The organism is Pseudoalteromonas sp. SCSIO 43101 (assembly GCF_023650775.1).
In the GTDB taxonomy this organism is placed as follows: Bacteria; Pseudomonadota; Gammaproteobacteria; order Enterobacterales; family Alteromonadaceae; genus Pseudoalteromonas; species Pseudoalteromonas apostichopi.
The window spans coordinates 2,213,579-2,271,249 of sequence record NZ_CP072673.1; the positions used below are offsets into that span (position 1 = coordinate 2,213,579).

A 57,671-nucleotide genomic window follows, 5' to 3' on the forward strand; every position below is an offset into this window, starting at 1 on the left:
AAGTCTCGTTTGAAGAACTCATGACCAGGGCACGTTGCAAAGGCTGGATGGCGAATATGATCAACCAAAGGGTGTGTTTCAAGCCATTTAGCCACTTCTATGGCTGCTTGTTCATGTTGTTTTAAACGCACAGCCATAGTACGCAGACCACGTAGCGCTAAATAGGCATCATCTGCAGAGGTACATTGACCAAGTAGGTATGAATTTTCTCGAAGTGTTGGCCAATACTTTTTGTTGGCAACAGCAACACCCATCATCACATCTGAGTGACCAACAATGTATTTTGTAGCCGCTTGAATACTAATATCAACGCCATGCTCGAGCGGTCTAAAATGCAGACCATTACCCCAAGTGTTATCTAGCATGGTCATAACACCGCACTCATTTGCTTTAGCAACCATTGCTGGGACATCTTGCACTTCCATGGTGATTGAGCCAGGTGATTCTAAAAACAATACACGGGTGTTATCTTTAATAAGCTCACTAATCCCTGCGCCGATCCCCGGCGGGTAATAGGTTGTTTCAATCCCTAAGCCAGCAAGTATTTTGTCACAAAAATCACGGGTAGGTTCATAAGCTGTATCCACCATTAAAATATGATCACCCGTTTTCACAAACGATAGCAAGGCATTACTGATTGCAGCCGCACCTGATGGGTAAAGCGCACAACCCTCACCACCTTCAAGCTCTGCAATTGCTTCTTGCAGAGCAAAATGCGTCGTCGTACCGCGACGGCCATAAAATAAAGTTTTATCGCCACGTTTCTTCGCCGCTGCTTTTAAATCAGCCACTGAATCGAATACTACCGTTGATGCACGTTGCACCACAGGGTTCACAACCCCTTGTGTATACGCTTTTTTACGCCCTGCAGAGACGATTTGGGTATTTTTATTTGTCTTTGTCATAATTTGTCCAAGCTGTGCTTTACAGGTTGCGCCAGTGCTCAACCAAAAATCGAGAAATAGAATCTTGCCGGGTTAGTTTAAGATGGCTGCCCTGCTCATGCCATTGGCCGAATTCATTAAGTTCAGCACGGCTAAACCATCTTGCATCGTCTAACTCGTCTTTATCTACCTGAATATCTTCTGAAACTGCTGTGGCCATAAAGCCAAACATAATTGATGATGGAAATGGCCAGGGCTGTGAAGCTATATATTGAATATCTGTAACAGCAACACCCGCTTCTTCCATTACTTCACGGGCAACGGCTTGCTCTAGTGTTTCACCTGGGTCAACAAAACCTGCAAGTGTTGAAAAAACACACTCAGGCCAGCTTGCTTGACGGCCCAGCAAGCAACGCTCTATTCCGTCTGAAAAAGTTTTCGTAACGATCATAATAACGGCAGGATCGGTTCGCGGAAAAGTTTGATGCTGACAAGTTTGGTTTTCACATAAACGCGAATGCCCAGCTTCAACCATATTATTTTCATGACCACAACGACCACAAAAACGGTGCGTTGCGTGCCAAAAACACAAGCCTCTTGCCAGTGCTGCAATTGAGCCTTGTTTAAGCTCAACTTGTGGGCCCAACTTGCGAATATCAACAAACTCAGCGCCGTTGAGCATTGGCTCAATAAGTGAGTCTGGTTCATGGCTGACATCTAATGCAAAATGAGCCACATCATCGTCGTCTAACCCCAATAAAATGCCTTTTGATAAATCGAGATGATCCACTTGAGATAAGCGTAAATAACACACTTCAGGACTGTCTTTAACAAATAAACTTTGATTGTTATTGACTAATAACCAGCGACTCTGAGAATTCATTTGAGCCTTTAGCCACTTAGGATCTTTGCGGCGGTTTGATGCACGATCCAATGGCATTTGAGAGTAATTCAGCATGGCGTTCCTTGAAAATAGTTTACTTAGTAAAACTACCATAAGCGGATGATAAACCCAATTTATTACAGGCATAAAAAAAGCCCAAACAGGGCTTTTTTATTCTCTCTCACAATTTTACAAGGTCGCTAGATGCGCTTGTAGTTTTTGGTTCTCAGCTTCAATATGCCGATAGAACTCTAAATCTTCTAATTTACTCGCTGCAGCTTTATCAATGATGATTACGGCATCTTTATGGAGTTGCAGTGCTGAGGCTGGGCATTTAGCCATTAACGGACCTTCAACCATGGCGTGAACGGCATCTGCTTTACTTGCACCGGTTGCTAAAAGTACCACTTTTTTAGCTTCTAAAATGGTGCCAATACCCATAGTGATTGATAAATGTGGTTGATATTCGCCTTCGGCAAAAAATCGTGCATTGTCTTCAATTGTCGCTTTCGTAAGTGTTTTAACACGCGTGCGTGATGTCAAACCTGAAGATGGTTCGTTAAAACCAATATGACCATTACGGCCAATACCAAGTAGCTGTATATCAATACCACCAACTGCTGCGATTTTTTGTTCGTATTCAGTACAAGCAACAAGCGGGTTTACTGCATCACCCGGCGGTACATGTGTGTTCTGTTTGTCGATATCAACATGGTTAAACAGCTGCTCATTCATAAAGTAGCGGTAACTTTGTGGATGTTCGCCAGTTAAGCCTAAGTATTCGTCTAAGTTAAATGTTGTCGCTTGGCTAAACGAAATATCGCCTGCTTTATTTTTTTCGATCAGTTGTTGATACAAGGCAACGGGTGTTGAACCTGTAGCAAGGCCAAGCACTGATGCTGGTTTTTTTAGTAATTGTTTAGCAAAGATGTTGGCACCATAAGCTGCAACTTGGGCTGCATCATCAAGAATCACTATTTGCATATCGATTAGCTCTAATTATAAGTTGGAAAAAAATGGGACCTAAAACCCAACCCCACGTGCAATCGAGCTGGGTTTTAGATCAAACCACTGCCAGGATACGATGCAGTAGCTATAACCATTATGACAACGCTGTCATTATCACTTCTAGTTTTACCTTTGTAAAGTAAAAGTGAATAAAAAATTACTCTTTTTGTTAGTGTTTAATAATTATCAAACACTAACAAAGATCTTACGGCGATACATCCAATGCAATACCAGCATTTGTACTGCTAATAACGCAATCACCGCCATCAGGGGTTGCCATACCTCTGGCACAGCTCGAACCACACCACCAAAAACGCTTTGGCTTACATAACCCCAATTCACAAGACTTGAGGCTAAGTAAATAATAATTGAGTTTGCACCTATGATCACAAAAGGATACGCGGCGCGCTGGCCCGGCAGAATATCAACCAGTGCATAAAATACGGCTAGCAACATGGCACTCCAACCAACCGTTACAAGCACAAATGAACTGCTCCAAAGCTCTTTATTTACTGGGAACTGTAAGTCCCATAACCAACCTAAACAGACACTTACAATCCCTGCAGCAAACAATAATGCGGTCATTTTCCACTCGCCAATTTGCTGAGCACGGGCGACTAATTGACCTGCAAACACGCCCATTAAAGCATTGACAATCGCTGGGATATTCGACAATACACCTTCTGGGTCTACCACACGGTTTTGATAACTAATACCTGGCAGTAAGTGTGCATCAAACCATGCATTCCAACTCCCTGCTGCTGAAAGGTCACCAGCACTGCCGCCTGGCACAGGCACAAAACAAAGCAGTAACCAATAGCCCACTAAAATAGTCGCTGCGGTTATAATTTGCGTTCGTAAACTGGTGTGCCAAACCAACATAGCACAGAAGAACCATGCAATGGCGATTCGCCCAAGTACACTGGCATAGCGAATTTCATCCAAAGCCATTGGCATACCAGTGCCCCAGCCGTGGTTATACAAAATACCTAATAAACACAATAGTAAAAGGCGTTTTCCCGCCTTACGGTAATAAACTTTGCGTTCCTCAAAAGGCAAATGGTCAATGCGTTTCGGGGCTAGCCCCATCGCCACACCCGATAAGAAGATAAATAATGGGAAAATCAGATCGTAAAATGTGAAGCCATGCCAGACGCTATGTACTGTATGTGCTTCAAAAACTTTCCAGCCAGTCCAGCCTGTTAAAACGAATAGCGCTGCGAATAGTGACTGTCCGCCTAATATCCAAAACATATCCATGCCACGCAATGCATCCAGCGATGCCAAACGTTTTCTTGTTGGTTGTGTTGTTGTCATTGTTTACCTTTAATACAAAAAGCCCCGCGATACTTCGGCGGGGATTTTTCCAGGGAAGTTCTTACAAAGCTTTACCAGCTATATATGTCGCTTTTACATATTGATTATCATCTAGCACAACAAAATCAGCATCAAACCCGCTCAGCAAGCGACCTTTTTTATGTAAACCTAAATATTGTGCAGGATAAAGTGATGCCATACGTAAGCTCTCAGCAAGGCTAACATCCAATGTATTCACTGTGTTGCGCACCGCACTTGCCATATTAAGTACGCTGCCTGCTAATTCACCGGTAGTTGAATTTAATCGATCGCCAGTACGAATGACTTTACGACCATCAAAGAAATCAAACTCCATATCGTCAGTGCCCACAGGTGGCATTGCATCTGTGACTAACATAATTTTTCCGCGCTGCTTGGTGCGAATTGCTAATTTTGCTGATGATGGGTGTACATGATGACCATCAACAATTAAGCCGCACCAGCTGTTATCATCCCAAAGTGCTGCACCAACAACACCCGGTTCTCGTGATGTAAATGCTGACATAGCATTAAATAAGTGGGTGAATCCATCAGCACCAGCAGCAAGTGCTGCATTGGTAGTCGCAAAGTCCGCATTAGTGTGGCCAATAGATACTTTTACGCCACACTCAACTAAGCGAGCGATATCATCAGCACTAACATTCTCAGGAGCCAAGGTAACGATTTTAATGCCTAGATCTTGGCGTGCATAAATTGCAAATTCTTGCTCTGTGATTGGACGAATGAATTGCTCGCTGTGGGTACCTTTTTTAGGGAAGGAAAGGTGTGGCCCTTCAAAGTGCACGCCCATAACGCCCGGAACCCCTTCAGCAATTGCTTGTGCGGTTGCATCAGCGGCCTTTGCCATTACTTCTACTTTGTCGGTAATAAGCGTTGGCATAATCGCTGTTGAACCAAACTGACCATGCGCTTTGGCTATTCTATCTAAGCAATCTGGCGTTTGTTCTGCATTAAAAAATGCCCCGCCACCGCCATTAACTTGAACATCAATAAAACCAGGGGTGACTAAACCTGTTAATTCAACAGCATCAGCATGTGCTGCAACACGTTTAAAGACACCATTGTCGACGCTAAAATACACATCTGATAAAAATTCTTCACCGGTAAACAATTTACTCGCATGATAAATCGTCATTACAAACCTACCTCTTGACTTTGTTCTAGTACAGATTGCTGAGCAAAATAAACAGCGCCCATTTCAGGTGGTTGAATAGGTGTCTCAACTCGTTTAGCAATATCTTCTGCAAGCCACTTATTCAGAGGCTCAGCTAAACCGCCAATCATAGATAAACGTGGAGGCTTATTCTCAAGTAAGCGCTGCGCTAATTTGCTCACGTAATCTGCGCCTTCTTTGACTATCGCAACGGCAACTTTGTCATTGTTATTGGCTGCTTCAAATACATAACGGGCTAATTTAGCAAAACTGCTCGAAGGCTGACCAGACATTTGCTCAACAATTGCCATCGCATTATCAGCAGCAAAATGCTCAGTGATCACTTTAGTTAAATTTGTTGATTCGCCTAGACCGTCAAGGTCTAGCAAGGTCGCTTTTATTGCTTCAAGACCCATCCATGCGCCACTGCCTTTATCTCCTAGGGCAAAACCATGACCACCAAAGTTAGTTGTACGACCATTTACACATGAAAAACCACAAGAGCCCGTGCCAGTGATAATTACCGCACCATCACTGCCTTCATGTGCACCAATGCAAGCAGTATGTAAATCAGTAGTGAGGAACATTTGTTTGAATGGATGTTCCCATTCCATAATCTTGTCATACAAGCTAGGTAGGTTAACACCCGCCAGACCTAAGCCGGCATAAAGCTGATGAACTGTATCAAGTGGTAAACCAGCATCACGAAGCGCTAATTGTGTTGAGACCATAATTGATTCGAGAGTACGTTCCAAACCATGTAATGGATTTGCAGGACCACCTAGGCCAGTTCCTAATACACCTTGTTTAACAGAGTAGATAGTTGCTCGACATTTCGTTCCGCCACCATCAATACCAATAAACAATTGGTCCTCATTCACACTCTTCGCCATCATTTAACGACCCCTAGCCTTCGTTTAGTTTTTATCTAAATCGCATTATTTTTATTATCTGAATGCGAAATCATCTCAACCTTTGTTGATTTAATGTTACACAACAAATGACAGCGTTGTCATTATATTTTTTATAAAATTTCGTATAACTTTTATATTTATTTTTAATTTGTTGAATTAAATAGCTTTATTTAATAGAAAAGAAAATTAGAAACCACATCAACGATGTCTTATAACACCTTAAATTATACTTTTTTGCATAATTTAGCGCATTGTGAGTGACTATTCTTTTATTCATCATCAAGTTTAACTAATGCAAGCTTAGCCGAAATAATACTTTAGTTAAACATTTTATTTAAAATGGAATATTTTTTTCTACCTTGATAACAACAGTGAATCGTCAATACAGTGAAATTCAGCAGCGGCTTGCTTTAAAATATCGGCAGTGAGGTGCTCTGCCCCATAGACATCACACGGTAGCTGATACTTATTCGCTAAATGGCCAAGCAATAACGCAAAATCTCCATCACCCGAAAGTAATACCATTTTATCGAGCTGCTTGGCATGCTCTAGCATATCAATGGTAATGCCAACATCCCAATCCCCTTTCGCACTACCATCTCTGCGCTGAATAAAAGGTTTCAGTTTTACCTCAAAGCCAATTGCGCGCAGAATATTTTGAAACTGCGATTGCTTTTCATCACCACGATAAATTGCATACGCAATGGCGCAATCAATTTCATAGCGTTCGCCCATCTGTGCCCAAAAGGCATTGTAATCAAAGTTTTTCTTGTAGCTTTCTTTACAGGTGTAATAAATATTTTGTACATCTACAAAGATACCGACTCTTAGCTTATCAACTGCTGACATAATTTTTCTGTTTTTAGTGATTTGTGTTCACTGTAGCATATCTAGGTTGATATTTACGAAAAAGTAACCTAAATTGGTTACATAAAACAAAGTAACCAAATTTGGTTACTTAGCGCGATGTAACTAAATTAAGTTACTTAACCTAAGGGATCATAATGATTGCGGTGATCAGCGGTGATTTAATTAAATCACAAAAAATTCCACAACAAGAATACGATGCCATGCTGTATCAGCTTGATCAAAGCTTACGCTTTGTTGCCAAGCGCTTTAATGCAAGTTTTAGCATATATCGTGGCGATGCATTGCAAATACAGTTAACAGAGCCAGAGCAGGTCTGTCATGCTGCAATTTTGTTGTATTTGCAAATGAAAGCAGCCAATTACGAACTGCGACAAAGTTTGGCTATTGGCTCACTCGATAACTCCCGTGCCGATATAAAAACAGCCACAGGCAGCGCCTATACTCTATCTGGCCGGGGGTTAGATAATATGGGCCATCAACGGCTCACTTTACAAATAGACAATCAACCCCTTGAAGAGGGTTTTTTACTCAATATTGAACTAATAGAAGTATTACTTGAAAAAATGAGTCAAAAACAAGCAAATGCATTGTTTTATTATTTAACAACAGAACACAACAACCATGCCGAACTTGCTAAAGAACTCGCAACAAGCCGAGCCAATGTCACAAAGCTATTAAATTTGGCTCACTACCAATTAATTGAACGTTTTATACAGTACAGCCAAACCACACTCAAAGGAATGACAACATGAGTTTTTCATTACTTATCGTAAGCTTAATTTTAGCGCATTTAATTGCCGACTTTTACTGGCAACCTATGAGCTGGGTACATGACAGAAATACGCGCCACTTTCGTGCCAGTAAACTTTACTTGCACGTGCTCATCCACGGTGCTAGCTCATTTTTGGTACTATTATTTTGGGAGTTTAATTATGGCTGGCAAGCGCTTTCAAACGTCGTTATCGCCACGGCAGTGATTATGGTTACACACTATCTAATCGACCTTGCTAAATCTTACTCAAGTAAAGGTGTGGTTCCTTTTATTGTCGACCAACTTGCACATTTAGTTATCTTGTTCTTACTGGCTATATGGTTAAGCGAAAACGATAAGTTTTTTACACATAGCTGGCAATGGCTGATGCAACCGGCAACATTATGGGTGCTGTGTGGCTATTTATTAATTTTAAATCCAACAGCGGTGTTTATTCGAATGATGTTAGAGCGGATCACATCTGGCTTTAGCACCACGGGCAGTTTACCAGCTGCGGGGCAAAGTATCGGCATGCTTGAGCGGGTATTAATGCTAACATTTATCTTACTGGACCAATTTTCAGGCGTTGGCTTTTTACTTGCGGCAAAATCCGTATTCCGCTTTGGTGATTTAAGTGCCAGTAGAGATAAAAAACTGACTGAATACGTTATGCTCGGTACCTTACTCAGTGTCAGCGTGACTTTATTTATTGGTTTAGCCGTTAATTACCTTAAAGCCGTGTGACTTTGCAGACCCATAAAAAAACGCGCCAACACAGGCGCGCTTTATATTAATTAACCAATAAATTAGCTGTTATTTGAGCCATCATTCTTAGGGCGACGTCTGCGCTGAGAATTCCCCCCTACAGACTGACGCTTAGCCCATGGGCTTTGTGTTTGCTCGTCACTTGCTTTCTTGGCATTAGATTTTTTTCCAGAACCACCACGGCGTGGACCTATGCCACTGCCATTGCTATTTGGTTTTTTACTATCCGACTTAGGCTTAGAAAACGGCTGTTTGGCTTTTTTCGGCTTTTTGGGTTTAATTGGGCGTGCATCAAGCTCTCGTTCAGGCACGGGATTGCTTGGTTCAAAACCTGCTTCAGTCGCGCGTGGGATCAATTCACCAATAAAACGTTCGATACCGTAAAGATCAACTGCATCTTCAGCTGTCACAAACGAAATAGCATGACCCGATGCACCTGCTCGGCCTGTACGGCCGATACGGTGTACGTAATCTTCATAAATATTCGGTAAATCGTAGTTAACAACGTGAGGTAGCTCAACAATATCAAGACCTCGGGCAACGATATCGGTTGCCACTAGTACGCGCACTTCACCTGATTTAAAGCCTTCGAGTGCTTTAACACGAGCGCCTTGCGATTTATTTCCGTGAATGGCAGCACCCACAATATCATCGCGTTCAAGCTGCTTAACTAAACGGTTAGCACCATGTTTGGTACGACAAAATACCAATACTTGTTGCCAATCGTTAGTACGGATCAAGTGGCTAAGTAATGCTGTTTTGCGCGATTTATCTAGTGCATAAACTGATTGAGTAACCGATTTAGCGGTCGTGTTTTTTGCTGCAACTGAAATTTCAACCGGATCGTTAATTAGCCCTTTTGCAAGTTCACGAATTTCATCAGAGAAAGTCGCTGAGAACATCAGGTTTTGACGTTTAGTTGGCAGTTTAGCAATGATACGTTTGATATCATGGATAAAGCCCATATCAAGCATACGATCGGCTTCATCAAGGATCAGTACTTCTAAATCATCAAACTTAAGAGCATTTTGATTGTGTAGGTCTAATAAACGACCTGGTGTTGCCACTAAAATATCAACACCTTTGCGAAGGCGCATCATTTGCGGGTTAATTTTAACACCACCATACACTACAAATGAGCTGACATTTGAATGCTTAGCATATTGCTCAACATTTTCGCTTACTTGCAAAGCAAGCTCACGAGTTGGTGCCAATACTAATGCACGTACTTTATTGCCACCTGCTTTAGGGCCTTTTGACAAGCGCTCAATTAGCGGCAGCGTAAAACCCGCGGTTTTGCCTGTGCCAGTTTGCGCTGCGGCCATAACATCGCGACCTTCAATGATCGCAGGGATAGCTTGTGATTGAATAGGCGTTGGTGCTTCATAGCCCTTTTCTAAAACTGCATTTACTAAAGCTGGTGATAAACCTAACCCATCAAAACTCATACTATCTCTCTTTAAAAAATTCAGCCGATACGGCGAAGTGGGCGCATTATACCTAGGATAGTCAATAATGCATGGAATTATTTACAAACTAGTACTTAATGGTGGATTTAGCAGAATAATTTTAGGTATAAAAAAAGCGGCTCTGATGCCGCTTTATCTTATATACCCAAACCACCTTGAGGTGGTTTGGGTATAGCTAATCTTTACTTAACACCAAGTTCGCGTAAACGCTCTTGTAAATAGCTGTCTGCAGTGTAGCGCTCAGAAAGCACAACATCAGGACGCGGGTGTAAGAATAGTGGTAACGAAATACGTGATTTCGTTGACGCTTTACCCGTTGGGTTGATCACGCGGTGAATAGTTGATGGGAAGTAACCACCTGACGCTTCTTGTAGCATGTCACCAATATTGATGATCAGGTTACCAAAATCACATGGTACGTCTAACCAACCACCATCTGTTTTTTGTACTTGTAAACCGGGTTCATTCGCCGCTGGTAATACAGTTAATAAATTGATGTCACCGTGTGCTGCCGCACGGATTGCACCAGGCTCTTCATCACCAGTCATTGGTGGATAGTGAAGAATACGCAGGAGTGTTTGCTCAGAGTCAGCAATCATATCTTTAAGGTCGATAGAGAACTTAGCACGCACCTCTTCTGGTGCTTCTGCCTGAACCCAACTTAATAATGTTGCCGCAAACTCATTGGCTAAGCGATAGTACTCACGGATTTCTTCTTCTAGCTGTGCTGGAACACGGCCTTTTGGATAAACGTGGTAGTACTCTTTAATATCTTTAACGGTAAAGCCTTTTGCAACTTCTGACACTGATGGTGGGAAGTAACCATCTTGTGTTTCTTTTGAAAATAAAAACTCATGCTTTTGCTCAGAATTAAAGAATTCTTGCCAATTTTTGTAAATAGACTCAACTAATGACTGAGGTATTGGGTGGTTTTTTAATACACCGAAACCTGTGTTTCTTAGTGACTCAACAAATTGAGCGGCCGCATCGCTCGCTTTATAATCAACGGTAGGTAAATGTTGCATTGTCTTTTCCAGTGAATAAGGTTCTAGAAGTCTGTGCTAAGCATAGCATTTCTTCATTATAGCGCTTCGCGAGAATAGAGAAACACAAGCAAAAACATAAGGACTTATGTCCGCCCCTACCTAGCTTAGCTCCTTAAGTTTGATACAGATCAACTAAGCCTTTAAGTAGTATAATGCGTACTATTACCTAAACTTTGATATGGTTAATAAGACACGTTTCAACACGAAAGGATCGCTTATGTTCACAAGGCTGCAAATTTTACTTTTTAGTGCGCTCATACTCGTTACCAATCCGGTCATCTCAGCTGTGCAAGCAAACTATAAAGTCGAAAATATTAAAGATAATGTATATCGCTTTACTGTCGGCCATTATCATAGTGCTTTTATGATTGTTGATAACCTTGCCTTGGTAACGGATCCTATTAATAGCGATGCCGCAAAATACTTAAAACGCTATATAAAGAAAACCTTTAACGCAGATATCAAATACATGCTATACAGCCATAGCCATGTTGACCATGCGATGGGCGGTAATGAGCTAATCGATACCAACACAACTGTCGTCGCTCATCAGTTTGCAGCTGAGGACCTTAAATTGAATAAAGTGCCTACTGCCCTGCCTGATCTTACTTTTACCGATACACTCAAAGTCGATTTAGGTGATAGCTACGTGCAGCTTAATTACTATGGGCCAAATAATGGCCGTGGTAATGTCAGTATGCGCTTTATGCCTGCCAATGTACTTTATGTTGTTGATTGGATTGTACTTGGCCGCATGCCATATAAAAATCTGATTGGTTACGATATTAACGGCATGCTGCATTCAACCAAAGCCGTGTTAAATGAACCTGCGTTTGCTGCATTTATAGGTGGCCATGCTGATACAGGCAACCGCGATGATGTTGTCTCTTACTTACACTACATTGAAGACTTACACACTGCCGTTCGCAATGGCATGTTAAAAGGTAAAAACCTTGCTACCTTACAAAAAGAAATAAGCTTGCCCCAATACAGCCATTTAAAAATGTACCAGCAATGGCTACCACTGAATATTGAGGGTGTGTATAACAACCTTGTCGAGATGGGCTATTTTAATTTTCGCAGCGATATTGATGCTCAGTTTTAACTGAGCATCAAAAACGTGCCAAAAACGTATTAAGTTCTTTACTCATACGTGCGACAAGCGCTTCTGGGCCACCATCATACATATCGTTATGGCGCGAATCTTTAAGCTTAATTTGCGTCACTGGGTATACAGCGAGTTCTTGCTGCGTAAGCAATACGTTGTCATCTGCTGGGTAATCGCTACCACGTAGTGTCAGTACAGCAATATTTTTGTTCCTTGGGGTCAGCATACGACGATGATCGAGGGTGATCAATTTAGAAACCTTAGCGGGATAAATAGCGGCATATAATGCTGCAATATCACCCCCATTTGAATGACCAAATAAAGTGAGCTGATTAAAGTCATACTCAGCATAACGCTTTGCAAGTTCTACGGCTAAAAACTCAAGGGTTTGTACACCACGGTGCCAGTTTTCCATGCGTGTGGTCATGTATGGTGGCTCAGGGTTTAAACTCGGATCGCCTTTTAACTCATGAGCAACTTCAACCGTTAAATAACCATGCTGATGGAAGGCCTGCTGGGCAAATTGATAGTCTGTATGCGCCATACCATAGCCTGCCCCAATAAACGCCACTGGGCATTTTTTCTTTATCGTGCATTTGCTATCGGCTACTGTAATGGTCACCGGAATATGGCGAGCTCGCTGTGTATCAAACAGTATCTCTGTTTGATTAGCAAAGGCTGTCTGTCCGCTAAGGGTTAACGCGAGCATTAGCGCCGCCTTTTTAATATTTAACATGCTATGACTTCTCTAATTTGAATTCTAAGCTGCGTTTAACCATCGGCCACTCACCATCAATAATTGAAAACACCACGGTGTCGCGTACACATCCATCGGCCATTATTTGGTGATTACGAAGAACCCCATCTTGTTTTGCTCCTAAGCGAGCAATGGCATTGCGCGAAGCCTGATTATGCCAATGGGTACGAAACTCAACAGCAATCACATTAAGCGTTTCAAATGCATAACTCAGCAGCAGTTTTTTACATTCAGTATTAACCCCAGTACGCTGAAAACGCTTGGCATACCAGGTATAGCCAATTTCTAAACGGCGATTTTTACTGTCAATATTACAAAAGCGAGTTGAGCCTATCACCTCATCAGTGTGTTTATCGATGACAGCAAATGGTAATGCGCGACCAAGTGACTGTTGCTCAAACGCCATAGTTAGATAATCGTCCACACGCTCTTCATTGGGCACCGAGGTAAACCACAGGTCCCAAAGCTTTCCATCTGAAGCGGCGCTTACTAAAGCATCACGGTGCTCAAGCGTTAACGGTACTAATTTAACAAATTGACCTTGCAAGGTGATGGGGCTTAAATCCATAACTTTCCTTAACTTTAATCCACCAGCTCGATGTCGAGCCCTGCTAATAAATCCAAAGCGGCATAACGTTCAAATTTGGCCTTACTGATATTGTTAGCTGTTATATCAATAGCAAAGTGACTAGCACCTATAAAATTAGCTTTACTGAGATTGGTTTGTTGAAACAAGCTGTCACGAAAATCAGTATCAGTAAAATCAGCAGAAGATAAATCTGCATGTCTAAAATCAACATCTTTGGCAAAACAGCTACGCATTTTTAAAGCTTTTAAGCTAAGCTCAAAAAAGCTGCTGTGGCTAAGCTCACAGCCAATAAAACTCACTGGAGCACGGCTAGCGAGTAGCGGCCAATCAACATCAGTAAAGCGTACACTGGTTAATTTACACTGTTTAAAGTTCACTTCTTCGAGTGAGGTGTATCTAAGCCCAAGCGCAGCTAAATTACAGTTTTTAAACTCACACTCTATAAACCGGCAGTTTTCAAACTGACTATTGCTAAAGTCACAGTCGATAAATTCACATTGCTCAAATTCGCAATGCGAAAATGTTTGGTCTTCTAGGTTTACTTCAAAGGTGTGTTCAAAATAAAGCGAGTGGCTTACGATCACGCGGTGGTCTCAATATCTTGTTTAAGCGCAAGAACTGCAATAAAAATAAGACCAAACAAGGGAATAAGCGCTAATAATCCACCAATAACGGCCACCACGATTGGTGTTGAGGTTTTACGCTTGCCTAAGTAATAGCTGATAGCGGCAAACACAGGGATTAAAATAACAATTATTTGGCCGATTAAAGTTGCATTGATATTCATTTTCTCTCCTTGAAGAACATACTAAATATTCATTTAAGCACAAAAAAACCCTAAGGCATATACCTTAGGGTTATTATTCATTAAGTCTTATAATTCAGTTTATTATGAATTATTCAGCGTCTTTCGCTACAACATTAATTGCTAGCTCAGTTAATGCATCTGCATTTGCTTTGCTTGGTGCATCTGTTAATAAACATGATGCTTGCGTTGTTTTAGGGAAAGCAATCACGTCACGAATGTTGTCAGTACCACATAACAGCATAACTAAACGGTCAAGACCAAACGCAAGACCCGCATGCGGAGGTGTACCGTACTTAAGTGCATCAAGTAAGAAACCAAACTTGTCTTGTTGCTCTTGTGCATCAATACCTAAGATTCTGAATGCTGTTTCTTGCATATCGGCATTGTGAATACGTACCGAACCACCACCAACTTCGTAGCCATTTAATACCATGTCGTATGCATCTGATAATGCTGCAGCTGGGTTTGCTTCAAGCTCTTGGGCAGAAATACCTTTCGGTGCAGTGAATGGGTGGTGAACCGCATGCAATGTACCTTCGTCGTCTTCTTCGAACATTGGGAAGTCAACAACCCATAAAGGTTTCCAGCTATCAAGATCAGTAATGCCTAAATCAACACCAATCTTAAGACGTAGTGCACCCATTGCTTCGTTTACAACGTTGCGCTTATCAGCACCGAATAAAATGATATCACCAGATTGCGCATTAGTACGCTCAAGTAATTGGTTGATCACCTCTTCGTTTAAGAATTTAGCGATTGGTGATTGCACACCTTCAACGCCCGCAGCACGGTCGTTCACTTTCATCCAAGCTAGACCTTTCGCACCATAGATACCGATGAATTTAGTGTAATCGTCGATTTGTTTACGAGAAAGCTCAGCACCGCCTGGTACAGTTAATACTGCAACACGGCCTTTTTCGTCATTAGCAGGACCTGAGAATACTTTAAACTCAACGTCTTTTACTAAATCAGCAACGTCAACAAGCTGCATTGGGTTACGTAGGTCTGGTTTATCAGAACCATATAAACGCATTACTTCGCTGTATGGCATCACTGGGAAGTCGCCTAAGTCAACGTCTAATAATGATTGCCACATTTCTGTAATCATTTTCTCTGTCATTGCACGCACTTCATCAGAGCTCATGAATGACGTCTCTAAATCGATTTGTGTGAATTCTGGCTGACGGTCTGCACGTAAGTCTTCGTCACGGAAACATTTAACAATTTGATAGTAACGGTCAAAGCCCGACATCATTAATAATTGCTTAAATAACTGTGGCGACTGAGGTAAAGCGTAGAAGCTACCTTTATGAACACGGCTAGGTACTAAGTAGTCACGCGCACCCTCTGGTGTTGCTTTTGTTAGTACCGGTGTTTCGATATCTAAGAAACCGTTGTCATCCAAGAAACGACGCACAAAGCTGCTCGCTTTTGCACGAAGTTTGATACGGTCGCTCATTTCAAGACGACGTAAATCTAGGTAACGGTATTTTAAGCGGCGCTCTTCAGAGTTTTGCTGATTAAAATCAAGTGGTAATGGCTCTGAACGGTTGATGATAGTTAAGCTTGTGCCTAAAATTTCAACTTCACCTGTTGCCATGTCTTTATTTACTTGGCTTTCAGGGCGTGCGCGAACAACACCTTTTAACTGCACACAAAACTCTTGACGTAGTTTATTCGCAGTATCCATTAATCCTTCTACTTCAGGATCAAAAACAACTTGTACTAAACCTTCTCTGTCACGTAAATCGACGAAGATAAGGCCACCAAGGTCACGGCGTTTGTTGATCCAACCACATAGTTCAACTTCTTGATCTACGTGAGATTTATTTAGCTGTCCGCAATATATAGAGCGCATAGTATTCCTGTCAGTTAAAGACTTATAGCCGCCTGCTCTTAAGAGTTCGCTATTTTGAGAGCAAAAGCCACTATACAAAGTAATCATTTAAGGCAGAGCATTATACCCAAACCATCTCAAAATGCGAGTGCCAGCAGTGCCTGTCGGGGGCTAAATATACACCCCGACTTCTGAGCAAACATTTCTTTTGTTACACTAGGCATAACTTAAATTTATTGGTTGATTTAATGCTGTACTTAGGTTGTCCGCAGTGGTCTAGCACCGCATGGAAAGGAAATTTGCTCTCTAGCCACTGTAAAAGTGCCGACATGCTCAGTGAGTATGCGCAATGCTTTAACTCAGTTGAGGGCAACACCAGTTTTTATGCTGACCCAAGTCATGAGTCATTAGTGCGCTGGCATGATGCGGTACCCGAAGATTTTAAATTTACTTTTAAGTTTCATCGTCGTTTTAGTCACGAATTACAACTGACAAATATAAATAATGAACTTAATGCATGGCTAAACTTATTTGAGCCAATCTTTGCTAAAACGGGGCAAGTCATGTTGCAGCTACCCCGCGCCTTTGGACCAGAAGCACTGCCACTGCTTGCTAATTTTATTGCACAACTCCCCAAGCAACTTAGTTACGGTGTAGAAGTACGTCACCCAGGCTTTTTTAATAAAGATGATGCTGAAATTCGTTTAAATCAGCTATTAATTGAAAACAATATAGACCGCATCAGCATGGATACCCGCGCTTTATTTGCTGTTCCCGCCGATACCGATGCACTCATTGATGCGCAAAAGAAAAAGCCTTATTTACCTGTGCATGCCATTGCAACAGGAAATCAGCCAATGCTGCGCTTTTGTGATTGCCAGTCTTGAACATGAATACAAGTCGTATTACCAGCCATGGCTGAAAAAAGTAAAGCAATGGCTTGATGAAGGAAAATCACCCTATTTGTTTTTCCATACCGCAGATAATCGCCAGTCACCACTTTTAGCAAGACAGTTTTGCCAAGATTTAGGTTACAATCACCCCGCGCTTGCGCCGTTTATAGGTGAACGCGAAGCAAGCCAAAGCAGTTTATTTTAGCGCCCAGTATAAAGCCCGATTTGTCAGAGAACATATGAAAGATTACAGCCGTTATTTTCAAGGTTACCCGCCCCACATCATTGAGCAAGTGTTACAGTTATTTAAGGGTGACAGAGCCGCAAAATACCTTAAAGGCAAATACCCTAATGCGCATAGCATTACCAGCGATAAAGCTTTATACAATTACGCCACTGAATTGAAAAAGCGTTACCTTAAAAATGCCCTGCCATTTGGCCGTGCCGCGTTCAAAAAACAAGGCGATATGGTCACAAATGCCTTAGGCACCCATACTTTCCGTATGCAAGGTAAAACCCGAAAACACGACCTTGCCATTAATAGCGATCTACTTCGCGCACCTGAACCACTTCTCAAAGCACTCGTCGTACACGAGCTGGCTCATTTTAAAGAAAAAGACCACAACAAAGCCTTCTATCAACTTTGCTGCCACATGGAACCGCAATACCATCAACTAGAACTGGATTTGAGAATATTCAGTGTGTTGGTAGGTGAAGGGAAAAATCCGTACTAAAGCTATAAGCTAGACTTTAGTTACCTCAAACCTTTTCTGTCCTATCAGCTGACCTGACTCGGTAACCACTTTAACGACCCATTTTCCTGCAGCATTTGCAGGGAAATTCGTTTTATGACTCCAGGCACGATAGCCCTCTTTGCGACCACCAGAAATATCCAAGGCTATGCGGTCAACTTCTTTACGATTATGTACCCATACATGGAAGATTTTTTCATCTAAACCTCGAGGGGCTTTTACCGCACTAAAACTATATAAACCTTTTCCATGCAAGCTCTGCTCAGTGAGTTCTGTTATTGGCGAAAGCGGTTTACGGGCTTGTTCATCAAGCTGATACGACATGCTCATATCAGTTAAACGCAGTGCCGCAGGGGGTACAAAACTGCGTAATTGCCAAAGCCCAGCACTTAAAGCGCAAAGCAATAACACCAACAGTGGGAAACGCCACCATTTCGCATTTGGCATCAAATTGCCAAGACTTGGAATCGTTAAAATAACAGCCGTGATCAGCGCAATTTCAAAACTCTGGCTGGTCGTTAACTTTAATAAAATAGGTAAGGTAACCGACAGCACGACAAATAAAGAGAAGCTATGAAACACACTAAACCAGACACTGTGCCTTGCAAGCTTTTTGTAATAGAGGGGATCAACAACAGAAACGAACGCACAAAGTATAATTAAAGCGGTAAACGCGGCCTGACCATGGTCCCAAGTTGTCACCGCCAAGAAAAATGGTAAGGCAAAAAACAAACTTTCTTGCTGCACAACTTGCAGCGCAAAGCGCATCACGTTGGGCGACACCGCCACACCAAAACGCTCCTCTACTTTATCTCTTAGCCAGTTATCTATTAACAACCACAACCAAGTAACTAATAACAAAATAGAGATAAGCTGCGAAAACGACTCTTTTCGCTCAACAAAGACAAAACTTGCCACACCACTGCAAAAAGCCAACACAGCCATCAACCCCGGCCGCTTCTGCATCATGAAAACAAATTTAGTTATAAAGTTTTTTAAGTAATTCATGCAATCATCAAATCCATTTAAGGCTTAATGAGTAAAGCATAAATTGGATGAATGTAGGCTTTAAAAGGAGCTTTAAGTTCAGCTTTAAGCCAAGACTAGTTACTCAACTGCATCGATTATGAGGGGTCGTAAATAACAATTTCACTCAACCACCAGTTAAGTTCATCGTCAATTTGCCATACCTCACATGAATTCAGCTGTTTTAAAATTACCTGCTTACCAGACTGACAACTAATTGCTTTTAATACAAGATTACCATTTTCCCAAAGTGTTGCTCTTGCTATAAGGCCATTGCCTTTAATTTCAATGTATTGAGCTTTAATTGGCTCACCCAATTGAGCAGAAATAACAATCTTGAATTTTTCAGTTGTCAAAATTTTAGATTTTGAACTTCTCCAATGTTCTAATTCTTGCAGCACGATTTCCCTCAAAAAAGAATGTAAGTAATTGCTAACATGGATATATATTTTGTTCATACCAATATAGCTTAAAAGACCTTTAAGCTAATGAGTCAAAACAAATTTCCGTATAACTCTCATGTGAAATACCTAGGGTAAATTTGCCATACTCAGCTTGATTAGATTCGGTATATTCGAGCCAAAGTTGTTTTGCTTCTAACAAATCGGAAATATTATCAGTCTCTCGGACTCCATTAAGTACAACATATAAAGTCTCTGATTGAGCTTGGAATGTCACAAACACTTGAAACTCATTCCCAGTGCGTTTTAACTTCACTTCATCGACAATAACATCTTGGTATATGTGATTAAATTTCAATTCAACTGCCTATTGAGTTATTTCAGTTATTTAATTTATGTATAACGCACCAAAGCATTAACTTAATAAAAGCTGCAAAACCATATTTCAAACTCCGAGTTTAGTGCCCTCAATTGAATTTTACAGTTGCAATAAGCTTATTATAAAGCACTGAGTGTTTAGCATTTTAAACACAAAAAAGCGCGGTCTAAACCGCGCCTCTGTTTATTTTATCTGACGGCTGAAAGCTGATGGCTGACAGCTCAAGTCGTTGGGTTACAAACCAAGTTCTGCCATAAAATCATCATCTGCATCGTCTGCTTGTGATGATGCTTTTTGCTTTTCAGCTTTTTGTTTAGCTTCGTTCTCAATGATGTAATCTGGGTCAACGGCTTCTGAAATATCAAAGTCATGTAGCTTGATGAATTCAGTTTTATCCATTGCCAGCTCAAGATAGAAGATATTTTGCTTAGCTGTGGTGAATGTCACACGGCGTGCTTGCGGTCTATCCATGGTAGTATCAACAGAGATTTGCACCTGCTTGTTAATTGCCATCATCTTAGGTTGGTTTTGCGTGATAGAAGTATGCAGCTGGTCACGTACTTTTGACGTAAAGTCACCAACGATTTGGTTCATCAGCTCTCCGAGTACGTTCGCCACATCATCTGATAAATGGCTTTGTGCAATTTCGTCTTCTGGCATACCCATGTTACGCATGTAATCATGGTAAATTTCCATGGCTGCTTGCGCTGTGAAGTTTGTTACCACAAGACCGGTAAAGCCACCATCGAACAATACAAAACAGCCAATATCTGGGCGCATACAGGTGCGGGTGATTTTTTGAACCATAGCAGAATAACTAATACCGTTACCACTTGCTGAAGACAGAACTCCAGTCACTGAATGACACAGAGTTGATAAGATATCTTCTGTACTGATCACTTTGCTTTTTGTCATTAAACTTCTCTTTTTTGTACTTGTTATTGATAATTCTAGCCAAGCTACTGAATTTATCACTGACTATCCAGTTAAAAATGCTAAAATAGCGGTATTATTTTTTAAAGAGACTGTTCACGTGACGCAAAAAGACAGTATTTATGCCACTGAGCAAGCGGTTAAAGACTTTAGCTTTGACCAACATGTAGTAGAAGTTTTCCCTGATATGATCCAGCGTTCGGTGCCGGGTTACGCAACCATTGTTAGCACCATAGGTAAACTGGCTGGCGAATACGCGCAAAGTAATTCAAACCTATACGACCTAGGCTGTTCACTTGGTGCTGTAACGTTAAGTATGCGCCGTAATATTCGCACCGATAACTGTAATATTATTGCCGTCGATAACTCAGAAGCGATGGTTGAACGCTGTAAATTACATTTACAAGGTTTTCGCTCTGACGTGCCGGTCACTGTCACGCTGGGTGATATAAACGATTTAGCAATCGAAAATGCTTCTGTGGTAGCGATGAACTTTACACTACAGTTTATTCCACCTGAAAAGCGCCAAGCAGTGCTTGAAAAGATTTATGCAAATTTAAAACCTGGCGGCGTTTTGCTGCTTAGCGAAAAAATTAGAGGTGAAAATGAGCAATGCGATAATTTGCTCATTGATTTGCACCATGATTTTAAACGTCACAACGGCTATTCAGAGCTGGAGATCAGCCAAAAGCGCACGGCTATCGAAAATGTCATGCGCCCTGATCATTTATCTACCCACTTAAACCGATTAAGTGAAATTGGTTTTAGCCAAACGCAAGTGTGGTATCAATGTTTTAACTTCTGCTCGATGATTGCAATCAAGTAATCATCACAACGATATAAAGAGTATTTCATGTCTCAATGGTTTAACCAATTTTACGCTGCGATTGCACAAAGCCCGCTTAGCCACTGGCTCGAAACTTTGCCTGGCCAATTAAAGCACTGGGAACTAGAAGCTAGCCACGGTGATTTACCAAAATGGCAAAAAGTGCTGAAAAACTTACCTGAGGTAAGCACAAACCATGTGAACCTTCAGGATAAAGTACAAATTGGCACCGGTGATGAGCTATCTGAAGGCCAGCAAAAACAGTTAACGCATTTATTAAAGCGCATGATGCCATGGCGTAAAGGACCATTCAGCTTACACGGTATCGAGATTGATACTGAGTGGCGCAGTGATTGGAAATGGGATCGTTTACTGCCTCATATCGAACCGTTAAAAGGCCGCACTGTGCTTGATATTGGCTGTGGCTCAGGTTATCACTTGTGGCGCATGCGCGGTGAAGGCGCTAATTTTGTAGTGGGCATTGATCCATCCGATTTGTTCTTATGCCAATTCCAAGCGATAAAGCATTATCATCAAGATGACAACGTGCACTTATTGCCGCTAGGTGTAGAAGCCCTGCCAGAGCTAAAAGCATTCGATACAGTATTTTCGATGGGTGTTTTATATCACCGTCGTTCACCTATCGACTTTTTAGCACAATTAAAAGCGCAGCTTCGCCCAGGGGGTGAGTTAGTTCTTGAAACTTTGGTTGTTGAAGGTGACGAACACACAGTTTTAGTGCCAACCGACCGTTATGCGAAAATGCGTAATGTATGGTTTATCCCAAGCACCGCCGCATTAAAACTATGGATGGAGCGCGTTGGTTTTAAAGATGTGCAAGTAAAAGACTGCGCAATCACAACGCTTGAAGAACAACGTAAAACCCAGTGGATGGAAAACGAATCACTGGTCGACTTTTTAGACCCAAATGACACCAGCAAAACCATCGAAGGTTACCCAGCCCCTCTTCGCGCTATTTTAACCGCGAAAGCTTAACAAATATCAGTTACAAGGCTGAAGGGTCATTTGCTTGATACTTTAGCCTTGTAACTTGAAAGCAAAAAAAACCGGACAACTGTCCTTGTCAAGTCGGTTAAAGTGATTTTTCAACTAGCCGCGCCATTGCAATTGTTGTAAAATACGCGCGTTTCTAAGCAACCCACATGCAACTTTTTTGAGGAAAACCTGTGAGCGAACAAAAACAGTCTCTTAGCTATAAAGACGCGGGCGTAGATATCGATGCCGGTAATGCACTTGTTGAGCGTATTAAAGGCGTAGTTAAAAAAACCAGACGTCCTGAAGTAATGGGCGGTATCGGTGGTTTTGGCGCACTTTGCGAACTACCAACTGGCTATAAAGAGCCTGTACTGGTTGCTGGCACAGACGGTGTTGGTACAAAACTACGTTTAGCAATCGATCTTAAAAAGCACGACACAGTGGGTATCGACCTTGTTGCTATGTGTGTAAACGACCTTATTGTACAAGGTGCAGAGCCACTATTTTTCCTTGATTACTATGCAACTGGTAAATTAGACGTAGATACTGCGGCTGATGTTGTAACAGGTATTGGTAAAGGCTGTGAGCTTTCTGGCTGTGCATTAATCGGTGGTGAAACTGCTGAAATGCCAGGTATGTACGACGGCGAAGACTATGACATGGCTGGTTTCTGTACTGGTGTGGTAGAAAAATCAAAAATTATCGACGGTACTAAAGTTGCTGCAGGCGACCAATTAATCGCACTTGCATCAAGTGGTCCTCATTCAAACGGTTTCTCATTAATTCGTAAAGTCCTTGAAGTATCTGGCGCAGACACAAGCGCTGAACTTGAAGGCAAAGCACTTGGCGATCACCTTTTAGAGCCAACTCGCATCTACGTTAAACAATTACTTGAGCTATTCAAGCAAGTTGATGTACACGCGTTATCTCACATCACAGGTGGTGGCTTCTGGGAAAACATCCCGCGCGTACTTCCTGAGTCTGCAAAAGCAGTAATCAAAGGCGACAGCTGGGAATGGCCTGTAGTTTTCAACTGGTTACAAGAAAACGGCAACATCACAACACACGAAATGTACCGAACATTCAACTGTGGTGTAGGCATGGTATTAGTTGTTCCAGCTGACAAACTTGAGCAAAGCTTAACAATTCTTAAAGATCTTGGCGAAAATGCATGGCATATCGGTGAGATCCAAGATGCGAAAGCAGGCGAAGAGCAAGTAGAAATTTTAGGTGGTCGTGACTAATGACCCCTTGTCGTCTTGTTGTATTAATTTCTGGTAGCGGTTCTAACCTTCAAGCCATCATTGACGCGTGTGCGCGTGGTGAAATTAAGGCCGAAATCGCCGCTGTAATTAGTAATAAAGCCGACGCCTATGGCCTTGAGCGAGCAAAAAATGCAGGTATACAAACTCGTGTACTTAGCCATAAAGATTTTGACTCGCGCGAGGCCTATGATGCTGAGTTAATGGACATTATTGACAATTTTGAACCAAATCTAGTTGTATTAGCTGGTTTTATGCGTATTCTTACTCCTAGCTTAGTGCAAAAATTTAAGGGAAAAATGTTGAACATTCACCCTTCTTTGTTGCCTAAGTACCAAGGGCTGAATACCCACCAACGAGCGATAGATGCAAAAGATGACGTTCATGGTGTTAGTGTTCACTTTGTCACAGAAGAGCTAGACGGCGGTCCCGTTGTTCTTCAAGCCAAAGTTCCGGTACTCGAAAGCGATACCGCAGAGACACTCGCACAACGTGTTCATCAGCAAGAACATATAATCTATCCATTGGTGGTCAAGTGGTTCAGTGAACAACGACTCAAGATGGAAGCAGATTATGCAGTTTTTGACGAAAAGAAACTTCCTGCACACGGCGCGCACTACCCAGAATAAAAATCTAAGTGCCCTACTTGCTTGTGTGGGCACTTTATTACTTCCTACCAGTGTTTTAGCTGGCGACCTCACTCAATACCAAGCAGAATACGATGTACTTCGTAAAGGCGAAACCCATGGTAAAGCAGTCCGCGAGCTTAAAAGAGCCGCAGACGGTAATTACGTGATCACTTATCACAGTGAAATCGAATGGATGATTTTTTCGGACTCACGAAAAGAAACATCAATGTTTACTTATCATGATCACAAAATCTCTCCAGTAAGTTACACTATGGAGCGCTCTGGAACAGGGCCTGATAAAGAATACAGCTTAAAATTTGATTCAACTCAAAAGCAAGTGCAAAGCAATCAAAGTAAATACCCACTTAAAATTGATTGGTCTGATGATTTTCAAGATTCACTGTCTTATCAAGTACAAGTTCGAGAAGAACTAAAACAAGGCAAAACGCAATTATCGTATCCATTGATTGATAAAAAAGGTAATCTGCGAAATTACGACTTTGAAGTTGTGGGCACAGAAATGATTTCGCTGCCAATTGGTAATGTAGAAGCCATTAAAGTAAAACGTTTATACGATAACGATAAGCGTCAAGCGCTAGCTTGGTTTGCTCCTGAAATGGACTACATGTTAGTTCGTATGTGGAAAGGTGAAAAAGGGGTAGAACAATTTGAAGTGCAACTTAATTCATTCACTGTGACCACGCCAGTCTCGTTAACAAATGAAGAAAGTAAAGAAGCGCCCTAATAGCGCTTCATTCTTTTTTAGATTTTTTCGCCCATTTTAAACAGTGCAAACTCACCCGGTTCCATTTTTTGCCAACGCTCGTCATTGGTGAGTGGTCTTGTCGCAATGACAGTAACCACATCATTCGGTGTGGTTTCTTTTTGAAAATCGACCACCATATCAGCATCAATTAATGTTGCTTTACCAAACGGTGCTCGACGAGTGATCCAATGTAAGTTATTGGTACAATAAGCTAAAACATAAACACCATCGGTAAGTAGCATGTTAAATACGCCTTTTTCACGCAGTGTGTGAGCAAGCTTAGCAGCATAACGAAATACAGATGCCATATTTGATGGGCGCTTAGGGTATTTTTCGCGAATTTTATCGAGCAACCAACAAAACGCTAGCTCACTGTCGGTATTACCCACTGGCCGATAATAATCTGGCTTTAAATCATGATAATTCGATAATTGCCCGTTGTGAGCATAGGTAATTTCGCGTCCCCACAACTCTCGGGTAAATGGATGAGTGTTTTCAAGACATACACGGCCACGATTACCTTGGCGAATATGACTTATCACCGAAATACTTTTTATTGGATACGCTTTAACGAGTTTAGCAATTTCTGATTGGCAACTTGGCTCTGGATCTTTAAATGTACGACAGCCTTTACCTTCATAAAAGGTGATGCCCCAGCCATCTTTATGCGGTCCAGTATTACCACCCCGCTCTAATAATCCTGAAAAACTGAAACAAATATCCGTTGGTACATTGGCCGACATGCCAAGCAACTCACACATAGAACTCTTAACCTATAAAACTAATCGAAGGAAAGGCATGATGGGCTGATCCCTGCCTGCGCTCATTGTTAAACATAGCGCTAAAGATGGCAACTGCTATGCTGAGATTTTCAGAACTATCTGAGCAATTCACAACTAATAGCTGTTTTAGCGGCGATGATTATCAGTAATTACTCAACAATTTCTAATTTGCTGTAAATCTTTTTGCACTGATAGTCATTTTTAAATGAATAAAACTCACTGAACAGACTGTTTTAATCTCTGTTCTGCTCTTGATAATTCGCTTTTCTAGCGCTACTCTAAAAGAGGTGGTCTGACCTCTATTAAGGAATAATCAATGACTCTCATATTTTTACTTGGTTTACTCGTGCTGCTTAGTATTGCGAGTTACCACAGAGCAAGCTGGAATACCTGCTTAGGTATTACCATTGCGACTTTACTTGTTGGCACATTTGCTGGCGCGTTTGGCGCAATTAGTTGGCTACTATTCTTACTTATCGCTGTGCCACTTTCTGTGACTGGCGTTCGTCAACAATACATCATTAAACCTATTTTTGCTGCTTTCAAAAAAGTAACACCGACTATGTCGGATACTGAAAAATCAGCAATCGATGCCGGTACTACGTGGTGGGAAGCGGATCTGTTTTGTGGTCGTCCTGACTGGAACAAATTACACCAATACCCAGCTCCTAAACTGACTATCGAAGAACAAGCATTTATTGATGGTCCTGTTGAAGAAGTGTGTAGTATGCTAGATGACTGGCACGCAACTCACGAACTAACTGATTTACCGCAAGATGTTTGGCAATATCTAAAAGATAATAAGTTCTTTGCCATGATCATCAAAAAAGAATACGGCGGTTTAGAGTTTTCTGCCTATGCACAATCATGTGTACTGCAAAAACTAACAAGTAAATCAACGTTGCTATCTTCTATCGTAGGTGTACCTAACTCATTAGGTCCGGGCGAATTACTTCAGCACTATGGTACTAAAGAGCAAAAAGATCATTACTTACCACGCTTAGCGAGTGGTCAAGAAATTCCATGTTTTGCGCTAACCTCACCAGAAGCAGGTTCTGACGCAAGTGCAATTCCTGATTACGGTGTTGTTTGTAAAGGCCAATGGAACGGTGAAGAAGTTGTTGGTATCAGCCTAACATGGAACAAGCGTTATATTACTCTTGCTCCTGTTGCAACTGTACTTGGCCTTGCATTTAAATTGCAAGATCCTGACGGTTTACTAGGTGATGACAAAGAACCTGGTATTACCTGTGCGCTGATCCCAACAGATACTCCGGGAGTAGAAATTGGCCGTCGTCACTTCCCGCTAAACGTACCATTCCAAAATGGTCCTACTCGCGGTAAAGATATCTTTGTACCACTTGATTACATCATTGGTGGCCCGAAAATGGCAGGTCAAGGCTGGCGTATGCTTGTTGAATGTTTATCTGTTGGTCGTGCAATCACATTGCCGTCTAACTCTACAGGTGGCATAAAAACAATCGCGCTTGCAACAGGCTCTTACAGCCGTATTCGTCGTCAATTCCGTTTACCAATTGGTCAAATGGAAGGTGTTGAAGAATCAATGGCAAAACTTGCAGGTTACGCATATAGCTCTGATGCTGCAGTTAGTATGTCTACAGGGGCTGTTGACCTTGGTGAAAAACCATCGGTTGTATCTGCAATTATTAAATACCACTTAACTGAGCAAATGCGTGAAGCGACTATTCACGGCATGGATGTTCACGGTGGTAAAGGCATCATGCTTGGTCCAAACAACTATTTAGGTCGTGGCTACCAAGGTGCGCCAATTGCGATTACCGTTGAAGGTGCAAATATCTTAACACGTAACATGATCATCTATGGTCAAGGTGCAATTCGTTGTCATCCATTTGTGTTAACTGAGCTAGGTGCTTGTGCAATTGAAGACCGCGAAGAAGCCCTTGCAGTATTCGATAAAGCGTTAATGGGTCACGTTGGCTTTACTATTTCGAACCTTGTTCGCACTAAGTGGTTAGCATTCACAAATGCACGTTTTACGAGTACGCCGTACAAAGATGAAACCGCTGAGTTTTATCGTGTTGCGTCACGTTTCAGTGCATCGTTAGCATTAATGTCAGATATCAGCATGGCGGTATTTGGTGGTTCATTAAAACGTAAAGAGCGTATCTCTGCACGTTTAGGTGACTTACTAAGCTACTTATACCTTGTATCTGCAACACTTAAACGTTACAACGACGAAGGCCGTAAAAAAGAAGATTTTGCGCTTGTTCAATGGAGCTGCCAAGATCACCTTTACCACTGCCAACGTGCACTAGCTGACTTAATTAACAACATGCCATCTGCACCACTTCGTGCGATGCTAAAAATCATGTTATTCCCATTCGGTCGTCCAGTTCGTAAGCCTACAGATAAGCTTGAGCACAAACTTGCTCACTTATTACAAGTACCAAGCGAAACTCGTAACCGTTTAGCTAACTACATTTACCTTAAAAACGAGCCACTTAACCTTGTGGGTCGTCAGGAGCAAACGCTTAAAGACATTCTTGAAGTTGAGCCTTTGTTTGACAAGGTATGCCGTGAAAAAGGCGTGAAACTGCCTTTCTTCCAGCTTGATAAAGTAGCGCAAATGGGCCTTGAAGCAGGTATTTTAAGCCAAGCTGAAGCCGACAAATTAGCTGCTGTTGAAAAAGCCCGTCTTGATGTTATTAACGTTGACGACTTTGACCCAGCTGACTTAGTTGCCGGTAAGGTAGCCCGCGGCGAGAGCGATAAAAAAGCAGACGCCGCTTAAGCTAGCAAAACAATTCCAATTGTTATGAAAAACCAAACCAGCGCAAATTGCGCTGGTTTTTTTTGCACTAAATATTGCTGCAATACACACCATAATGCCCCAATGGGGATGTAAATCAGGTTAGTGCCAAGCATGCTCATAACAACAATTAAAGCCACAGCAAAAAATATAAAGCTCGGTAAAAACTGGCTTATATAAAACGGCTTGTCTTGGTTATTGCTTTGAAAGAACAGCCGGTATTTTTTAAAAACAGATAAGCAATCGAACTGCAGCGAGCTCGTTAGCAACACGCATACTGAAAAAGCCACAGCCTGTATCAAGTCACTAAAGTCATTACGAACTTCAATTAGCTGTAATAAAGCGAGCAAGAATGCTAACAATACTGAGCCACGCCATATTAAGCTCCAGCTGTGCTGTATAAAGTAACTAAGCCAAAATAAAGCAAGCGAGTGTACTTTTAACTTATGACTTTTTCTTAGAGGAGGGAGTAAAATCGAACAACCGAAAATAGCAACAAAACCTAGATAGTATTGCAGTGAAGTTAAACTAACAGGCAGTAATACCAATACAGAACTGAGCAATAAACTATAAATAAGTGCACGAGGCCTATAAAGAACAAATACTCCACTTAGCCACTGCAACAACATAAACAGCATAAAATGAGGCACTTGTAACCATTGCTTTAACGATAGATCTACTGCTATTAGTAAACTGGCAATAAGCCAAGCATTACTTAAAAGTAGTAATTTGCAGTCAACACATACTCGCCAACTGTATTTATAAAGACTTCGCTGAAATGCCCTATTTTGCGAATTTTTAATGGCTGGCGCCATGGCCCATAACATCACTGATTCAAGTAAGAGATAAATCACTGCTAATTTTGCACCGTAAGCAGGTGCTGCATGGCTATCGACTATTTTTCCAAGCCCTAAAAACAACAATAAAACCATGCCAAGGAAAGCTGGGCCCAGTACTAGTGCGAACAACAAACTAAAGCTCTTTAACTGAGACAGCATGCTTTTGAGGGTGGTCGTATATGCTAGGTATCGAAAAGAAAGGAATGACAAGTAACTAGCAAGGGAGTTTATCATAGTGATGTGCACTCAAAACCGTGTTGTATAAACACCTCTGGTTCGTGGCTTGTAATGATGACCTGCCCATTAGGTTTATCATCTAGGTAGCTATCGAGTATGGTCAGCAAAAATTTTATACTTATTTGATCAAGCGCAGCGCTCGGTTCATCTAATAGTAAAAATGGAGCTTGCTTTAAAAAAGCTGTTATAAGCTGACACTTCTTTTGATTGCCACTCGACAAAGCACTAAAGCGAGTATTGAAATGCTCTGTAAAGTTAAATCCAGTAATAAGTTGCTCTGGCATATCTTTCTTTAACGCATTGCAACTAAGTTCAATAATCTGCCGCGCAGTTAAAAAATCTGGCAGCGTAATACGGTCGCTAGCAATTGAAACATCGTTTTGCGGCGACTTTAATGCTTGATTATTATATAAAACAACCCCTGATTGCGGCTTTTCAAGGCCAGCTAGCATCATCAGTAATGTTGTTTTTCCTCTACCATTGGCTGCCTGTAAACAAACCTTTTTATTCTGAAATTGCTTACTGTAGTTTTTGAACACGTGCGCTGAGGCAAAGCGCTTATTGAGGTTGTTAATTTCAATCATGTTTATTCCTTTAATAGTGAAAAAATAATAACACACTCATGTACCTATTCATTTACATGATTTGTAACAAATATCGAACGGGTAAAACTTGCGTTTAGATTATGAACAGGCAACACTTTATAACGAAAAATTAACAAGGAATAATTACAATGAAACCGAGTTTTCAAATAGCAGCAGTTGCATGTGCGCTTAGCCTTGCACTTGCAGGATGTTCACAATCAACCCCATCAACTAGCATCACCGAAAGCGTGCAACAAAGCCAAAATGTTAAACAGTATGATGCTGAAACTTTTTTTGATACAACCTCAATTATGGGCAGCAGCTTTTCACCTAAAGGCGACAAAATACTCGTTAGCAGTGACGAAAGCGGCATTTATAGCCTGTATGAAGTAGATATAAAAACTGCCAAAAAAACCCGCTTAACAGACTTTGAAGACAGTACTTATGCAGTGGCTTATTTCCCTCAAGATGAGCGCGTATTATTTACTAAAGACTCAGGCGGTAACGAGCGTTATCACATCTATGTTCGCGAAACAGATGGCACAGTGAAAGACCTCACCTCTGGTGAAGAAACCCGAGCAGGGTTTGCTGGCTTCACCGAAGACGGTAAACAGTTTTTTATAACCAGCAATCAGCGTGATGCTAAGTTTATGGACCTATATCGTGTTGATGCTAACAGCTATGAAGTAACACCTGTTTATCAAAATACCATGGGCCTTGATGTCGGCGCAATCAGCCCTGATGGCCGTTTTATTGCTTTATCGAAAAACAATTCGAACAAAGACAGCGATGTATTCATACTTGATACTCGTAAAAAAACTCTGAAACCAGAGCTCATTACCCGCCATGACGGCGACGCTAAATACGGCCCTGAAACATTTTCAAGAGACAGTAAATCATTGTACTACTCAACTGATGCTAAGGGTGAGTTTGCAGAAGTATGGCGTTATGATTTAACTACCGGTGAGCACAGCCCTGCCCTCAAAGATGAGTGGGATGTAAGCTTTATTTACTTCTCTAAATCTGGCCGTTACCAAGTAAGCGGTGTTAATGCTGATGCAAGCACTAAGGTGTCGATAATCGATACCACCACAGGTAAAGGTATTGCCATGCCATCACTGCCTGCTGGTAACTTACGCGGTGTAAATTTTTCAGCTGATGAAAAAACCATGGCGTTTTACCTAAATTCAGACACCTCTCCAAGCAACCTATTTGTATGGCAAGTCGGTGAGTCGAAAGCTAAACAATTAACCAATACATTAAGTGATGCAATTGATCAAAGTGACTTGGTTGAAAGCACCATTGTGCGCTTTAAAAGCTTTGATGGTTTAGAAATTCCGGGAGTTTTATACAAGCCTAAGCAAGCCAACAGCAACAACAAAGTACCTGCTTTAGTATGGGTGCATGGCGGCCCTGGTGGACAAAGCCGCACTGGATATAGTGCTATGCAGCAACATCTAGTAAATCATGGTTATGCCATTTTTGCAGTCAATAACCGAGGTAGCTCAGGTTACGGTAAAACCTTCTTCCATTTAGATGACAAAAAGCATGGCACTGACGATTTACAAGATATCGTTTACGGTAAAAAACACCTGCAAAGCCTAGATTGGGTCGATGCTGATAAAATTGGCATCATAGGGGGCAGCTATGGTGGTTTTATGACTGCTGCTGCACTTGCCTTCGAACCTGAAGAGTTTAAAGTCGGCATTAATATTTTTGGTGTAACGAATTGGGTTAGAACCTTAAACTCGATTCCACCATGGTGGGAAAGCTTTAAAAAGGCGCTGTATGACGAAATGGGCGACCCCGCGACAGACGGTGAACGTCACCGTGCAATTTCGCCACTATTTCATGCTAAAAACATCACTAAGCCTTTAATGGTGATTCAAGGTGCTAACGACCCTCGCGTTTTACAAGTTGAAAGCGATGAGCTCGTTGCCGCTGTAAAAGCAAATGGTGTGCCTGTCGAATATGTATTATTCGATGATGAAGGCCATGGGTTTACTAAAAAGGAAAACCGTATAAAAGCCTCAAACGCATATCTTGAGTTTTTAAATACCTACTTAGATAAATAGGAGAACTACAAAGATTAAGAGCCGGTTTCTATACCGGCTTTTTTATGCAAAATACCTGTATAGAAGCAAAACTTAGCTATTTACATAGTACTGTATAAAACACTGTATAGCTTTAGCGGTAAATTTCTCACCTTTTTCAACCTTCAAAACAAAACCATAACCAATTGTTTAATAACAACTAAATTATTTTAATTAAAATAAAACTGAATTATTGGTTAAAAAATAGCAAAAAAGTACTTGCGCAAGAACACTGTATAAACTACTGTATACACATACTGTATAAACAACCAGTGAGTGAAAGTTATGTTACAGCCAATTACCTTAAGAACAGTTAAAAGCTACCAACAAGATAACGACAAAGCGTCTGTTAACTTAATTCAAATTGAAGATGAAATATCAGCAACCTTTGAACTATTAAAGGTATTGCATCATTACAATAGCCAAAATGCATGGACCCTATTAATTGCTCCTGATCATGTTCCTAGTAAAGCGTTATTAGATTCGTGTTCGATTGATACCAGCAAACTGCTTGTGATAAGACAAAAGCATTTAGTTAACCTTGAGTATGTACTTAGCTCAGCATTACATAACGGTAATTTTGCTGCTGTAATCACATGGACAGATATTGTAAGCAATCATCAACTTGATTCGATGAACTTAAACCTTGAGCAGGCATCTGCTAAGTTTTATTGTTTTACAAAAAGCGCCCAATTAAACAATTTAGTACCGCAGCCACAATAGGCTTGTTAAAATAACAATTTATAGTTTTAGGTAAGTTGTTATGACATCACTCACACACTCCCTTTGTCCTTGTGGCAGCGAATTGACTTACGAGCTTTGCTGCCAACCTTTTCATACAGGTGCAAGCCAAGCTGATAACCCAGAGCAACTTATGCGTTCTCGTTTTAGTGCCTACGCGCTAAAAGATGCTAAATATGTATTTAGTACCTATGCACAAAGCCAGCAAGCCGCTAACCCGGTTCGCGAAATCAAAGATTTTGCTAATAGCTGCCGTTTTACCAAACTCAGTGTTTTAGATACTGAACATAATGATCAAGAAGGTTTTGTAGAATTTAAAGCAAATTACTTTTACCAAAACTTGTATTGTGAGTTACACGAAAAATCGCGTTTTATTAAAGAAGATGGCCTATGGCGTTACCTAGATGGTGATATAACGCCAGTTGCAGATATTAAAATTGGCCGTAATGATGAATGCCCTTGTGGTAGCGGCAAAAAATATAAAAAGTGTCACGCTCTTTAGTTATCATTAACCTGGTAAATCCAGTCTAAGGCTTGGGTAATCGTTGTTGGGAATGCTGTTGCATGGCGTGCCTGAGGGATAACAAATAAATTTGTTGTAACCAGCGCGCCGCTTTGTTTATTAATTTTAGCTGCTAATTGCCTTGCGCCCGAAACCATTTGTTCACCTTCACTTTCTTCAAGTTCTCCGATACCAATATACACTTTAGTTGTTTTGCTTGTGGGCACCACAGGTAAAGCTAAAAGGTCATGCTGCTTAAACCACACTGAAGGGCTACCTATGACATAACTGGAAAAAAGCGTAGGCTCAGTAAATAAGGTATAGGCTGCAAATAAACCACCAAGCGAGTTACCGACCAAGGTGTTTTTTTGGCTTGTTCTGTAGTGAGCATCAATATAGGGCAATACGGATTGTTTTAAATAATTGAGGTAGTTTCTTGCTCCCCCAGTCTGTCGCTGCCAATTTTTATCTTCAAATGGGGTGTAGTCATAAATACGGCTATTAAGCCCAGACATGCCTTTTTGGTATCCTATAGCAACGATAATCACCTCTTCAATGGACCCCGAATTCATCATAAAGCGACTAGCACCAGAGGCAATTGGCAAACTATAATTTGCATCTAATAGATACACCACAGGGTAGCGTTTATGACTTTGCTTTTGGTAGCTAGGTGGCAGTTTAATAGTGATTGGGTATTCGTTGTCTGATTGTTTATCTTTAAGCAAAACTGTATCAGTGCGCGGCAACGTAAACGGCTCAGCATCGCTTGAAAAGCTTATTCCGAAAACACTAATCGCTAAAAATAACAATATATAAGGCATAGTTAATCCTTTAGCCACTTCTTAATAGGTAACACCCATTCATCTTTTGGCTTATAAAATGCGCCATGTGAAAGCCCTGTATTGATGCTTATTTCTTCGAACTTGGTTACCTCATTCCTATCAATTAAAAATTGACAAGAGCCAACCTGATCTGAACGTTCAAAGATAGAGTAAACCTTGCCGTAAGCTTTAACTGATGGGAGCTTTTTAATTAAACCAGCACAACCAGCTAAAATAATTAAGTTGATATTTGTACGTTTAAGTTCATTGGCTGCCATTATCGACAATGCCCCACCCCTTGAAAAACCAACCAAACTGATGTTTGATTCAGCAACACCGGCAGTTATTAATGCTTCAACGTCTGCTGCAAGCTTTTCCGCAAACACAAAAGGTTCAGTGCCTTTTGGTCTATGGTAAGCAATTAAATGATAGCTCTCATCTGCAAGCGCTTCTTTTACGGCAACAAAATCATAAATCCCAAAGGTTTTGTGAACAGGCTTAGGGTTATGCCCTTCTACAATAAAACCATGTGAATAAAAAACATAGTGACCATGTGGGTCAATTTCTGTCGGAAACTGGCTGTTAATAGTGCCAGCAAAAGCAGGCATAACCCAACAAACACAGAGTAAAAATACAGTACGCAACACAGACATCCCTATGAAAAATAAAACTACCATTGTTTTATATAATAACATTATAAAAAATAATACCTTAGCGAACAGCTCTACCCTACTACTATTAATTGAAAATAAATATCAAGTTAGTTCTCGCAAGCTATAACACTATTAAAATAGCAAGTTTCAACTTGAGGTAAATTCATATAATTTCATAACTAAAATACAAACAATTAGATGACAACGCTGTCAATTATTTATAGGAAGGCGTATTGTAAAAAAGCGGTTAAATTAATCGCCAACTTTAGACGTCTAGACGTTGAAAAAAATAATTCTAAGGCGTAGTATGTTCGTAATCTGAGTCAGACTCACATTTTTCATGAGATTTTTTAAAGATGATTGATATAAAACACTTAAAAACCATAGCGACCCTTAAAGAAACAGGCTCTTTGGTCAATACAGCGCGTGAGTTATTTCTAACTCAATCGGCTTTATCGCATCAAATTAAAGATCTTGAGAATAAGTTAGATTGCCAACTGTTTGAACGTAAGACACAGCCTGTGCGCTTCACACCACAAGGTATGTTACTTCTGGAACTTGCTAACGAGGTATTACCTCGAGTTGAAGCAACGAAATGTCGCTTAAAGGAAAGCCTGAATCAGCCAATATCAAATTTACGTTTAAGTGTTGAGTGTCATGCCTGCTTTCATTGGTTGCTACCAACCATAAAAGAATTTAATAACTTTTGGCCTGATATTAAAATTGATTACGAGCGCGGCTTTAGTTACGACGCTATCCCAGATTTAATTAATGATGAATTAGATCTAGTGCTGACTTCTGATATCCGTGAACCAGATCAGCTTGAATATGCTCACCTGTTTGATTTTAAATTAAAACTAATCGTTGCACCGGATCATGAATTGGCAAAAAAAGCCTATGTCACGGCCCTTGATTTAAAGAACGAAACAATTATTTCTTACCCTATTCCGCGTGAGCGCCAAGATATCTTTAAACATTTCATTCAAAATGCACGATTTGATGGCACCCTTAAAACTGTTGACCAAGGCTTATTGATTTTCCAATTAGTGAGCGCAGGTATGGGAGTTGCAGCATTACCAGATTGGCTAGTCACCCCTTATGAAAGCCAAGGGCTTATTAAGTCTATTCCGTTAGGTGCATTAGGTCTTACACGCCCTATGTATTTAGCGATGAAAAAAAATATGAAAGATAACCCTGTTTATCGCCACTTTTTAAATACGTGTAAGCAAAATAACGGTCGCTAAAGCAAGGCAAAATAACTAACATAGCATTATCTGTCACAGACAATAGCATTGATATATGTTTGAAATTAAAAAGATCATTGGCTCATTATTAATGCCCCTGCCGTTGCTCGGGCTGCTTACTTTAGTGATGGTATTTTTAGCCATTACACATAAACGCAAAGCACTCTATTTTGGCTTTGTTAGCATTTTAACTTTAATGCTGATAAGCACGCCATTTATTGGCCAGTCATTGATAGCTACAAGCAATAACCCTGCATGGCAATTTAACCAAGCAAAACATCCTAAACTTGATAATATTGTGGTACTTGGCTGCTCAATAATGCCCAACTCGCGCCTTCAAGCAAACCACCAGTTAGGCGATTGTGCGCTTGCTCGCTTACTTGAAGGTGTTAAGCTTGCTCACCATTATCCAAATGCCACCCTCTATGTATCAGGGGGCGGTTTTGCTAATACCACCAATAGTCAACTCATGTTTGAAACAGCAAAAGCGTTAGGTATTTCTGCAACGAGAATTAAACAAAATCCCCTCGCTATGGATACCGCAGAAGAAGCGAAACGACTTGCCATATATTTAGTTGATAAAGAAACTGCCCTAGTCACCTCAGCAAGCCATATGCCGCGAGCGAAAGACTTATTTAATGCACAAGGTGTTGATGTGATCCCAGCGGCAACCGACTTTCAAGATTTTAGTCAGTATCCAACGTATAAACAGTTTATACCTGATGACGCTGTACTTGTTGCAGTGACCAGAGTTGCTCATGAGAAAATTGGCAGTGCATGGGTGAGTGTGCGCCGCTGGATTGATCCAGAGACGCTATAGACTTAATCAGACTGGATTGTCTATGTCGATAAACGTTACATCAAAACCATGCTGCTCAGCTAAAAGTTCGCCTAAGGCTTTAATGCCATAACGCTCAGTAGCATGGTGTCCTGCTGCAAAAAAGTCGATGCCTTGCTCACGTGAACTATGAATAGTCTGCTCAGAGGCTTCACCAGTAAGATAAGCATCAATACCTTGAGCAGCCGCTAAATCAATATACCCTTGTCCACCTCCTGTGCACCAAGCGATGGTTTCGATTTTCTGTTCTCTAACCAAGCTAGTTAATGGTGCACGGTTAAGTACTTGAGTAATTTTGTCGGAAAACTCTTCACCGCTTAACGGTGTTTTTAAACGTCCCTTTACTGGCACACTATTTGGACCTGATTCAAGCCCGCCTGTGAACTCAATATCGAGTAACTTTGCCAATTGTGCGTTATTACCAATGTCGGGGTGAATATCTAGCGGTAAATGATAGCCATATAAATTAATATCATTTTTTAAAAGTGCCGCTATACGGCGCTTTTTCATGCCCGTGATTGGCTGTGATTCCCCTTTCCAGAAATAACCATGGTGTACCAAAATAGTATCTGCATTTTGTGTAATAGCAGCATCAATCAATACTTGACTTGCTGTGACACCCGTCACTATTTTTTTTACTTCGCTCGCACCTTCAACTTGTAAGCCATTTGGGCAAAAGTCAGCGATAGAATCAGGTTTAAGAATGTCGTTTAATAATTGAGTAAATTGTTTGCGTTGCATATAAAAATCGTCCTTCAACCCTCTATTTTGTGCAAATTTTGGCGTTTATGAGTGAAAAATGGAAGGAAAATCGCAAAAAATTGAAAAGTAAGCTGAAAATAGGTATAAATATATATTCTTAATCTGTGTTTACAACGTATAGGGTCTCTGATGAGCAAACTAGACAAAACAGAAGTGTTAAATGCCTTCGAAGCAGCATACGAAGCAGCGAATGGTAAGAAACCTGAAATCACAACAAAACCTGGTTGGTATAGCATCGACGGTGGCAAAAATATGCGCCTTGCTGATGTTGCAGCGCTGACTGAAGAGCTCACTTCTGGTAAAACAGCTGAGCCTAAAGCAGAAGAAGCACCAAAAGCACCAGCGAAAAAAACCAAAACTAAAACCGCTGCGCCGGCTAAAACAGCTAAGAAAGCATCGTTCACTGTTGTTACAGCAAACGATGATGGTTACAAAGCTGAAGAGCTTTGGATTGTTAACCTAGCTGAAAAAGACCACGATTGTCGTTTACCGCGTGGTGTTGTGTAATTTAATTACACTTAAAAATTTTAAAAACCGCTACTCGTTAGCGGTTTTTTTATGTCCATTCAACTGAATATTTAATAGCCATTGACTTAAGTAACCAAATAACACAATAAACACAGTTCCAATCAGTACGGGCATCACTAAAAAATCCCAACTTTGTAGAGATTGCATAATCAAAATTGGGTTAGCGCCTGCTGCGGGATGAATTGTATCTGTCAACATCATCAGGCTAATTGCCAACCCTGTGGCTAAAGCAATTTCAACAGGCCCTACTCCAACATAATTTACAAATACAACGCCGATTAAAGCAGTCAAAATGTGCCCGCCGATGACATTCTTCGCTTTCGCTAAAGGACTGTGCGGTACACCAAACACCAGCACCGCAGTTGCACCAAATGGCGCCATCAACCAAACACCATAATTTCCTAATTGCTGCAAATACGCTAAAACAAAAATTGCCATACAAGCAAATATGCCAGCAATAGCAGCTTTACGAAACTTATTTTCCATAACACCTCCAAAAGTAGACCGAGTTGTCTACCTCGCAAATGGTAGACAACTCGGTCTACTTCTGTCAAGCTATCATTAGTCACCCAATGAGGCTTTGTTATGGATAAACGAACACATATTATTTTGACTGCCCTGTCACTTTTTTATCAAAAAGGCATTCATAGTGTGGGAATAAACGAAATTATTAATGTGGCTGGTGTCGCCAAAAAAACCATGTACCACCATTTCGCAAGTAAAGATGAATTATTACTTGCGTGCCTTAGTGAGCGACATAACAAATTCTTAAATTGGTTAACGCATGCCACCAGCAAGCTAACCACTGTTGAAGAATTTAAAGTAGCTTTGATCAGCTGCCATGAAGCTTGGTTTAATTCTGAGGTGACTGAGTTAGGTGATTTCAATGGCTGTTTATTTATTAACACTGCAGCCGAGTTTCCTGATCCTACTAGCCCGATAAATCAAGCCTGTAAAGAACATAAAATGGCCATACAGCAGTTAATTAAACTGCGTCTGTCATCGTGTAATAACATGGAAAGTGCGCAGCTGGACACGCAAAGCTACTATTTAATGACGCTCGTTGAAGGCATGATCTGCCAAGCAAAACTAATAGGAACTAAACAGTTTCCTCACTTAAAACAATAAATAAATCATAAAAAAAGCGGCACAATGGCCGCTTTAAGTTAAACCTTCTCTTTGTTAGATTTTTTCGAAATATAACTTTTCGCGTTTTTTCTCACCCACTTCGTTCATTGTTGCAGCATCAAATAAACGACCATTAATCATGGTGTAATCTATTTTATCTGTATCACGAATGTTAGTTAGCGGGTTACCGTCAATAACAATTAAATCGGCAAGTTTACCCGGCTCCAGAGAACCGATGTTGTTATCAAGGCCAATGTATTTAGCGGGATCTAACGTTGCTGCACGAATAGCTTCAAGTGGTGTCATACCACCTTGCGCAAACATCCAAATTTCCCAATGTGCCGCTAAACCTTCACGTTGACCGTGTGCACCTAAGTTCACTAATACACCTAAGTCCTGTAGCTCTTTAGCAACACGGGCATTGTTAAAGTGATTATAGTGATGATCGGGAGCCTTAACACGACGCATTGAACGAGGTAAAAGTTGATTCTTTGGTACAAACTTACTTAAGCGTGGGTGATTCCATACATCTGTCTTGTCGTACCAATAATTTTCACCCCAAATACCACCGTAAGCTACACCCAATGTCGGCGTATAACCAACATCGCTTTGAGACCAAAGCTGGCGAATATCATCGTATATATTGGCTACAGGAATTGAGTGTTCAATACCCGTATGACCATCAACCACCATAGTTAAGTTGTGCTGCAGTAATGATCCCCCCTCTGGCACAACCATCATTTCAAGTTCACGGCCTGCTTCAATTACTTGCTGGCGCTGTTCACGACGCGGTTGGTTATATGATTTAACACTAAACGCGCCCACTTTCTTTAAGCGCTCAAGGTGGAACTTAGCATCTTCTAGCGAGTCAATGTGCGATGTATAACCTGGCATATTCGCACCATATAAAATGGTACCCGTAGAGAAGATACGAGGGCCGACAATCATGCCTGCTTTTTGCATTTCACTTGCAGCAAAAATCTCAGTGGTGTCGTTTGATGGATCATGAATCGTTGTCACACCTAACGCTAATCCAGCTAAGTTCTTCCAGTTTTGCTGTGGAATGATCTCATCGCTACCTTGCGAGCCATGTGCATGCGCATCAACAATACCCGGCATAATTGTTTTACCAGTCACATCAATTACTTCTGCGCCTTTAGGAATATCAACACTGTCTTTACTACCTACAGCTTTAATATGCTTACCGTCGGTAACAATAACGCCGTTTTCAATGACCTGCTCACCATTCATGGTAATAATGCGCGCGCCAGTTAATGCAAATACAGATTTAGGCTCCGCCATGGTTTTTGTAAAACCGATATTGTCGCCACTTTTAACTTTAAAATCAGTCTCAGCATTTTGGTTAATATCAAATAAACCCGCTAGGCTTGCATGATATAACTCAGGGCCCAAGCTCCAATAAAGTTTATCGCTTGTACCACTCCAACTGATATTTTCACCCGCACGAACAGAGAGCTGCTCAATTGGGAATTGGCTATCTTTCGGGCCAATATTAATGGTTTTACCACGTTCAACAAATGGCGTGACAAACACTTTAAATCGCTCTGCAAACGCTAAGTATTTACCATCTGGTGATACTCTAAACTCTGTTGCATGCTCTGATTCATAAAGTTTACGAATTTGTTTTGATTCAAGTTCAACAACGCTTAATGTTGGTTTTGGCCAAGGACTCATCACATAAATACGGTCGTTTGCTGCACCAAATTGTGGTTGATAGCCTGATTTAGTGATAAGCGTTGCTTTACCGCCTTTAGCACTTACTGAGTAAATACCTGGCTCTAATGACCATGTAGGATTAAGAATACTGCCGCCTGACGCTTTACGGTAAACAACCGTTTTGCCATCTGGGCTAAATGTTGGCTCTACATATTTACCCGGCTCTTTGGTAATAGTATCGCCACGACCACTACGCGCAGATACAACACGTACTGAGCCCTGCTCATTATCATCCCATGTTGTGTAAACAATTTTCTTTCCATCACGAGAGAACTGTGGGAATAATTCAAAGTGATCGTCTTGCTTAGTTAAGCGCTTCACTTTGCCAGACTCTAAATCACGCTTATAAATATGACCTAGCGCTTCAAATATAGCCGTTTCACCATCTGGTGAAATTTGTACATTGCGCAGCATTTTCACATCAAAATTATCGCTATCGATGTTTTGTGTAAAACGCACTGCTTTTTGAATTTGCTTATTGGTTTCAACTTTAAATGGAATAGTCGAAACAGACTTATCATCGACATCTAGCTTATGGATAGTACCACCAGCCCAAAATACCAATTGTTCGTTATCTGGTGTCCAAGCGATTGTTGGATATACGCCATGAATAGCCCATGTCTCTTGCATATCGCGCTCAAGCTCACCATACAGCTTAGTATGCTCACCGGTGTGAAGGTCATATAAGTACAAGCTTGTTTGAAAATCATCACGCTTGATGTAAGCAAGCTTTTTACCATCTGGCGAAGGTGTAGGACGAATAGCCCCGCCCATGCCATCGATAATTGTTTCAATATCGCCAGTTTCACGGTCATAGCGTTTAATTTTATAAATACCCGCTACAGAGTCTTTAGAGTAATGAAATGTTTTACCCGGCGTTGCATCATGAGAGAAATAAACATAACGCCCATCAGGCGAGAACATTGGCTCACCTAAGTCTTTTTGGTCGTTTTCGCGTGCAGTTAGCTGTACACCTTTACCACCCGCTTTATGGTATAGCCATACTTCACCTGCACCCAAAGAGCGGCTTGCAGTAAAGTGCTTACGAGCCACTAAGTAGTCTCCATCAGGGCTCCAAGCTGGGCTATTTAATAAACGAAATGTTTCATTCGTTACTGCCTTTTGGTTTTCACCATTTAAATCCATAACCCAAATGTTGTCGCCACCACCTTGGTCTGAAGTAAATGCAATGTGCTTACCATCAGGGCTAAAGCGCGGTTGCATTTGCCATGCTATATCACTGGTTAATTGCGTTGCAGTACCACCAGACATTGGCATGGTATAAATATCGCCGAGTAGGTCAAACACGACTGTTTTACCATCAGGGCTAATATCAACATTCATCCACGTGCCTTGCTCAACACTAATTTTAGCGTCTAAGAATTGGCCTTTTGGTGCGTCTACCTGCCATTTGTCATCATTTGATTGCTCAGCTGCAGCCACTTGCCCTGTTAAAGCAAGTGAAATCGATACAGCAAGCGCTGTATGAAGCATTTTCTTCATTGAAATCTCACTTTTTTATTGTTTTGCTTATATGCACACCTTTAGGATTGCACCAAATAGCATAGCAAGATTCCAGTGATTCGTGTTAAACAGACGTAAATAGTCGACTAATGCCACGCAATCGGATCAAACTGATAAAAGCCAACCAGTAAATGGTATATTTCTGGGTCAAACTGTCTGAGTTCAGCAGGCTTTTCTAAAAAGGTTTCAGTAATAACAGCAAAAAACTCTGCCTCATTGGTCGCGCCATAGCTGTGAATAACATGAGGCATGCCATAGGCTAAATGGGTTTTTAATTGATTAAACGCACGGCTAAATACTTTTGCCCACTTTTGGTAATCCTCATTACTCGAAAGCAATGGCGTGCCTGTAGTTTTGCCGGTTTCTTGGTCGAGCTGATGGGCAAATTCATGAAACACCAAATTATGACCATCACTTGGCAAGCGATTCCCCTCAAGGACATCATGCCAGCTCAATACCAGCGTTCCGCCCGGCCATGATTCACCTTGTCGCACAGTATTGTGATAACTGACAAGCCCAGCATTATCGCGGGAAGTTTGTGGTGCATAATAAGCACTAGGGTAAAGTAGGATTTCTTTTACATTGCGATACAATGGCCACGGTTTATTAAGCACTAAAACACAGGCATCTGCCGCTACAATCAGCTTCATTGCATCATTAAGCTCAAGGCCATCACAACCAATAAAGCGTTTTTCATTTAAAAACCAAACGATGTGACGCTCCAGCTTTTCACGATCGGCATCCGTCATCTTTCGGTAGATAGGCATATATTTTAACAGCAGATTTTTTTGCTGAACATTGAGGGAGTTATTGAGGTATTTTTTCTGCCAAAAGTGATTACGGATGTCGTCCCAGCGCCAGTAACACACAACAAAAATTATTAAAAAAAGTATCAAAACCAGGTTAAGCATTACTATCGCCTAAAAAACAATCTTGATACTTTAATGTGTGCAAACAAAAAAAGATCAATTGTTTACACACATTTTTATTTTCAGATTGGCTAATCTAGCGCAGTGCAACCTTGATTATAAATAAAAATTTTATTACGCCCGTTGTTTTTAGCGTGATAAAGAGCTGTATCTGCATGTGATAATAAACGGTCATAATCAGTAACTTCTGCATTATCTGCAACGCCAAAACTAACCGTCACTGAGAGCTCTTGTGCTAATTCTGAAAAATCGTAATCGGCTATTTCTAAACGGATAATTTCACACATTTTTGCAGCTTCTTCAGCATTTTTATAAGGGAACAGCAGAGTAAACTCTTCACCGCCCCAACGAGCGGCATAACCTTCATCAGGGAAGTTCAGGCGCAGCAAACGAGCAATTTCACAAATCACTTTATCGCCAATTAAGTGCGAGAAGTTGTCATTAATAAGTTTGAAGTGATCAATATCCATAATGGCAATACTAAGCGTTTTATTATCACGCTGAAATTGATTAAAGTTTTCAGATAACCAGCTATCGAAAGCTCGTCTGTTCGGTAATTGCGTTAACTGATCATGGTTCGCTAAATGAGCAAAAGCATCCGCTTGGGTTTGTAAATCATGCATTTGCTGTTCAACTTTTTCGGTTAACTCAATTTCAATACGCTTATAATGATATAAGCGGTATTTATAAATGACATAAGCAGTAAAAAGTACGGCAATTAAGATAAATAACTTAAAGCTAGTTTTTTGCCAAAAATAAGGGGCGATTTTAAAACGCAGTACTTGCTCATTATTTTGCCAATCACTATTAGGATACCCTGCACGCACTTTAAAGGTATATTCACCCGGCGGTAAATTGGTGTACTCCGTAATGGCCAGACGCCCCCTGTCTACCCATTGTTGATTGTAACCACTTAATTGAGTTTGGTAGTTTAAACGCCCAGGCATGATAAAACTAAGCCCTGCATAGTTAAACGAAACACGAGAAACACCAGCAGGTAAACTCAAAACTTCATTACCAACAGGTAAAGTCATTGGTTTGCCATCGACTTCAAAGCTTTCAATAACCGTCGATAATCGTCGTTTACTAGCTTCTTTTAAGCGTTCTGGTGTTACGATAGCGACACCTTTAGCAGTAGCAACCCATATTTGTCCATCGGAATGAAGAACAGCTGCAGGGTTTGAACCGCCATTTGCTTGCGCACTCAACATGCCATCGCCTTCATCATAAAGCTGCATCGAAATGCTCATTGGTTGAACTTTTTCAGGGTTATCTAGTATTGCAACTAACTGAGCTTTGTTGACTTGAATAACACCACGGTTACTGGTCAGCCATAATGAGTCACCTTGCTCAATTACTTGGAACAGCTTATCAACTGGTAAACCATGATCTCGACCAAACAAGCTCATTTTATCTGTGCTGAGATTGTAGCGAACTAGGCCTCTATCAGTAGCAAGCCACATAGTATCGTCATCTAAATAAAAGCCAAATGCATACTCAGTACTGAACTGCTTTGGAAACTCTAGAGTTTTAAACTGCTTTGTTGCTGGGTCATAAATTGAAACACCGACCCCCGTACCAACCCATAACCTGCCAAGGTCATCTTCGACAAGGGCCATAATGAAATCACCAATTAAACCATCTTCTGTGGTGAATAATTCAGTTTGCCCGGCAGGATCTATTTTGGTTAAACCACCCGCGGTGCCAATCCATAAGTTATCCATTTTATCGAACAACACAGCGCGAACTTCATTACTAATCAAGCCATTACTGCGATTTCTTACTGGGTAAATTTGTTTGTTTACCACTTTCATTAAACCTGCAGTATAAGTGCCTAACCACACTGTGCCTTGTTTATCTTCGGTTAAACTTAAAACTGATAGCGGGTCTTTTTCATAGGCTTGGCTAAGAGTTGTGAGCTTGCCATTTTCAATACGGTTTAAACCATTACTACTGCCCACCCACAAACTACCATCAGAATGCGATAACACGGTACGCACATAGTCAGATGCAAGCCCACGACTTTGACTCCAATTTGTAAATGGCGCTTCGCGCAGGCGAAATAAACCAGCATTAGTGCCAACCCAGATACTTTTTTCGCGATCTTGCAGTAAAGATAAAATACGGTTGTTGGGTAAACCATCATCGGCGGCCAAGTTTTCAAGTCCTACACTGCTGAGTCTGAACACCCCTTTATTGATGGTGCCAAACCACAAATCGCCTTCACTATCTTCAAGTAAGCTAGAAATAGATTCTTTATTCAGTACAGGGTCAACAGAAATGAATTTGTCTTGCTGCTTTTTCCATACTCCCTTTTCGGTCCCAACAATTAAGGTACCTGAACTAGTGAGTAACAAAGTAAAGACAGAGGCGTCAGGTAGGCCTGATTCTTGACCTACTCTACGAACTTGATTATTAATAATTTGATAGAGTCCATCACTGGTAGCAGCCCAGATCACCCCAGTTTTGTCCTGTAAAAGACGATATGCGCTCAGCTTATCAAGTAACTTTTGCTCAGTGGCATTTTCAGAAGCACGGTAAGTAATGCCTTGTCCTTCTAGTGCTAACCAAAGCTCACCTTGTTCAGTGACAAGCGCATGATTTACCATCGCAGAAGAACTGGGTAATGCGCGCCACCCACCTTGTGAGCGAAGAGCAATACCACCTCGCGCACCAACGATATATAAATCTCCATTATCCATGGGAATAAGGCTACGTAAGCCTGAATCTGGTAAACCAGGAATTTCTGTGCGAGTGAAAAGTTTAAACTCACGGCCATTAAAGCGAGAAAGGCCTTCCCAAGTCGCTATCCAAATGTAGCCATCTTTAGTTTGCGTAACGCTATTAATACTATTATGAGGAAGTCCGGCGCGAGTACTCCAAGTCTCTGTAAAGTAGTCACTCAGAGAGAGGCGTGCAGAGTCTGCAAAAGCGCTGAAACATAAGAAAAGTAAAATACAACTAACTACCCGCACCATAAAACTAAAACCCTGATATTTATTATCGTTCTATTCAGTGATGTAGCTCTGTGAAGCCAAAGTCATCGCTAACTTCAGATAATACTACATTAGTTGCAATTCTTACTCACTTTAATGACATTTAGCAACAATCAATTACAAAAATTCGTAATTTTATCTTGCAGTATTTTCACAAATCGCGCCACATGTAAGCCATCCATCAAAGCATGATGCACATCAATTGAGAGTGGCATCTTGCCAGTTTTCGAGTCATATTGACCAAACACAAACTTAGGTATACCAAGGCCGTGCCCCTCACTCACGGCATGCGAGAAGCCTGTGAAGTTTAACCATGGAAGCACTGAGATATGAATAAGATCAGGCTGCCCTTCTGTTGCAGCAAATGCATCAGAAAAAAATGGCTTTGCTTTACTTGTTTTGCTCGCTGCAATGGCATGTTTTGAGAAATCGTCCATCGACGCTTGTTTTTCAAAATAACTAAAGCGGAATGTTTCATCTTCAGCAAGCTCTACAACACTGCCTCTTACCGATGACAGTTGTACTGGCAAACAATCAATAATACGTTGACGCATCGGCGCATAATCATGGCATGCTTCAAGTGTTAGGTAGACATAGCAGTGAAAAAACGAATAAGACTCTGTTTTACATTTAGTGTAGAGAGCTGCCATATCGAGCGAAACACACACATTAAAATAAGGCAGAGAAAATTCTTTGAAAAAAGCAAAATGCTGTTTACGAGGCCAAGTCGCTAGATCAATAGGCGTGATTTCACAAGATGGAGCTTTCATTAGGTGTCCTCGAAATTTAAAAGCTGAGTGTACCTAGCAAGCTTAACTTCGTCACCTTGATGCGATAAATAACAGATACAAAAAAGGTGCGACCTGCGCACCTTTTTTTGACTGTAAATTTAGTGAATTTACTAAATTATAAGCCGTTTTCGATGATTTCTAATGCTAGCTCATCTGCAATTAAATGCGTCGACTTTTGCTCTTTTTCCGAACGAGCAAAGATTTCAGTTAGGGTATCAAAGATGCCTTCAACGTGTTTCGTTGATGCTTCTGCACTATAACCTTCTGGCGCTGTTTCGTAGTAAACGTTGATGATACCACCTGCGTTAATTACGTAATCTGGTGCGTATAAGATACCTTTTTCACGAATAATTTCACCGTGACGAGACTCTGCTAATTGGTTATTCGCACAACCTGCAATAATCGTTGCTTTTAAACGCGGGATAGTCGTGTCGTTTACCGTTGCGCCTAGTGCACACGGTGCATAAACATCGACATCTAAGTCGTAGATTTCATCAATACCAACAGCCGTAGCGTTAAAGTCATTAACAACACGCTCAACAGCTTGCTCATTGATATCTGTTACAAATAACGTTGCGCCCGCTTCGTGTAAATGCTTACATAGGCCATACGCCACCGCACCTAAACCTTGAACTGCTACTTTAACACCTGCTAGGTCTTGGTGACCACGTTGATGTTGTAATGCAGCTTTAATACCTAAGAATGTACCATAAGCAGTAAAAGGTGATGGGTTACCACTTTTACCTTCAAGACCTAATACATAGTTAGTTTCTTTATTCATAATAGCAACATCGTCACAGGTGATGTTCACGTCTTCAGCTGAATAGTAGCTACCGCTTAATCGCTCTAATTGACGACCAAATGCACGGAAAAGTTGCTCTGATTTTATTTCTTTTGCATTACCAATAATCACTGACTTACCGCCACCAAATGGTAAGCGTGCCACAGCATTTTTATACGTCATACCTTTTGATAAACGTAGTGCGTCAGTTACAGCATCTTCATCTGTTGAGTAGTCCCACATTCTGCAACCACCAACTGCTGGACCTAACTTGGTATTATGAACCGCGATAATAGCTTTTAGGCCTGATTCTTTATCTGAACAAAACACCACTTGCTCGTGGTTATCAAAGTCGACTTTATTAAATACAGCCACAGTTAAATACTCCGAAATTTTCTTACCCTAAGGGGTGTGAGCGCTGAAAGTGCCGAGACTTTATCACTTCGTTTGCTCCCTTGCCACTATATGAGATGATAAAACTAAGCAAAGTTCCCCTGCCGAAATAACGACTCAAAAAATAACACTTTAAAGAAAAAACACACCATAAAAAGCACACTTTAAGCATTGTTAATTCAAAACAAAATATTAACATTGCATACTTAATTACGTGAACGTAAAGGTAAAGTATAGCGTAAAGAAAATATTACAAAGAAATTGTATCGATAAAGCCAAGAAATATATGCTTTTTAAGGGGATGGTGAAGAAATAACTAAGACTGGTCAGAGCTGAAAAAAACGGCGCTGTTGCGCCGTTTATTTAAAGAGTTACAAGATGGTTATTTTAATTTGCCATCAAGTTCTTCGATCTTTGCTTTCCAAATAGCTGGGCCTTGCGTATGCGCATTCGCACCTTCACTATCAACAGCAACGGTTACTGGCATATCTTCTACTTCAAACTCGTAGATTGCTTCCATACCTAAATCTTCGAACGCAACAACACGTGCTTTCTTGATTGCTTTAGAAACAAGGTAAGCTGCACCACCTACCGCCATTAAGTAGATAGACTTATTGTTTTTGATTGATTCTACTGTAGCAGGACCACGCTCAGCTTTACCAATCATACCGATGATGCCTGTGTTTTCTAACATCATATCGGTGAATTTATCCATACGAGTCGCAGTTGTAGGGCCTGCTGGGCCTACTGCTTCATCACCCACAGCATCTACAGGGCCAACGTAGTAGATAAACTTGTTATCAAAATCAACGCCTTCTGGTAAACCTTCACCTGATTGGATCATGTCTTGTAGACGCTTATGAGCTGCATCACGACCCGTTAAGATAGTACCAGACAGAAGTACAGTTTCACCCATCTTCCATTCTTGCGTATCTTCTTTAGTCAGTGTGTTTAAATCAACGCGACGTGTACCTTCGCCAACTTCAAACGTAACTTCTGGCCAATCTTCTAGTTTCGGTGCTTTAAGATCAGCAGGGCCTGAACCATCTAAAGTAAAGTGAACGTGACGAGTTGCTGCACAGTTAGGGATCATAACCACTGGTTTTGATGCTGCGTGAGTCGGTGCCGTTTTGATTTTCACATCAACTACGGTTGTTAAACCGCCAAGACCTTGTGCACCAATACCTAATTTATTTGCACGTTCGAAGATATCGATACGCATTTTTTCTTCAGTTGTTTCTGCGCCGCGCTCAATCAGCTCGTGAATATCAACCGGATCCATTAATGACTCTTTAGCAAGTACCGCAGCTTTTTCTGCAGTACCACCAATACCTATACCTAGCATGCCAGGTGGACACCAGCCCGCACCCATCGTTGGTAATGTTTTTTCAACCCATGCAGCCACATCATCAGATGGGTTAAGCATAACCATTTTCGTTTTATTTTCTGAGCCGCCGCCCTTCGCTGCCACCATTACTTCTACTTCAGCGCCTGGCACTAAGTCGATATGAACAACTGATGGTGTATTGTCTTTGGTGTTTTTACGCGTACCAGCAGGGTCTGCAACAATTGATGCACGTAACGGGTTATCTGGGTTTAAGTATGCGCGACGGGTACCTTCATCAACCATTTGCTGTACGGTCATGTCTGTTTTATCCCACTTAACATCCATACCTACTTTTACGAAACAAGTAATAATACCTGTATCTTGACATAGTGGACGCTTACCTTCAGCTGACATTCGAGAGTTAATTAATATTTGCGCAATGGCATCTTTTGCCGCTTTGCTTTGCTCTTTGTTGTAAGCTTTTTCTAAGGCTTGTACGAAATCGAGAGGGTGATAAAAAGAAATGTATTGCAATGCATCTTCAATGCTATCAATGAAGTCTTGCTGACGAATTGTACTCATTACGGGTTCCTTAAGTTTTTATCGCGTAGCGCTGTACGTGATCCTGAGTAAACCGGTGACGAAGATTTACTCTACGGGTTAGTCATGGCATCACTATAAAGGAAATCATAACGCTGCCAATCAAATTTAACTTATGATACCCTCCTCGCCCGTTTCGGGCTAGTTATTCAGGGCAATGTAGATGATAAACGATGAAAATTTATGCATTAAATTAGAATTAAGCGGTGATTGCATCACGCTATTTACTCATTTCGCTCATTTGCCCCACGCCGTGTTACTTGATTCAGCTAATAGCGAGCATGTGAATAGCCGTTTCGATATCATTGCCATTGCGCCATTAAAGCAATTAGAGGTGCGCGACAATCAGTGCTTTGTAGATGGTAAATTACAATCAAGTGATTGCTTTAGTTTGATGAAATCTGGTCTTAGGGAGTTTAATCACACACCAAACTCAAACAACCTACCTTTTACTGGTGGTTGGCTTGGTTATTTTGGTTATGATTTAGGTCGCGTGATTGAAAGCATGCCGACTACTGCCGAAAACGATATTAATATGCCGCAAATGGCAATAGGTCTTTATCCTGATGCCCTTATTTTTGATAAGCAACAACAAAGCTGGTTTTACGTCTGTCAGCCAAATCATAATCGCTTAGCACTCTATCAACAGCAGCTAAACGAAACACCAGAAAGTGCAGAGTTCGCTCTAACAAGTGACTGGCACTCAAATATGACCAAAGCCAGCTACAGCGAAAAGTTTGAACAAATTCAAACTTATTTAAAAAGCGGTGATTGCTACCAAATAAACCTTGCTCAGCGATTTAAAGCTGAATTTTCGGGTTCAACATGGCAAGCCTATAAACAGTTGCGAGAAGCCAATAAAGCACCATTCTCAAGCTATATAAACCATCCTGATGGCGCTATTTTATCAATCTCGCCTGAGCGTTTTATTTCAGTTAATCAGGGCCAAATAGAAACCAAACCAATTAAAGGAACGCTTCCTCGTTTGGCCGACCATGAACATGACCAAGCGCAAGCTTCTCGCTTACAACAATCTGAGAAAGACCGTGCGGAAAATGTCATGATTGTCGATCTTTTGCGTAATGATTTAGGAAAAGTTGCCCGTCCAGGTAGTGTCACCGTGCCGTCCTTATTTGCCATAGAGAGCTTTCCGGCAGTACATCACTTAGTAAGTACTGTGCGCGCAGAATTAGCGGATGGCAAAGATGCCGTTGACCAAATTCATGCTGCTTTTCCAGGCGGTTCAATTACTGGAGCACCGAAGATTCGCGCTATGGAAATCATAGAAGAGCTTGAACCGCATCGCCGTAGTGTGTACTGCGGCTCAATTGGCTACTTGAGTGCCTGTGGCAACATGGATACCAGTATAACAATTCGTACTTTAGTGTGTCATCAAGGTGCTATCTATTGCTGGGCTGGCGGCGGCATTGTGGCTGATTCAAAGGTCGACTTGGAGTACCAAGAAACTTACGATAAAGTAAATAAAATACTGCCTTTGTTAAAGTAAAAGTTGAAGTAACTACCTTGAATAGTCAGCAAATAATAGCTCGTTTTAGTTTAAGTAAAACCACACAGAGCCCTAGCACCATTCGCTTTAATGCCGAAAAGCGCGCCAGTGCCGTGATGCTACCATTGCTTGATGTAAATGACGAAGCACATTTATTACTATGTAAACGACCAAGTTATCTGCTTCACCACCCGGGGGAAATTTGCTTACCAGGTGGTAAGTATGAAAAGCATGATGACTCTTTGATGCACACAGCCCTTCGAGAGCTCAATGAAGAGCTCAATATTGCGACACATCAAGTGACGGTTCACGGTAAATTACACCAATACGCGACCCTAACCGGTTTCACTATTGAGCCATTTGTTTGTGTCCTTAGCGAAGGCACAACATGGCAGGCAGATCCCAACGAAGTTGCTGCTAGCTTTTTACTGCCTTTATCTTATTTGAGTAATCAACAAAATTGGCAGCCCCTGCCCTTTGAACGAAATGGTAAAATCATTATTTTACAAGGCTTAATGACCCCGCATGGTCTGCTTTGGGGGGCAACAGCCAGCATTATTAATAACTTTATCAAACAGCTCGCCCTACCAGTTTAATTATCCTGCTTTTAGGGTTACACAGACACGTTTAAACGTTATCATGTGGCACCGTTCAAAGGCAGGTAGTATGCCGTTAATAGAAAAATGAGTAGCAAATTATGATCAGTGCATTCGATATGTTTAGTATTGGTATTGGCCCATCGTCATCTCACACTGTTGGCCCAATGCGCGCTTCGCGTTTATTTGTAAACGAATTAGAAGAAAAAAACTTACTTGCAAACGTGACCGATATTAAAGTTGAGCTGTTTGGCTCATTAGGGCAGACAGGTATTGGCCACGGCTCTGGTAAAGCCGTAATATTAGGTCTTGCTGGTTATGATCCAGAAACCATTGATGCTGATTTAGTAGACGATATCCTCGCAAAAATCGAAAAAGAACAGGTTATTTATTTAAACCAAAGCCATAAAGCCAATTTCCCAAAGCAAGGGGCGATTGTATTCCACCGCCGTAAAACACTACCAAAACATTCAAATGCAATGGAAATCATTGCCAGCCAAAATGGCGAAAAATTATTTAGTAAGGTGTATTACTCAATCGGTGGTGGTTTTATCGTAAGCGATGATGAGTTCGAGAACGAAAAACAAAAAGCGCTCGAGATACGCGAAGAAAACCCAGCTCCTTACCCGTTTAATACTGCAAAAGAGCTATTAGATCTATGCCGTGAATCAGGTTTTAGTGTATCAACGCTTATGATGCACAACGAAAAAACTCTACGCAGCGAAAAAGACATTAAAGATGAGCTGTTTAATATTTGGCAAGTAATGAAAGCCTGTATCGAGCGAGGTATGCGTACAGAGGGTATCTTACCAGGTGGTTTAAAAGTAAAACGCCGCGCACCAAGCTTACACCTTAAATTAAATATTGAGGTTAATAATGACCCATTGCGCGCAATGGACTGGGTTGATTTGTTTGCTCTTGCAGTAAATGAAGAAAATGCAGCAGGTGGCCGTGTTGTTACCGCACCAACCAATGGTGCTGCGGGTATCTTGCCAGCGGTATTAATGTATTATCACACTTTCATTAAAGAAGTAGACCGTGATATTGCAACACGTTATTTATTAACAGCTGCAGCAATTGGTATTTTATATAAAAAGAATGCTTCAATTTCGGGTGCTGAAGTAGGTTGCCAAGGTGAAGTGGGCGTTGCCTGCTCAATGGCCGCTGGTGCACTAACTGAAATAATGGGTGGTAATGTTGTGCAAGTTGAAAATGCCGCTGAAATCGGTATGGAGCACAACCTGGGTTTAACTTGTGACCCCGTTGGCGGTCTTGTGCAAGTTCCGTGTATTGAACGTAATGCGATGGGTTCAATTAAAGCAATTAACGCATCACGTTTGGCAATGCGCGGTTCTGGCGAGCAAAAGGTTACGCTTGATAAGGTCATTAAAACCATGCTCGACACAGGAAATGATATGAAAACAAAATACAAAGAAACCGCGCGCGGTGGCTTAGCTGTTAATATCATCGAGTGTTAATTTATAGCACCTTTTGAGCACAATAAAAAAGCCGCTTTAACGCGGCTTCTTTATATCTATTTTACTGGTAATTCAATGTTTTCGAAGAGCTTATCAACATCTTCTTGATTACGTAATAAGCTTGCTTTTTCCACTAACTCTTTAGTTAAGTGTGGTGCAAAACGCTCAATAAAATCATACATGTAGCTGCGTAAAAAGCTGCCTTTTCTAAAACCAATTTTGGTAGTGCTCGCTTCAAATAAGTGGCTTGCATCAATACACACTAAATCAGAATCAGTTATTTGATCAATCGCCATAGACGCCACAACACCCACACCTAGCCCTAAACGGACATAGGTTTTGATTACATCAGCGTCGGTTGCAGTAAATACAATATGCGGCTCAAGCCCATGCGCATTGAAAGCTTTATCTAATTCAGAACGACCCGTAAAACCAAACACATAAGTAATAAGTGGGTATTTAGCCACATCGGCAACCGTTAAATTATCAGCCTTTTGCGCGAGCGGATGTGTTTTTGCCACAACAATACTGCGATTCCAGTGATAACAAGGCAACATGACTAAATCAGAATATAAATGCAATGCCTCAGTCGCAATGGCAAAGTCAGCATCGCCGCGTGCTGCAGCATCTGAAATTTGTTGCGGCGTACCTTGATGCATGTGCAGCGAAACAGCTGGGTACTTTTTCATAAAACCTTGAATAACATTCGGCAATGCATAACGAGCCTGAGTATGAGTAGTCGCAATATTAAGCTTACCTTGATCGGGTAAGGTATGCTCATTGGCAACCGCTTTAATACCTTCAACTTTCGACAGTATTTCCCGTGAGATATTAATAATTTCGTTACCTGCACTGGTTACATGGGTAAGGTGTTTACCACTGCGGCCAAAGATCTGTACACCGAGTTCGTCTTCAAGCATACGAACTTGTTTCGAGATCCCCGGTTGCGAGGTAAATAAACTTTCTGCTGTTGCGGATACATTCAGTTTATGATTTTGGACTTCGACTATATATCTGAGTTGTTGTAGTTTCATGGCTGCATTGTAGACGTTGTTATTGTTTATTTATAAAGGCTGTAAAGCGCAATGCCAAGCGATATTTCATCGCGCTATACATTTATATCGATTGTTTCTAAGGCTAACACATTAAATTACAGCTCGGTAGCGGTGTTTACTCGCAAAATATTCAATAAAGGTGCTAGTTTAAGGCTATACTCATTATAAAGTAGTAAGTGTAAGAAGTTTATTCGAGATAACTAACCGCAAAACTGTTCAGATCTAATCTTTTTAATGTAAGATAAAAAAATTAGATAGTTAAAACTGAGATTTAGTAATGATTGTTTCTATCATCATCATGCTCATTGTTGCATTAATTGTGATCGCACTATGGGTCAGTGCAGTGCAACAACATAAAGAAAAACAAGAAGCAGAGCGCCGTAAAGAGCTTACAAAACAGAAAAAAATCATTGAAGAAGCAGAGGATGTACTGCTTAACAGTGCCAATATCCCAATGTCTGAAAATATCCTACGTATTATTCAGCGTCGTATTTATGATGCTTTAGCAGGTATGGTAGAGCTCTCTCCAAGCTCAAAAGAATTGAAAAACAGATTAAAAGAATCAAAAGAACGTTTAGCCTCTCCAATCGAAGCTAATAATAGTGATGCATTAGCCCTACCAGATAACGACAAACAACTGATTGCCCTAATTCAAGGGATAAAGAAATTACGTGCCTTACTTCGCTCAGAGCATGGCAAAGGTAAAATAGATAGCCAAATATTTGTTGCTGAAGATAAACGTCTTGAAAAGTTACAACTGCGAATCAATGTAGAAAGCCAAATTAAGCGTGGTATCTCTGCCCGTTCAGCAAACATGGTGGGTTCTGCCAGACAGTATTTTGAAAAGGCACTTGCGACTCTCAGCGCAGTTAGCTATAGCGATGATTATGTTAATACCAAAAAGCAAGAAGTAGAGAATTATCTAGAAACGATTAGTTCTGAATTAAAAGCATCAAATGCAACGTCACTGAAGAAAAAAGCAGAACAAGAGCAAGACGATTTAGATGTATTATTCGCACCAAAGAAAAAGTGGTAAACCACTTTTTCTTTGCTTTGTGCAAATTAAGATAAAAACGCAAACTTAACAATAAATAGCGCTGTTAATACCCACACACTAATACTGATTTCATCTTTTTTACCACATACCAACTTCACCGCAGTATACGAAATAAAACCAAGTGCAATACCGTGTGCAATCGAGAAAGTGAGCGGTGTCATTAATAATACCACGCTGACAGGGATTGCATCTGTCATATCATCCCAATTTACCAGCTTTAAGTTTTGCATCATTAAAACAGCAACATACAAAATCGCACCCGCAGTTGCATAAGCTGGGATCATACTAGCAAGTGGCGCAAAGAACATCATTAACAAAAAACAAATGCCTACAACCACAGCAGTAAGACCTGTACGGCCGCCCACTGACACACCTGCTACTGATTCAATGTAAGACGTTGTTGTTGATGTACCAAGCATTGAACCTGCAATGGTAGCTGTGCTGTCGGCACTTAATGCACGACCTAAACGAGGCATTTTACCTTGTTCATCAGCAAGACCTGCTTTTTGCGTTACAGCAACTAAAGTGCCTGAAGTATCAAACAAATCAACAAATAAGAACGCAAAAACCACTGTTAGCATTGAGATTTCGAATGCGGCTGCAAAGTCCAATTGCATAAAGGTTGGTGCAATTGAAGGCGGCATTGAAATAATTCCTTGATATTCCACAAGGTCTAAACCAAGCGCAATAGCCGTTACTAGTAAAATACTAATAAGCACGCCGCTTTTCATATCGCGATATAACAGCGCAGCAATAACAAAGAAGCTAAAAATCGCAAGTAGTGGACCTGGGGCTGTGATATCGCCTAACTGCACTAAGGTTGCAGGGCTTGCTACGATAATCCCAGCGTTTTTCAATGCAATAAGCGCTAAGAAAGCACCGATACCTGTGGCAATGGCACGCTTTAATACCAGTGGAATAGCATCAATGATCCACTCTCTCACCTTAAATAGGCTTAAGAATAAGAAAATACAGCCAGACATAAAAACTGCACCTAATGCAGCTTGCCAAGTGTAGCCCATGCCCAAAACAACACCATAAGTGAAGAAGGCGTTTAAGCCCATACCCGGAGCCAGTGCTAATGGGTAGTTTGCCCATAAACCCATGATAAAACAGCCAATTGCAGCAGCAATACAGGTTGCTACGAATGCCGCACCTTGATCCATTCCCGCTTCTGCTAGCATGGCAGGGTTAACAAATACAATGTAAACCATGGTAATGAATGTTGTGATGCCAGCAATAGTCTCGCGGCGCACAGAGGTGTTGTTTTCAGTGATTTTGAAAAGTCTTTCGAAC

Annotated in this window: 54 protein-coding genes and 1 pseudogene (2 of these 55 running past the window's edge); 22 read left to right on the forward strand and 33 right to left on the reverse strand. The window is 41.1% G+C overall.

Annotated elements, in window-relative coordinates; all coding sequences use genetic code 11:
* The 7 genes from J8Z25_RS10225 to J8Z25_RS10255 form a co-directional block, all read right to left on the reverse strand.
* On the reverse strand, nucleotides 1-905 hold the 5' portion of the coding sequence (locus J8Z25_RS10225; RefSeq protein WP_130051242.1) for a cystathionine beta-lyase. 274 nt of this gene lie to the left of the window's left edge; the window shows 905 of its 1,179 coding nt (coding positions 1-905); its start codon is at nucleotides 903-905; its stop codon lies beyond the left edge, outside the window.
* Between the two features lie 19 nt (nucleotides 906-924).
* Nucleotides 925-1,842 carry an NAD(+) diphosphatase gene (gene nudC, locus J8Z25_RS10230; protein WP_250661007.1) on the reverse strand — a complete coding sequence of 306 codons (918 nt, stop codon included), beginning with the start codon at nucleotides 1,840-1,842 and terminating at the stop codon, nucleotides 925-927.
* A 114-nt stretch (nucleotides 1,843-1,956) separates the two neighbouring features.
* Entirely contained in the window at nucleotides 1,957-2,751 is a 795-nt protein-coding gene (gene nagB / locus J8Z25_RS10235) for a glucosamine-6-phosphate deaminase (RefSeq protein WP_250661008.1), read from the reverse strand.
* 210 nt (nucleotides 2,752-2,961) lie between these two features.
* Nucleotides 2,962-4,092 carry a transmembrane glucosamine N-acetyltransferase NagX gene (nagX, locus tag J8Z25_RS10240; protein WP_130051239.1) on the reverse strand — a complete coding sequence of 377 codons (1,131 nt, stop codon included), beginning with the start codon at nucleotides 4,090-4,092 and terminating at the stop codon, nucleotides 2,962-2,964.
* A gap of 61 nt (nucleotides 4,093-4,153) precedes the next feature.
* Complete coding sequence (gene nagA / locus J8Z25_RS10245; RefSeq protein WP_250661009.1) at nucleotides 4,154-5,266, reverse strand: N-acetylglucosamine-6-phosphate deacetylase; 1,113 nt, start codon at nucleotides 5,264-5,266, stop codon at nucleotides 4,154-4,156.
* Nucleotides 5,266-6,180 carry an N-acetylglucosamine kinase gene (gene nagK, locus J8Z25_RS10250; RefSeq protein ID WP_130051237.1) on the reverse strand — a complete coding sequence of 305 codons (915 nt, stop codon included), beginning with the start codon at nucleotides 6,178-6,180 and terminating at the stop codon, nucleotides 5,266-5,268. The genes nagA and nagK overlap by 1 nt, the downstream gene beginning before the upstream one ends.
* Nucleotides 6,181-6,552: 372 nt before the next feature.
* Nucleotides 6,553-7,047, reverse strand: a complete 495-nt coding sequence (locus J8Z25_RS10255; RefSeq protein ID WP_250661010.1) for a LabA-like NYN domain-containing protein — start codon at nucleotides 7,045-7,047, stop codon at nucleotides 6,553-6,555.
* A gap of 155 nt (nucleotides 7,048-7,202) precedes the next feature.
* Between J8Z25_RS10255 and J8Z25_RS10260 the strand changes: the two genes are divergently transcribed.
* Together J8Z25_RS10260 and J8Z25_RS10265 are read left to right on the forward strand one after the other, a co-directional pair.
* Complete coding sequence (locus J8Z25_RS10260; RefSeq protein ID WP_250661011.1) at nucleotides 7,203-7,820, forward strand: hypothetical protein; 618 nt, start codon at nucleotides 7,203-7,205, stop codon at nucleotides 7,818-7,820.
* On the forward strand, nucleotides 7,817-8,563 hold the full coding sequence (locus J8Z25_RS10265) for a DUF3307 domain-containing protein (protein WP_130051234.1): 747 nt from the start codon (nucleotides 7,817-7,819) through the stop codon (nucleotides 8,561-8,563). Before J8Z25_RS10260 ends, J8Z25_RS10265 begins: the two co-directional genes overlap by 4 nt.
* A gap of 62 nt (nucleotides 8,564-8,625) precedes the next feature.
* On the opposite strand, the gene J8Z25_RS10270 is transcribed toward J8Z25_RS10265, so the two are convergent.
* Together J8Z25_RS10270 and J8Z25_RS10275 are read right to left on the reverse strand one after the other, a co-directional pair.
* The gene (locus tag J8Z25_RS10270) at nucleotides 8,626-10,032 is read right to left on the reverse strand and encodes a DEAD/DEAH box helicase (protein WP_130051233.1); all 1,407 of its coding nucleotides are present in this window, start codon (nucleotides 10,030-10,032) and stop codon (nucleotides 8,626-8,628) included.
* Between the two features lie 203 nt (nucleotides 10,033-10,235).
* Complete coding sequence (locus tag J8Z25_RS10275; RefSeq protein WP_130051232.1) at nucleotides 10,236-11,078, reverse strand: isopenicillin N synthase family dioxygenase; 843 nt, start codon at nucleotides 11,076-11,078, stop codon at nucleotides 10,236-10,238.
* A 238-nt stretch (nucleotides 11,079-11,316) separates the two neighbouring features.
* Between J8Z25_RS10275 and J8Z25_RS10280 the strand changes: the two genes are divergently transcribed.
* Complete coding sequence (locus J8Z25_RS10280) at nucleotides 11,317-12,204, forward strand: MBL fold metallo-hydrolase (RefSeq protein ID WP_250661012.1); 888 nt, start codon at nucleotides 11,317-11,319, stop codon at nucleotides 12,202-12,204.
* Between the two features lie 7 nt (nucleotides 12,205-12,211).
* Here the strand turns inward: J8Z25_RS10280 and J8Z25_RS10285 are convergent, their stop codons facing one another.
* The 5 genes from J8Z25_RS10285 to aspS form a co-directional block, all read right to left on the reverse strand.
* Nucleotides 12,212-12,916 carry an alpha/beta fold hydrolase gene (locus J8Z25_RS10285; RefSeq protein ID WP_372799662.1) on the reverse strand — a complete coding sequence of 235 codons (705 nt, stop codon included), beginning with the start codon at nucleotides 12,914-12,916 and terminating at the stop codon, nucleotides 12,212-12,214.
* Nucleotides 12,917-12,944: 28 nt separating this feature from the next.
* Nucleotides 12,945-13,532: a GNAT family N-acetyltransferase gene (locus J8Z25_RS10290; protein WP_250661013.1), complete on the reverse strand. Its 588-nt coding sequence runs from the start codon at nucleotides 13,530-13,532 to the stop codon at nucleotides 12,945-12,947.
* Nucleotides 13,533-13,546: 14 nt separating this feature from the next.
* On the reverse strand, nucleotides 13,547-14,137 hold the full coding sequence (locus J8Z25_RS10295) for a pentapeptide repeat-containing protein (RefSeq protein ID WP_434784467.1): 591 nt from the start codon (nucleotides 14,135-14,137) through the stop codon (nucleotides 13,547-13,549).
* Entirely contained in the window at nucleotides 14,134-14,340 is a 207-nt protein-coding gene (locus J8Z25_RS10300) for a hypothetical protein (RefSeq protein WP_058585269.1), read from the reverse strand. Before J8Z25_RS10300 ends, J8Z25_RS10295 begins: the two co-directional genes overlap by 4 nt.
* A gap of 109 nt (nucleotides 14,341-14,449) precedes the next feature.
* Complete coding sequence (aspS, locus tag J8Z25_RS10305; protein WP_250661014.1) at nucleotides 14,450-16,219, reverse strand: aspartate--tRNA ligase; 1,770 nt, start codon at nucleotides 16,217-16,219, stop codon at nucleotides 14,450-14,452.
* A 227-nt stretch (nucleotides 16,220-16,446) separates the two neighbouring features.
* Here aspS and J8Z25_RS10310 point away from each other — a divergent pair.
* Nucleotides 16,447-17,296 (forward strand): annotated as a pseudogene (locus J8Z25_RS10310) (DUF72 domain-containing protein).
* Nucleotides 17,297-17,330: 34 nt separating this feature from the next.
* A complete protein-coding gene (locus J8Z25_RS10315) occupies nucleotides 17,331-17,825 on the forward strand; it encodes a M48 metallopeptidase family protein (RefSeq protein WP_250661015.1) in 495 nt (164 codons plus the stop codon).
* Between the two features lie 9 nt (nucleotides 17,826-17,834).
* Here J8Z25_RS10315 and J8Z25_RS10320 read toward each other — a convergent pair whose 3' ends face one another.
* The 4 genes from J8Z25_RS10320 to J8Z25_RS10335 all read right to left on the reverse strand — a co-directional run bounded on the left by J8Z25_RS10320 (nucleotide 17,835) and on the right by J8Z25_RS10335 (nucleotide 20,564).
* Nucleotides 17,835-18,851, reverse strand: a complete 1,017-nt coding sequence (locus tag J8Z25_RS10320) for a DUF5924 family protein (RefSeq protein WP_167657770.1) — start codon at nucleotides 18,849-18,851, stop codon at nucleotides 17,835-17,837.
* A gap of 116 nt (nucleotides 18,852-18,967) precedes the next feature.
* Nucleotides 18,968-19,270 (reverse strand): immunity protein TriTu family protein, encoded by a 303-nt coding sequence (locus J8Z25_RS10325; protein WP_167657769.1) that lies wholly within the window; start codon nucleotides 19,268-19,270, stop codon nucleotides 18,968-18,970.
* 79 nt (nucleotides 19,271-19,349) lie between these two features.
* Entirely contained in the window at nucleotides 19,350-19,628 is a 279-nt protein-coding gene (locus J8Z25_RS10330) for a hypothetical protein (RefSeq protein ID WP_167657768.1), read from the reverse strand.
* 255 nt (nucleotides 19,629-19,883) lie between these two features.
* Nucleotides 19,884-20,564 carry a DUF3334 family protein gene (locus J8Z25_RS10335; RefSeq protein ID WP_250661016.1) on the reverse strand — a complete coding sequence of 227 codons (681 nt, stop codon included), beginning with the start codon at nucleotides 20,562-20,564 and terminating at the stop codon, nucleotides 19,884-19,886.
* A 118-nt stretch (nucleotides 20,565-20,682) separates the two neighbouring features.
* Here J8Z25_RS10335 and cmoA point away from each other — a divergent pair, with 118 nt between their 5' ends.
* From cmoA to J8Z25_RS10360, 5 genes are all read left to right on the forward strand, one after another.
* Nucleotides 20,683-21,408, forward strand: a complete 726-nt coding sequence (cmoA, locus tag J8Z25_RS10340) for a carboxy-S-adenosyl-L-methionine synthase CmoA (protein ID WP_063706202.1) — start codon at nucleotides 20,683-20,685, stop codon at nucleotides 21,406-21,408.
* Nucleotides 21,409-21,435: 27 nt separating this feature from the next.
* Complete coding sequence (cmoB, locus tag J8Z25_RS10345; RefSeq protein ID WP_130051225.1) at nucleotides 21,436-22,404, forward strand: tRNA 5-methoxyuridine(34)/uridine 5-oxyacetic acid(34) synthase CmoB; 969 nt, start codon at nucleotides 21,436-21,438, stop codon at nucleotides 22,402-22,404.
* A 191-nt stretch (nucleotides 22,405-22,595) separates the two neighbouring features.
* Nucleotides 22,596-23,648 carry a phosphoribosylformylglycinamidine cyclo-ligase gene (gene purM / locus J8Z25_RS10350; RefSeq protein WP_130051224.1) on the forward strand — a complete coding sequence of 351 codons (1,053 nt, stop codon included), beginning with the start codon at nucleotides 22,596-22,598 and terminating at the stop codon, nucleotides 23,646-23,648.
* Complete coding sequence (gene purN / locus J8Z25_RS10355; RefSeq protein WP_130051223.1) at nucleotides 23,648-24,295, forward strand: phosphoribosylglycinamide formyltransferase; 648 nt, start codon at nucleotides 23,648-23,650, stop codon at nucleotides 24,293-24,295. The genes purM and purN overlap by 1 nt, the downstream gene beginning before the upstream one ends.
* The gene (locus J8Z25_RS10360; protein WP_130051222.1) at nucleotides 24,240-25,040 is read left to right on the forward strand and encodes a DUF3108 domain-containing protein; all 801 of its coding nucleotides are present in this window, start codon (nucleotides 24,240-24,242) and stop codon (nucleotides 25,038-25,040) included. Before purN ends, J8Z25_RS10360 begins: the two co-directional genes overlap by 56 nt.
* A 17-nt stretch (nucleotides 25,041-25,057) precedes the next feature.
* Here the strand turns inward: J8Z25_RS10360 and J8Z25_RS10365 are convergent, their stop codons facing one another.
* Nucleotides 25,058-25,822 carry a class II glutamine amidotransferase gene (locus J8Z25_RS10365; protein WP_138599717.1) on the reverse strand — a complete coding sequence of 255 codons (765 nt, stop codon included), beginning with the start codon at nucleotides 25,820-25,822 and terminating at the stop codon, nucleotides 25,058-25,060.
* 337 nt (nucleotides 25,823-26,159) lie between these two features.
* Between J8Z25_RS10365 and fadE the strand changes: the two genes are divergently transcribed.
* Nucleotides 26,160-28,616: an acyl-CoA dehydrogenase FadE gene (fadE, locus tag J8Z25_RS10370; protein WP_130051220.1), complete on the forward strand. Its 2,457-nt coding sequence runs from the start codon at nucleotides 26,160-26,162 to the stop codon at nucleotides 28,614-28,616.
* Here fadE and J8Z25_RS10375 read toward each other — a convergent pair.
* Both J8Z25_RS10375 and J8Z25_RS10380 read right to left on the reverse strand, forming a co-directional pair.
* Nucleotides 28,613-29,707, reverse strand: coding sequence for a DUF6136 family protein (locus J8Z25_RS10375; protein WP_167657766.1), 1,095 nt, complete (start codon nucleotides 29,705-29,707; stop codon nucleotides 28,613-28,615). The two genes, fadE and J8Z25_RS10375, sit on opposite strands and share 4 nt — an antisense overlap.
* Nucleotides 29,704-30,294 carry an ATP-binding cassette domain-containing protein gene (locus J8Z25_RS10380; protein ID WP_167657765.1) on the reverse strand — a complete coding sequence of 197 codons (591 nt, stop codon included), beginning with the start codon at nucleotides 30,292-30,294 and terminating at the stop codon, nucleotides 29,704-29,706. The genes J8Z25_RS10375 and J8Z25_RS10380 overlap by 4 nt, the downstream gene beginning before the upstream one ends.
* Before the next feature lie 149 nt (nucleotides 30,295-30,443).
* On the opposite strand from J8Z25_RS10380, the gene J8Z25_RS10385 reads away from it, so the two are divergent.
* The 3 genes from J8Z25_RS10385 to J8Z25_RS10395 all read left to right on the forward strand — a co-directional run bounded on the left by J8Z25_RS10385 (nucleotide 30,444) and on the right by J8Z25_RS10395 (nucleotide 33,630).
* Nucleotides 30,444-32,369, forward strand: coding sequence for a S9 family peptidase (locus J8Z25_RS10385; RefSeq protein WP_250661017.1), 1,926 nt, complete (start codon nucleotides 30,444-30,446; stop codon nucleotides 32,367-32,369).
* A 303-nt stretch (nucleotides 32,370-32,672) separates the two neighbouring features.
* Complete coding sequence (locus tag J8Z25_RS10390) at nucleotides 32,673-33,110, forward strand: SulA-like leucine-rich domain-containing protein (RefSeq protein WP_130051218.1); 438 nt, start codon at nucleotides 32,673-32,675, stop codon at nucleotides 33,108-33,110.
* Nucleotides 33,111-33,150: 40 nt separating this feature from the next.
* Nucleotides 33,151-33,630: a YchJ family protein gene (locus J8Z25_RS10395; RefSeq protein ID WP_130051217.1), complete on the forward strand. Its 480-nt coding sequence runs from the start codon at nucleotides 33,151-33,153 to the stop codon at nucleotides 33,628-33,630.
* On the opposite strand, the gene J8Z25_RS10400 is transcribed toward J8Z25_RS10395, so the two are convergent.
* Both J8Z25_RS10400 and J8Z25_RS10405 read right to left on the reverse strand, forming a co-directional pair.
* A complete protein-coding gene (locus tag J8Z25_RS10400; RefSeq protein ID WP_250661018.1) occupies nucleotides 33,627-34,451 on the reverse strand; it encodes an alpha/beta hydrolase in 825 nt (274 codons plus the stop codon). The two genes, J8Z25_RS10395 and J8Z25_RS10400, sit on opposite strands and share 4 nt — an antisense overlap.
* 2 nt (nucleotides 34,452-34,453) lie before the next feature.
* Nucleotides 34,454-35,146 carry an alpha/beta fold hydrolase gene (locus J8Z25_RS10405; RefSeq protein WP_250661019.1) on the reverse strand — a complete coding sequence of 231 codons (693 nt, stop codon included), beginning with the start codon at nucleotides 35,144-35,146 and terminating at the stop codon, nucleotides 34,454-34,456.
* Between the two features lie 314 nt (nucleotides 35,147-35,460).
* On the opposite strand from J8Z25_RS10405, the gene J8Z25_RS10410 reads away from it, so the two are divergent.
* Nucleotides 35,461-36,348 (forward strand): LysR substrate-binding domain-containing protein, encoded by an 888-nt coding sequence (locus tag J8Z25_RS10410; RefSeq protein WP_054551603.1) that lies wholly within the window; start codon nucleotides 35,461-35,463, stop codon nucleotides 36,346-36,348.
* A gap of 55 nt (nucleotides 36,349-36,403) precedes the next feature.
* Nucleotides 36,404-37,168 (forward strand): YdcF family protein, encoded by a 765-nt coding sequence (locus J8Z25_RS10415; RefSeq protein ID WP_167657762.1) that lies wholly within the window; start codon nucleotides 36,404-36,406, stop codon nucleotides 37,166-37,168.
* A gap of 6 nt (nucleotides 37,169-37,174) precedes the next feature.
* Here J8Z25_RS10415 and J8Z25_RS10420 read toward each other — a convergent pair whose 3' ends face one another.
* Nucleotides 37,175-37,927, reverse strand: a complete 753-nt coding sequence (locus tag J8Z25_RS10420; protein WP_250661020.1) for a Nif3-like dinuclear metal center hexameric protein — start codon at nucleotides 37,925-37,927, stop codon at nucleotides 37,175-37,177.
* 150 nt (nucleotides 37,928-38,077) lie between these two features.
* Between J8Z25_RS10420 and J8Z25_RS10425 the strand changes: the two genes are divergently transcribed.
* Nucleotides 38,078-38,455: a hypothetical protein gene (locus J8Z25_RS10425; protein WP_054561783.1), complete on the forward strand. Its 378-nt coding sequence runs from the start codon at nucleotides 38,078-38,080 to the stop codon at nucleotides 38,453-38,455.
* A 30-nt stretch (nucleotides 38,456-38,485) separates the two neighbouring features.
* On the opposite strand, the gene J8Z25_RS10430 is transcribed toward J8Z25_RS10425, so the two are convergent.
* The gene (locus tag J8Z25_RS10430; protein WP_130051213.1) at nucleotides 38,486-38,962 is read right to left on the reverse strand and encodes an HPP family protein; all 477 of its coding nucleotides are present in this window, start codon (nucleotides 38,960-38,962) and stop codon (nucleotides 38,486-38,488) included.
* A gap of 99 nt (nucleotides 38,963-39,061) precedes the next feature.
* On the opposite strand from J8Z25_RS10430, the gene J8Z25_RS10435 reads away from it, so the two are divergent.
* Nucleotides 39,062-39,604 (forward strand): TetR/AcrR family transcriptional regulator, encoded by a 543-nt coding sequence (locus J8Z25_RS10435; RefSeq protein WP_167657761.1) that lies wholly within the window; start codon nucleotides 39,062-39,064, stop codon nucleotides 39,602-39,604.
* 54 nt (nucleotides 39,605-39,658) lie between these two features.
* Here J8Z25_RS10435 and J8Z25_RS10440 read toward each other — a convergent pair whose 3' ends face one another.
* The 6 genes from J8Z25_RS10440 to J8Z25_RS10465 all read right to left on the reverse strand — a co-directional run bounded on the left by J8Z25_RS10440 (nucleotide 39,659) and on the right by J8Z25_RS10465 (nucleotide 50,664).
* On the reverse strand, nucleotides 39,659-42,844 hold the full coding sequence (locus tag J8Z25_RS10440; RefSeq protein WP_167657760.1) for an amidohydrolase family protein: 3,186 nt from the start codon (nucleotides 42,842-42,844) through the stop codon (nucleotides 39,659-39,661).
* A 107-nt stretch (nucleotides 42,845-42,951) separates the two neighbouring features.
* A complete protein-coding gene (locus J8Z25_RS10445; protein ID WP_130051210.1) occupies nucleotides 42,952-43,776 on the reverse strand; it encodes a M90 family metallopeptidase in 825 nt (274 codons plus the stop codon).
* An 89-nt stretch (nucleotides 43,777-43,865) separates the two neighbouring features.
* A complete protein-coding gene (locus J8Z25_RS10450) occupies nucleotides 43,866-46,772 on the reverse strand; it encodes a ligand-binding sensor domain-containing protein (protein WP_239977566.1) in 2,907 nt (968 codons plus the stop codon).
* A 131-nt stretch (nucleotides 46,773-46,903) separates the two neighbouring features.
* Entirely contained in the window at nucleotides 46,904-47,560 is a 657-nt protein-coding gene (locus J8Z25_RS10455) for a CatA-like O-acetyltransferase (RefSeq protein WP_167657757.1), read from the reverse strand.
* A 136-nt stretch (nucleotides 47,561-47,696) separates the two neighbouring features.
* Nucleotides 47,697-48,737, reverse strand: coding sequence for a Leu/Phe/Val dehydrogenase (locus J8Z25_RS10460; protein ID WP_130051207.1), 1,041 nt, complete (start codon nucleotides 48,735-48,737; stop codon nucleotides 47,697-47,699).
* A 400-nt stretch (nucleotides 48,738-49,137) separates the two neighbouring features.
* Nucleotides 49,138-50,664: a fumarate hydratase gene (locus J8Z25_RS10465; protein WP_062570698.1), complete on the reverse strand. Its 1,527-nt coding sequence runs from the start codon at nucleotides 50,662-50,664 to the stop codon at nucleotides 49,138-49,140.
* 181 nt (nucleotides 50,665-50,845) lie between these two features.
* Here J8Z25_RS10465 and pabB point away from each other — a divergent pair, with 181 nt between their 5' ends.
* From pabB to J8Z25_RS10480, 3 genes are all read left to right on the forward strand, one after another.
* Entirely contained in the window at nucleotides 50,846-52,189 is a 1,344-nt protein-coding gene (pabB, locus tag J8Z25_RS10470; RefSeq protein ID WP_250661021.1) for an aminodeoxychorismate synthase component I, read from the forward strand.
* A gap of 17 nt (nucleotides 52,190-52,206) precedes the next feature.
* Nucleotides 52,207-52,785 carry an NUDIX hydrolase gene (locus J8Z25_RS10475; protein ID WP_130051205.1) on the forward strand — a complete coding sequence of 193 codons (579 nt, stop codon included), beginning with the start codon at nucleotides 52,207-52,209 and terminating at the stop codon, nucleotides 52,783-52,785.
* Between the two features lie 101 nt (nucleotides 52,786-52,886).
* On the forward strand, nucleotides 52,887-54,263 hold the full coding sequence (locus J8Z25_RS10480; RefSeq protein ID WP_130051204.1) for an L-serine ammonia-lyase: 1,377 nt from the start codon (nucleotides 52,887-52,889) through the stop codon (nucleotides 54,261-54,263).
* 56 nt (nucleotides 54,264-54,319) lie between these two features.
* Here J8Z25_RS10480 and cysB read toward each other — a convergent pair whose 3' ends face one another.
* Nucleotides 54,320-55,297 (reverse strand): HTH-type transcriptional regulator CysB, encoded by a 978-nt coding sequence (gene cysB / locus J8Z25_RS10485; RefSeq protein ID WP_130051203.1) that lies wholly within the window; start codon nucleotides 55,295-55,297, stop codon nucleotides 54,320-54,322.
* A gap of 298 nt (nucleotides 55,298-55,595) precedes the next feature.
* On the opposite strand from cysB, the gene J8Z25_RS10490 reads away from it, so the two are divergent.
* A complete protein-coding gene (locus tag J8Z25_RS10490) occupies nucleotides 55,596-56,354 on the forward strand; it encodes a hypothetical protein (RefSeq protein WP_130051202.1) in 759 nt (252 codons plus the stop codon).
* A gap of 26 nt (nucleotides 56,355-56,380) precedes the next feature.
* Here J8Z25_RS10490 and J8Z25_RS10495 read toward each other — a convergent pair whose 3' ends face one another.
* Nucleotides 56,381-57,671, reverse strand: the 3' portion of a protein-coding gene (locus tag J8Z25_RS10495; RefSeq protein ID WP_167657755.1) for an NCS2 family permease. 2 nt of this gene lie beyond the right edge of the window; only the last 1,291 of its 1,293 coding nucleotides appear in the window; only part of the start codon is in view: it crosses the right edge, with 1 base visible at nucleotide 57,671; it ends in the stop codon at nucleotides 56,381-56,383.

Excerpts from the sequence above, each read along its gene's own strand:
- J8Z25_RS10260 (WP_250661011.1), top strand. The coding sequence starts at position 7,203 with ATGATTGCGGTGATCAGCGGTGATTTAATTAAATCACAAAAAATTCCA.
- J8Z25_RS10335 (WP_250661016.1), bottom strand. The coding sequence starts at position 20,564 with ATGACAAAAAGCAAAGTGATCAGTACAGAAGATATCTTATCAACTCTG.
- J8Z25_RS10275 (WP_130051232.1), bottom strand. The coding sequence starts at position 11,078 with ATGCAACATTTACCTACCGTTGATTATAAAGCGAGCGATGCGGCCGCT.
- J8Z25_RS10480 (WP_130051204.1), top strand. The coding sequence starts at position 52,887 with ATGATCAGTGCATTCGATATGTTTAGTATTGGTATTGGCCCATCGTCA.
- J8Z25_RS10290 (WP_250661013.1), bottom strand. The coding sequence starts at position 13,532 with ATGGATTTAAGCCCCATCACCTTGCAAGGTCAATTTGTTAAATTAGTA.
- J8Z25_RS10365 (WP_138599717.1), bottom strand. The coding sequence starts at position 25,822 with ATGTGTGAGTTGCTTGGCATGTCGGCCAATGTACCAACGGATATTTGT.
- J8Z25_RS10425 (WP_054561783.1), top strand. The coding sequence starts at position 38,078 with ATGAGCAAACTAGACAAAACAGAAGTGTTAAATGCCTTCGAAGCAGCA.
- aspS (WP_250661014.1), bottom strand. The coding sequence starts at position 16,219 with ATGCGCTCTATATATTGCGGACAGCTAAATAAATCTCACGTAGATCAA.
- J8Z25_RS10385 (WP_250661017.1), top strand. The coding sequence starts at position 30,444 with ATGAAACCGAGTTTTCAAATAGCAGCAGTTGCATGTGCGCTTAGCCTT.
- J8Z25_RS10450 (WP_239977566.1), bottom strand. The coding sequence starts at position 46,772 with ATGGTGCGGGTAGTTAGTTGTATTTTACTTTTCTTATGTTTCAGCGCT.
- fadE (WP_130051220.1), top strand. The coding sequence starts at position 26,160 with ATGACTCTCATATTTTTACTTGGTTTACTCGTGCTGCTTAGTATTGCG.
- cmoB (WP_130051225.1), top strand. The coding sequence starts at position 21,436 with ATGTCTCAATGGTTTAACCAATTTTACGCTGCGATTGCACAAAGCCCG.
- J8Z25_RS10270 (WP_130051233.1), bottom strand. The coding sequence starts at position 10,032 with ATGAGTTTTGATGGGTTAGGTTTATCACCAGCTTTAGTAAATGCAGTT.
- J8Z25_RS10390 (WP_130051218.1), top strand. The coding sequence starts at position 32,673 with ATGTTACAGCCAATTACCTTAAGAACAGTTAAAAGCTACCAACAAGAT.
- J8Z25_RS10430 (WP_130051213.1), bottom strand. The coding sequence starts at position 38,962 with ATGGAAAATAAGTTTCGTAAAGCTGCTATTGCTGGCATATTTGCTTGT.
- J8Z25_RS10490 (WP_130051202.1), top strand. The coding sequence starts at position 55,596 with ATGATTGTTTCTATCATCATCATGCTCATTGTTGCATTAATTGTGATC.
- J8Z25_RS10315 (WP_250661015.1), top strand. The coding sequence starts at position 17,331 with ATGAAAGATTACAGCCGTTATTTTCAAGGTTACCCGCCCCACATCATT.
- J8Z25_RS10435 (WP_167657761.1), top strand. The coding sequence starts at position 39,062 with ATGGATAAACGAACACATATTATTTTGACTGCCCTGTCACTTTTTTAT.
- J8Z25_RS10285 (WP_372799662.1), bottom strand. The coding sequence starts at position 12,916 with ATGCTCGCGTTAACCCTTAGCGGACAGACAGCCTTTGCTAATCAAACA.
- J8Z25_RS10375 (WP_167657766.1), bottom strand. The coding sequence starts at position 29,707 with ATGATAAACTCCCTTGCTAGTTACTTGTCATTCCTTTCTTTTCGATAC.
- nudC (WP_250661007.1), bottom strand. The coding sequence starts at position 1,842 with ATGCTGAATTACTCTCAAATGCCATTGGATCGTGCATCAAACCGCCGC.
- J8Z25_RS10405 (WP_250661019.1), bottom strand. The coding sequence starts at position 35,146 with ATGTTATTATATAAAACAATGGTAGTTTTATTTTTCATAGGGATGTCT.
- nagB (WP_250661008.1), bottom strand. The coding sequence starts at position 2,751 with ATGCAAATAGTGATTCTTGATGATGCAGCCCAAGTTGCAGCTTATGGT.
- J8Z25_RS10400 (WP_250661018.1), bottom strand. The coding sequence starts at position 34,451 with ATGCCTTATATATTGTTATTTTTAGCGATTAGTGTTTTCGGAATAAGC.
- J8Z25_RS10445 (WP_130051210.1), bottom strand. The coding sequence starts at position 43,776 with ATGCTTAACCTGGTTTTGATACTTTTTTTAATAATTTTTGTTGTGTGT.
- nagA (WP_250661009.1), bottom strand. The coding sequence starts at position 5,266 with ATGACGATTTATCATGCGAGTAAATTGTTTACCGGTGAAGAATTTTTA.
- J8Z25_RS10265 (WP_130051234.1), top strand. The coding sequence starts at position 7,817 with ATGAGTTTTTCATTACTTATCGTAAGCTTAATTTTAGCGCATTTAATT.
- nagX (WP_130051239.1), bottom strand. The coding sequence starts at position 4,092 with ATGACAACAACACAACCAACAAGAAAACGTTTGGCATCGCTGGATGCA.
- purN (WP_130051223.1), top strand. The coding sequence starts at position 23,648 with ATGACCCCTTGTCGTCTTGTTGTATTAATTTCTGGTAGCGGTTCTAAC.
- cysB (WP_130051203.1), bottom strand. The coding sequence starts at position 55,297 with ATGAAACTACAACAACTCAGATATATAGTCGAAGTCCAAAATCATAAA.
- J8Z25_RS10395 (WP_130051217.1), top strand. The coding sequence starts at position 33,151 with ATGACATCACTCACACACTCCCTTTGTCCTTGTGGCAGCGAATTGACT.
- J8Z25_RS10410 (WP_054551603.1), top strand. The coding sequence starts at position 35,461 with ATGATTGATATAAAACACTTAAAAACCATAGCGACCCTTAAAGAAACA.
- J8Z25_RS10455 (WP_167657757.1), bottom strand. The coding sequence starts at position 47,560 with ATGAAAGCTCCATCTTGTGAAATCACGCCTATTGATCTAGCGACTTGG.
- J8Z25_RS10440 (WP_167657760.1), bottom strand. The coding sequence starts at position 42,844 with ATGAAGAAAATGCTTCATACAGCGCTTGCTGTATCGATTTCACTTGCT.
- J8Z25_RS10380 (WP_167657765.1), bottom strand. The coding sequence starts at position 30,294 with ATGATTGAAATTAACAACCTCAATAAGCGCTTTGCCTCAGCGCACGTG.
- J8Z25_RS10415 (WP_167657762.1), top strand. The coding sequence starts at position 36,404 with ATGTTTGAAATTAAAAAGATCATTGGCTCATTATTAATGCCCCTGCCG.
- J8Z25_RS10255 (WP_250661010.1), bottom strand. The coding sequence starts at position 7,047 with ATGTCAGCAGTTGATAAGCTAAGAGTCGGTATCTTTGTAGATGTACAA.
- J8Z25_RS10320 (WP_167657770.1), bottom strand. The coding sequence starts at position 18,851 with ATGAATTACTTAAAAAACTTTATAACTAAATTTGTTTTCATGATGCAG.
- J8Z25_RS10420 (WP_250661020.1), bottom strand. The coding sequence starts at position 37,927 with ATGCAACGCAAACAATTTACTCAATTATTAAACGACATTCTTAAACCT.
- nagK (WP_130051237.1), bottom strand. The coding sequence starts at position 6,180 with ATGATGGCGAAGAGTGTGAATGAGGACCAATTGTTTATTGGTATTGAT.
- J8Z25_RS10360 (WP_130051222.1), top strand. The coding sequence starts at position 24,240 with ATGCAGTTTTTGACGAAAAGAAACTTCCTGCACACGGCGCGCACTACC.
- J8Z25_RS10465 (WP_062570698.1), bottom strand. The coding sequence starts at position 50,664 with ATGAGTACAATTCGTCAGCAAGACTTCATTGATAGCATTGAAGATGCA.
- pabB (WP_250661021.1), top strand. The coding sequence starts at position 50,846 with ATGATAAACGATGAAAATTTATGCATTAAATTAGAATTAAGCGGTGAT.
- J8Z25_RS10300 (WP_058585269.1), bottom strand. The coding sequence starts at position 14,340 with ATGAATATCAATGCAACTTTAATCGGCCAAATAATTGTTATTTTAATC.
- J8Z25_RS10280 (WP_250661012.1), top strand. The coding sequence starts at position 11,317 with ATGTTCACAAGGCTGCAAATTTTACTTTTTAGTGCGCTCATACTCGTT.